The sequence below is a fragment of the Leclercia adecarboxylata genome (genome assembly GCF_023639785.1).
Lineage (GTDB): Bacteria > Pseudomonadota > Gammaproteobacteria > Enterobacterales > Enterobacteriaceae > Enterobacter > Enterobacter adecarboxylatus_D.
On the sequence record NZ_CP098325.1, the window covers coordinates 4,063,057 to 4,119,967 of the forward strand.

Annotated in this window: 57 protein-coding genes, 2 tRNA genes and 1 other RNA gene; 27 read left to right on the forward strand and 33 right to left on the reverse strand. The window is 55.6% G+C overall.

The window, feature by feature from the left end; translation table 11 throughout:
- Positions 1-3: 3 nt before the first annotated feature.
- From NB069_RS19115 to NB069_RS19140, 6 genes are all read left to right on the forward strand, one after another.
- On the forward strand, positions 4-309 hold the full coding sequence (locus NB069_RS19115) for a DUF883 family protein (protein WP_250586141.1): 306 nt from the start codon (positions 4-6) through the stop codon (positions 307-309).
- A 2-nt stretch (positions 310-311) separates the two neighbouring features.
- The gene (locus NB069_RS19120) at positions 312-710 is read left to right on the forward strand and encodes a phage holin family protein (protein WP_250586143.1); all 399 of its coding nucleotides are present in this window, start codon (positions 312-314) and stop codon (positions 708-710) included.
- Positions 707-1,021: a YqjK-like family protein gene (locus NB069_RS19125; protein WP_250586145.1), complete on the forward strand. Its 315-nt coding sequence runs from the start codon at positions 707-709 to the stop codon at positions 1,019-1,021. The genes NB069_RS19120 and NB069_RS19125 overlap by 4 nt, the downstream gene beginning before the upstream one ends.
- Positions 1,022-1,239: 218 nt before the next feature.
- Positions 1,240-1,632, forward strand: coding sequence for a DoxX family protein (locus NB069_RS19130; protein WP_250586147.1), 393 nt, complete (start codon positions 1,240-1,242; stop codon positions 1,630-1,632).
- A 65-nt stretch (positions 1,633-1,697) separates the two neighbouring features.
- Positions 1,698-2,684 carry a glutathione S-transferase family protein gene (locus NB069_RS19135; protein ID WP_250586148.1) on the forward strand — a complete coding sequence of 329 codons (987 nt, stop codon included), beginning with the start codon at positions 1,698-1,700 and terminating at the stop codon, positions 2,682-2,684.
- Positions 2,685-2,789: 105 nt separating this feature from the next.
- Positions 2,790-3,155 carry a DUF805 domain-containing protein gene (locus NB069_RS19140; protein WP_250586150.1) on the forward strand — a complete coding sequence of 122 codons (366 nt, stop codon included), beginning with the start codon at positions 2,790-2,792 and terminating at the stop codon, positions 3,153-3,155.
- Positions 3,156-3,195: 40 nt separating this feature from the next.
- Here the strand turns inward: NB069_RS19140 and NB069_RS19145 are convergent, their stop codons facing one another.
- Positions 3,196-4,092 (reverse strand): LysR family transcriptional regulator, encoded by an 897-nt coding sequence (locus tag NB069_RS19145; RefSeq protein WP_039031688.1) that lies wholly within the window; start codon positions 4,090-4,092, stop codon positions 3,196-3,198.
- A gap of 105 nt (positions 4,093-4,197) precedes the next feature.
- On the opposite strand from NB069_RS19145, the gene NB069_RS19150 reads away from it, so the two are divergent.
- A complete protein-coding gene (locus NB069_RS19150) occupies positions 4,198-4,899 on the forward strand; it encodes a pirin family protein (RefSeq protein WP_039031687.1) in 702 nt (233 codons plus the stop codon).
- 37 nt (positions 4,900-4,936) lie between these two features.
- Here the strand turns inward: NB069_RS19150 and NB069_RS19155 are convergent, their stop codons facing one another.
- From NB069_RS19155 to NB069_RS19175, 5 genes are all read right to left on the reverse strand, one after another.
- Positions 4,937-6,241, reverse strand: a complete 1,305-nt coding sequence (locus NB069_RS19155; protein ID WP_250586152.1) for a serine dehydratase subunit alpha family protein — start codon at positions 6,239-6,241, stop codon at positions 4,937-4,939.
- 21 nt (positions 6,242-6,262) lie between these two features.
- Entirely contained in the window at positions 6,263-7,594 is a 1,332-nt protein-coding gene (locus NB069_RS19160) for an amino acid permease (RefSeq protein WP_250586154.1), read from the reverse strand.
- A gap of 282 nt (positions 7,595-7,876) precedes the next feature.
- Positions 7,877-8,287, reverse strand: coding sequence for a Spy/CpxP family protein refolding chaperone (locus NB069_RS19165; RefSeq protein WP_250586156.1), 411 nt, complete (start codon positions 8,285-8,287; stop codon positions 7,877-7,879).
- 156 nt (positions 8,288-8,443) lie between these two features.
- Positions 8,444-9,085 carry a helix-turn-helix domain-containing protein gene (locus NB069_RS19170; RefSeq protein ID WP_250586158.1) on the reverse strand — a complete coding sequence of 214 codons (642 nt, stop codon included), beginning with the start codon at positions 9,083-9,085 and terminating at the stop codon, positions 8,444-8,446.
- 92 nt (positions 9,086-9,177) lie between these two features.
- Positions 9,178-9,441 carry a hypothetical protein gene (locus tag NB069_RS19175; RefSeq protein ID WP_250586160.1) on the reverse strand — a complete coding sequence of 88 codons (264 nt, stop codon included), beginning with the start codon at positions 9,439-9,441 and terminating at the stop codon, positions 9,178-9,180.
- Positions 9,442-9,451: 10 nt separating this feature from the next.
- Between NB069_RS19175 and NB069_RS19180 the strand changes: the two genes are divergently transcribed.
- Both NB069_RS19180 and NB069_RS19185 read left to right on the forward strand, forming a co-directional pair.
- The gene (locus NB069_RS19180) at positions 9,452-10,840 is read left to right on the forward strand and encodes a DUF1254 domain-containing protein (protein ID WP_250586161.1); all 1,389 of its coding nucleotides are present in this window, start codon (positions 9,452-9,454) and stop codon (positions 10,838-10,840) included.
- Between the two features lie 12 nt (positions 10,841-10,852).
- A complete protein-coding gene (locus NB069_RS19185; RefSeq protein WP_250586164.1) occupies positions 10,853-12,316 on the forward strand; it encodes a DUF1254 domain-containing protein in 1,464 nt (487 codons plus the stop codon).
- Between the two features lie 49 nt (positions 12,317-12,365).
- Here the strand turns inward: NB069_RS19185 and rnpB are convergent.
- The 5 genes from rnpB to garP form a co-directional block, all read right to left on the reverse strand.
- Positions 12,366-12,742, reverse strand: an RNA gene (rnpB, locus tag NB069_RS19190) — RNase P RNA component class A.
- 32 nt (positions 12,743-12,774) lie between these two features.
- Entirely contained in the window at positions 12,775-13,920 is a 1,146-nt protein-coding gene (garK, locus tag NB069_RS19195; protein WP_250586165.1) for a glycerate 2-kinase, read from the reverse strand.
- Positions 13,921-13,980: 60 nt separating this feature from the next.
- Positions 13,981-14,871 (reverse strand): 2-hydroxy-3-oxopropionate reductase, encoded by an 891-nt coding sequence (gene garR, locus NB069_RS19200; protein ID WP_250586167.1) that lies wholly within the window; start codon positions 14,869-14,871, stop codon positions 13,981-13,983.
- A 31-nt stretch (positions 14,872-14,902) separates the two neighbouring features.
- Positions 14,903-15,673 carry a 2-dehydro-3-deoxyglucarate aldolase gene (gene garL / locus NB069_RS19205; protein ID WP_250586169.1) on the reverse strand — a complete coding sequence of 257 codons (771 nt, stop codon included), beginning with the start codon at positions 15,671-15,673 and terminating at the stop codon, positions 14,903-14,905.
- 15 nt (positions 15,674-15,688) lie between these two features.
- On the reverse strand, positions 15,689-17,023 hold the full coding sequence (garP, locus tag NB069_RS19210) for a galactarate/glucarate/glycerate transporter GarP (RefSeq protein WP_250586171.1): 1,335 nt from the start codon (positions 17,021-17,023) through the stop codon (positions 15,689-15,691).
- A 414-nt stretch (positions 17,024-17,437) separates the two neighbouring features.
- Here garP and garD point away from each other — a divergent pair, with 414 nt between their 5' ends.
- The 8 genes from garD (at position 17,438) to NB069_RS19250 (ending at position 25,474) form a co-directional block, all read left to right on the forward strand.
- A complete protein-coding gene (garD, locus tag NB069_RS19215; RefSeq protein ID WP_250586173.1) occupies positions 17,438-19,009 on the forward strand; it encodes a galactarate dehydratase in 1,572 nt (523 codons plus the stop codon).
- A gap of 178 nt (positions 19,010-19,187) precedes the next feature.
- Positions 19,188-20,042, forward strand: a complete 855-nt coding sequence (locus NB069_RS19220) for a tagatose bisphosphate family class II aldolase (RefSeq protein WP_250586175.1) — start codon at positions 19,188-19,190, stop codon at positions 20,040-20,042.
- Between the two features lie 21 nt (positions 20,043-20,063).
- Positions 20,064-21,335, forward strand: a complete 1,272-nt coding sequence (gene gatZ, locus NB069_RS19225; protein WP_250586177.1) for a tagatose-bisphosphate aldolase subunit GatZ — start codon at positions 20,064-20,066, stop codon at positions 21,333-21,335.
- A gap of 14 nt (positions 21,336-21,349) precedes the next feature.
- Positions 21,350-21,817 (forward strand): PTS galactitol transporter subunit IIA, encoded by a 468-nt coding sequence (gatA, locus tag NB069_RS19230; RefSeq protein WP_250586178.1) that lies wholly within the window; start codon positions 21,350-21,352, stop codon positions 21,815-21,817.
- Positions 21,818-21,844: 27 nt separating this feature from the next.
- On the forward strand, positions 21,845-22,129 hold the full coding sequence (gatB, locus tag NB069_RS19235) for a PTS galactitol transporter subunit IIB (protein ID WP_250586180.1): 285 nt from the start codon (positions 21,845-21,847) through the stop codon (positions 22,127-22,129).
- A 4-nt stretch (positions 22,130-22,133) separates the two neighbouring features.
- Entirely contained in the window at positions 22,134-23,504 is a 1,371-nt protein-coding gene (locus NB069_RS19240; protein ID WP_250586182.1) for a galactitol-specific PTS transporter subunit IIC, read from the forward strand.
- A gap of 42 nt (positions 23,505-23,546) precedes the next feature.
- Entirely contained in the window at positions 23,547-24,590 is a 1,044-nt protein-coding gene (gene gatD, locus NB069_RS19245; protein ID WP_250586184.1) for a galactitol-1-phosphate 5-dehydrogenase, read from the forward strand.
- A 110-nt stretch (positions 24,591-24,700) separates the two neighbouring features.
- Positions 24,701-25,474 carry a DeoR/GlpR family DNA-binding transcription regulator gene (locus tag NB069_RS19250; protein ID WP_250586186.1) on the forward strand — a complete coding sequence of 258 codons (774 nt, stop codon included), beginning with the start codon at positions 24,701-24,703 and terminating at the stop codon, positions 25,472-25,474.
- 84 nt (positions 25,475-25,558) lie between these two features.
- On the opposite strand, the gene rsmI is transcribed toward NB069_RS19250, so the two are convergent.
- Complete coding sequence (gene rsmI / locus NB069_RS19255) at positions 25,559-26,422, reverse strand: 16S rRNA (cytidine(1402)-2'-O)-methyltransferase (RefSeq protein WP_250586188.1); 864 nt, start codon at positions 26,420-26,422, stop codon at positions 25,559-25,561.
- Between the two features lie 62 nt (positions 26,423-26,484).
- Here rsmI and NB069_RS19260 point away from each other — a divergent pair, with 62 nt between their 5' ends.
- From NB069_RS19260 to dolP, 4 genes are read left to right on the forward strand one after another with little or no spacing between them, the layout of a single operon-like run.
- The gene (locus tag NB069_RS19260; protein WP_250586190.1) at positions 26,485-28,587 is read left to right on the forward strand and encodes a penicillin-binding protein activator; all 2,103 of its coding nucleotides are present in this window, start codon (positions 26,485-26,487) and stop codon (positions 28,585-28,587) included.
- Positions 28,545-28,940 carry a YraN family protein gene (locus tag NB069_RS19265; RefSeq protein ID WP_250586192.1) on the forward strand — a complete coding sequence of 132 codons (396 nt, stop codon included), beginning with the start codon at positions 28,545-28,547 and terminating at the stop codon, positions 28,938-28,940. The genes NB069_RS19260 and NB069_RS19265 overlap by 43 nt, the downstream gene beginning before the upstream one ends.
- Positions 28,941-28,961: 21 nt before the next feature.
- Positions 28,962-29,552, forward strand: coding sequence for a DnaA initiator-associating protein DiaA (gene diaA, locus NB069_RS19270; RefSeq protein ID WP_032614385.1), 591 nt, complete (start codon positions 28,962-28,964; stop codon positions 29,550-29,552).
- A gap of 9 nt (positions 29,553-29,561) precedes the next feature.
- On the forward strand, positions 29,562-30,137 hold the full coding sequence (gene dolP / locus NB069_RS19275; RefSeq protein WP_250586194.1) for a division/outer membrane stress-associated lipid-binding lipoprotein: 576 nt from the start codon (positions 29,562-29,564) through the stop codon (positions 30,135-30,137).
- Between the two features lie 34 nt (positions 30,138-30,171).
- Here dolP and NB069_RS19280 read toward each other — a convergent pair whose 3' ends face one another.
- Complete coding sequence (locus tag NB069_RS19280) at positions 30,172-30,816, reverse strand: NAD(P)H-binding protein (RefSeq protein ID WP_250586196.1); 645 nt, start codon at positions 30,814-30,816, stop codon at positions 30,172-30,174.
- A gap of 126 nt (positions 30,817-30,942) precedes the next feature.
- On the opposite strand from NB069_RS19280, the gene NB069_RS19285 reads away from it, so the two are divergent.
- The gene (locus NB069_RS19285) at positions 30,943-31,461 is read left to right on the forward strand and encodes a type 1 glutamine amidotransferase domain-containing protein (protein ID WP_250586198.1); all 519 of its coding nucleotides are present in this window, start codon (positions 30,943-30,945) and stop codon (positions 31,459-31,461) included.
- Here the strand turns inward: NB069_RS19285 and NB069_RS19290 are convergent.
- Complete coding sequence (locus NB069_RS19290) at positions 31,441-31,875, reverse strand: YhbP family protein (protein ID WP_250586200.1); 435 nt, start codon at positions 31,873-31,875, stop codon at positions 31,441-31,443. The genes NB069_RS19285 and NB069_RS19290 overlap by 21 nt on opposite strands.
- 55 nt (positions 31,876-31,930) lie before the next feature.
- On the opposite strand from NB069_RS19290, the gene NB069_RS19295 reads away from it, so the two are divergent.
- Entirely contained in the window at positions 31,931-32,230 is a 300-nt protein-coding gene (locus NB069_RS19295) for a GIY-YIG nuclease family protein (protein WP_250586202.1), read from the forward strand.
- On the opposite strand, the gene NB069_RS19300 is transcribed toward NB069_RS19295, so the two are convergent.
- Positions 32,217-32,720, reverse strand: coding sequence for a GNAT family N-acetyltransferase (locus NB069_RS19300; RefSeq protein WP_250586204.1), 504 nt, complete (start codon positions 32,718-32,720; stop codon positions 32,217-32,219). The genes NB069_RS19295 and NB069_RS19300 overlap by 14 nt on opposite strands.
- Entirely contained in the window at positions 32,714-33,238 is a 525-nt protein-coding gene (gene ubiT / locus NB069_RS19305) for a ubiquinone anaerobic biosynthesis accessory factor UbiT (RefSeq protein WP_250586206.1), read from the reverse strand. The genes NB069_RS19300 and ubiT overlap by 7 nt, the downstream gene beginning before the upstream one ends.
- A 221-nt stretch (positions 33,239-33,459) precedes the next feature.
- On the opposite strand from ubiT, the gene ubiU reads away from it, so the two are divergent.
- The 3 genes from ubiU (at position 33,460) to NB069_RS19320 (ending at position 36,428) form a co-directional block, all read left to right on the forward strand.
- Positions 33,460-34,455 (forward strand): ubiquinone anaerobic biosynthesis protein UbiU, encoded by a 996-nt coding sequence (ubiU, locus tag NB069_RS19310; RefSeq protein ID WP_250586208.1) that lies wholly within the window; start codon positions 33,460-33,462, stop codon positions 34,453-34,455.
- Positions 34,456-34,463: 8 nt separating this feature from the next.
- Positions 34,464-35,342, forward strand: a complete 879-nt coding sequence (locus tag NB069_RS19315) for a U32 family peptidase (RefSeq protein ID WP_250586209.1) — start codon at positions 34,464-34,466, stop codon at positions 35,340-35,342.
- A gap of 78 nt (positions 35,343-35,420) precedes the next feature.
- Entirely contained in the window at positions 35,421-36,428 is a 1,008-nt protein-coding gene (locus NB069_RS19320; RefSeq protein WP_250586211.1) for a luciferase-like monooxygenase, read from the forward strand.
- A gap of 94 nt (positions 36,429-36,522) precedes the next feature.
- Here NB069_RS19320 and mtr read toward each other — a convergent pair whose 3' ends face one another.
- The 12 genes from mtr to NB069_RS19375 all read right to left on the reverse strand — a co-directional run bounded on the left by mtr (position 36,523) and on the right by NB069_RS19375 (position 50,215).
- Positions 36,523-37,767: a tryptophan permease gene (gene mtr / locus NB069_RS19325; RefSeq protein WP_250586213.1), complete on the reverse strand. Its 1,245-nt coding sequence runs from the start codon at positions 37,765-37,767 to the stop codon at positions 36,523-36,525.
- A 142-nt stretch (positions 37,768-37,909) separates the two neighbouring features.
- The gene (locus NB069_RS19330; RefSeq protein ID WP_250586215.1) at positions 37,910-39,817 is read right to left on the reverse strand and encodes a DEAD/DEAH family ATP-dependent RNA helicase; all 1,908 of its coding nucleotides are present in this window, start codon (positions 39,815-39,817) and stop codon (positions 37,910-37,912) included.
- A complete protein-coding gene (gene yrbN / locus NB069_RS22570; protein WP_138370335.1) occupies positions 39,810-39,890 on the reverse strand; it encodes a protein YrbN in 81 nt (26 codons plus the stop codon). The genes NB069_RS19330 and yrbN overlap by 8 nt, the downstream gene beginning before the upstream one ends.
- A gap of 110 nt (positions 39,891-40,000) precedes the next feature.
- Positions 40,001-40,885 (reverse strand): lipoprotein NlpI, encoded by an 885-nt coding sequence (nlpI, locus tag NB069_RS19335; protein ID WP_250586217.1) that lies wholly within the window; start codon positions 40,883-40,885, stop codon positions 40,001-40,003.
- A gap of 110 nt (positions 40,886-40,995) precedes the next feature.
- Positions 40,996-43,131 carry a polyribonucleotide nucleotidyltransferase gene (gene pnp / locus NB069_RS19340; RefSeq protein ID WP_250586219.1) on the reverse strand — a complete coding sequence of 712 codons (2,136 nt, stop codon included), beginning with the start codon at positions 43,129-43,131 and terminating at the stop codon, positions 40,996-40,998.
- Positions 43,132-43,371: 240 nt separating this feature from the next.
- Positions 43,372-43,641 (reverse strand): 30S ribosomal protein S15, encoded by a 270-nt coding sequence (gene rpsO / locus NB069_RS19345; RefSeq protein WP_032614416.1) that lies wholly within the window; start codon positions 43,639-43,641, stop codon positions 43,372-43,374.
- 152 nt (positions 43,642-43,793) lie between these two features.
- A complete protein-coding gene (truB, locus tag NB069_RS19350; protein ID WP_250586221.1) occupies positions 43,794-44,738 on the reverse strand; it encodes a tRNA pseudouridine(55) synthase TruB in 945 nt (314 codons plus the stop codon).
- A complete protein-coding gene (gene rbfA, locus NB069_RS19355; RefSeq protein WP_250586223.1) occupies positions 44,738-45,139 on the reverse strand; it encodes a 30S ribosome-binding factor RbfA in 402 nt (133 codons plus the stop codon). Before rbfA ends, truB begins: the two co-directional genes overlap by 1 nt.
- Before the next feature lie 108 nt (positions 45,140-45,247).
- Positions 45,248-47,938: a translation initiation factor IF-2 gene (infB, locus tag NB069_RS19360; RefSeq protein WP_250586224.1), complete on the reverse strand. Its 2,691-nt coding sequence runs from the start codon at positions 47,936-47,938 to the stop codon at positions 45,248-45,250.
- A 24-nt stretch (positions 47,939-47,962) separates the two neighbouring features.
- A complete protein-coding gene (gene nusA, locus NB069_RS19365; RefSeq protein WP_250586226.1) occupies positions 47,963-49,450 on the reverse strand; it encodes a transcription termination factor NusA in 1,488 nt (495 codons plus the stop codon).
- A 28-nt stretch (positions 49,451-49,478) separates the two neighbouring features.
- Positions 49,479-49,931, reverse strand: a complete 453-nt coding sequence (gene rimP, locus NB069_RS19370) for a ribosome maturation factor RimP (RefSeq protein WP_139156304.1) — start codon at positions 49,929-49,931, stop codon at positions 49,479-49,481.
- A gap of 207 nt (positions 49,932-50,138) precedes the next feature.
- Positions 50,139-50,215, reverse strand: a tRNA-Met gene (locus tag NB069_RS19375).
- A gap of 285 nt (positions 50,216-50,500) precedes the next feature.
- On the opposite strand from NB069_RS19375, the gene argG reads away from it, so the two are divergent.
- The gene (argG, locus tag NB069_RS19380; protein ID WP_250586228.1) at positions 50,501-51,847 is read left to right on the forward strand and encodes an argininosuccinate synthase; all 1,347 of its coding nucleotides are present in this window, start codon (positions 50,501-50,503) and stop codon (positions 51,845-51,847) included.
- Positions 51,848-52,011: 164 nt separating this feature from the next.
- On the opposite strand, the gene NB069_RS19385 is transcribed toward argG, so the two are convergent.
- The 5 genes from NB069_RS19385 to ftsH all read right to left on the reverse strand — a co-directional run bounded on the left by NB069_RS19385 (position 52,012) and on the right by ftsH (position 56,871).
- Positions 52,012-52,098 (reverse strand) — tRNA-Leu (locus NB069_RS19385).
- 13 nt (positions 52,099-52,111) lie between these two features.
- A complete protein-coding gene (gene secG / locus NB069_RS19390; RefSeq protein ID WP_039031650.1) occupies positions 52,112-52,444 on the reverse strand; it encodes a preprotein translocase subunit SecG in 333 nt (110 codons plus the stop codon).
- A gap of 221 nt (positions 52,445-52,665) precedes the next feature.
- Positions 52,666-54,003 (reverse strand): phosphoglucosamine mutase, encoded by a 1,338-nt coding sequence (glmM, locus tag NB069_RS19395; protein WP_250586231.1) that lies wholly within the window; start codon positions 54,001-54,003, stop codon positions 52,666-52,668.
- Positions 53,996-54,844: a dihydropteroate synthase gene (folP, locus tag NB069_RS19400; protein ID WP_250586233.1), complete on the reverse strand. Its 849-nt coding sequence runs from the start codon at positions 54,842-54,844 to the stop codon at positions 53,996-53,998. Before folP ends, glmM begins: the two co-directional genes overlap by 8 nt.
- A gap of 92 nt (positions 54,845-54,936) precedes the next feature.
- Positions 54,937-56,871 (reverse strand): ATP-dependent zinc metalloprotease FtsH, encoded by a 1,935-nt coding sequence (gene ftsH / locus NB069_RS19405; RefSeq protein ID WP_250586235.1) that lies wholly within the window; start codon positions 56,869-56,871, stop codon positions 54,937-54,939.
- Positions 56,872-56,911: the final 40 nt, after the last annotated feature.

Genomic DNA, 56,911 nt, shown 5'->3' on the forward strand with positions numbered 1-56,911 from the left:
ATCATGTCAAAAGATACCACGTCAGACCATTTACGCGCTGAACTGAAGTCCCTGGCGGATACCCTGGAAGAGGTGCTGAGCTCCTCAAGCGACAAGTCGAAAGAAGAGCTGAGCAAACTGCGCCATAAAGCGGAGAAGGCCCTGCACGAAAGCCGCTACCGTCTGGGTGAAACCAGCGATGTGCTGGCGAAACAGACCCGTGAGGCCGCCGCGCGCGCTGATGAATACGTGCGTGAGAACCCGTGGGCCGGCGTGGGTATCGGTGCTGCGGTTGGCGTTGTCATCGGCATGCTGCTTACGCGACGCTAATTATGGAAGATTCACGTCAACCACAAGGACCCGCAAAAAACGTCCTCGGTATCGGACAGCGGATTTTAACCACACTTGTCGGCATCGCAGAGACGCGTATCCGACTGCTGGTGGTTGAACTGGAAGAAGAGAAAGCGAACCTCTTCCAGCTGCTACTGATGCTGGGGTTGACCATGCTCTTCGCCGCCTTTGGCCTGATGAGCCTGATGGTATTGATTATCTGGGCAGTCGATCCGCAGTATCGTCTTAACGTGATGATTGGCACCACCGTGGTGCTACTGCTTGCTGCCCTGATAGGGGGAATATGGACGATGCGTAAAGTGCGTCGCTCCACCCTGTTACATCATACCCGTAAGGAACTGGCCAACGATCGGTCGTTGCTGGAGGATGACAAAAAGTGAGCAGAAGCCGATCGGAACGTGAGCGAGAGAAAGCCTTCCTGCTGAGCCAGATCCAGCAGCAACGGCTTGATCTCTCTGCCGGCAGCCGTAACTGGCTGGAAGCGACGCAAAGCTACGATCGCGGATGGACTATGCTCCTCAACCTGCGCGCCTGGGCGCTGGTGGGCAGCAGTATCCTGGCGGTGAAGGCGGTTCGCCATCCGAACAGGCTGATCCGCTGGGCGCGCCGTGGCTTTGGTATCTGGAGCGCCTGGAAGCTGGTTAAAACCACCCTGACCCAGCAGCAGCTTCGCAAATCCGAAACGCACTGACGTCCGGCCTGCCATCAAAATAAAGCGCCTCAGGGCGCTTTATTTTTACCTCCCTCTCCCCTTGCTCAATATCTTTGATAAAGATTGACAGTTTTCCTTGCTAACAATCGGCATTCACCCCGTTTATGATTCTCTCCATCGACAGCGAGACCGCGGCATCCGCCCGATTTTGCACAATAAAGAGTATTTACAGCCCAAGTGGTTCCCTGGAGAGTAAGATGAAAAAATTAGAAGATGTTGGTGTACTGGTAGCGCGCGTTCTGATGCCAATCCTGTTTATTACTGCAGGCTGGGGCAAAATCGGTGGTTACGCCGGTACGCAGCAGTACATGGAAGCAATGGGCGTTCCGGGGTTCCTGCTGCCGTTAACCATTCTGCTTGAACTGGGTGGTGGTCTGGCAATTCTGTTCGGTTTCCTGACCCGCACTACCACGCTGTTCACCGCAGGCTTTACCCTGCTGACCGCATTCCTGTTCCACAGCAACTTTGCGGAAGGCGTGAACTCCCTGATGTTCATGAAAAACCTGACCATCGCAGGCGGTTACCTGCTGCTGGCTATTACCGGCCCGGGTGCGTTCAGCATTGACCGCGTCCTGAATAAGAAGTGGTAAGCACGCTATACTGAATCAAAAAGCGAGGAGATCTCTCCTCGCTTTTGCTATCTAAGGAGGAATAAATGGGACAACTCGTAGACGGCGTCTGGCAGGATACCTGGTATGACACCAAATCAACCGGGGGACGTTTCAAACGTTCTGTTTCGGCATTCCGTAACTGGCTCACCGCCGACGGCGCGCCGGGCCCGAGTGGCGAAGGTGGCTTTGCGGCCGAAAAAGATCGTTATCACCTCTATGTTTCTCTCGCCTGTCCGTGGGCGCACCGTACCCTGATCGTCCGCGCCCTGAAGGGGCTGGAATCGCTGATCCCCGTTTCGGTGGTGCATCCACTGATGCTGGAGAACGGCTGGACCTTTGGCGACGACTTCCCGGCGGCGACCGGCGACTCGCTCTATCACCATGATTTTCTCTACCAGCTCTACCTGCGCGCCGATCCGCACTACACCGGCCGCGTTACCGTGCCGGTACTGTGGGACAAGAAAAATCAGACCATCGTCAGCAATGAGTCCGCCGAAATCATCCGCATGTTTAACACCGCGTTTGATGCTCAGGGTGCCCGGGCGGGCGATTACTATCCGCCAGCGCTGCGCGAAAAGATTGATGAGCTGAATAGCTGGATCTACGACAACGTCAATAACGGCGTCTATAAGGCCGGTTTTGCCACCAGCCAGGAAGCCTATGATGAGGCCGTGACCAACGTCTTTAAGTCGCTGGAGCGTCTGGAGCAGATCCTGGGTCAGCACCGCTATCTTACCGGCGACCAGCTGACCGAAGCGGATATTCGTCTGTGGACCACGCTGGTGCGCTTTGACCCGGTTTACGTCACCCATTTCAAGTGCGACAAACACCGGATCAGCGATTACCTCAACCTGTACGGTTTCCTGCGCGACATTTATCAGATGCCAGGGATCGCGGAAACGGTCGATTTTGACCACATCCGTAACCACTACTATCGCAGCCACAAAACCATCAATCCGACGGGCATTATTTCCATTGGCCCGTGGCAGGATCTGAACGAGCCGCACGGACGCGACGTCCGCTTCGGCTAAGCCTCAGGGGCGCTGTTCCGGCGCCCTTTACACCCCTTTATTCCCGTCTATGCTTTAGTGGATCGCTTAAAAAACAAGTGATTAATTGCTATTGAGGTCATAAACATGGACTGGTATCTGAAAGTTCTGCGAAATTATATTGGGTTTAAAGGTCGCGCCCGGCGCAAAGAGTTCTGGATGTTCACCCTGGTGAACTTCATTCTGATTTGTGTGCTGGGGTTAATCGACAAGATGCTGGGCTGGGAGCGGGCTGGCGGTGAAGGCATTCTGACCACCCTGTATGGCTTGCTGGTGCTGCTGCCCTCTTGGGCCGTGCTCTTTCGCCGTCTGCATGATACCGACCGAACGGCGTGGTGGCTGCTGCTGGTACTGATCCCGATCATCGGCTGGGTGATCATTCTGATCTTCAACTGCCAGCGCGGTACGGAAGGTGAAAACCGCTTTGGGCCGGATCCGTTGCTAAACAAATGACAGATTGCCCGGCAGCGCTGCGCTTGCCGGGCCTGCAATGCTATTTCTGGGTGAACAGCTTCTGGATCTCGCGCAAACACCAGGATTTGGCTTCGCCCATGCTGTCGCGGCGCCACGCCATAATGATATCCACTTCACTGGTGTACTCCGGGCTGACGACCCGCAGACGCCCTTCGGCAATATCTTTTTCGACAAACGGATAAGGCATGGTGGCCACGCCCAGTCCGGCCAGCAGCGCCTGGCGCTTATCTTCCAGCGTACTGACGGTGAGGCGCGGCTGTTTATCAAGCAGCTGAACGGTTAACACCGGACGCTCGCGGGCGGTATCGGCCACCGCCACGCCGCGGTATTTTACGCGGGTCACTTCAGACAGCGGCTCGGGTTCCTGATGAATCGGGTGATCCGGTGCGGCGACATACACATTCATCACGGTATAGAGCTTGCGGGAGTTGATCTCCGACGAAGAGCGGAAGTGCATGTCCGGCGCAATCACAATATCCGCCCGGCCCTGCTCCAGCCGCTCCCACGCCCCGGCGAGCACTTCGGTGATAATGGAAAGCTGGGTATTGGCTTTATCCGCCAGACGTTCCACCAGCGGGTAGAGCGCCGCGGTAGGCACCAGCGCTTCGGTCACCAGCGTCAGGTGCGTTTCCCAGCCGCGGGCCAGGGCTTCGGCATCGGTGGTCAGTTTATCCGCCGCCTCAAGCAACACGCGTCCGCGCTCCAGCAGCATTCGCCCGACGTTGGTGAATTTTGTTCGGTGACCGGAGCGGTCAAAGAGCACCACGTCCAGCTCTTCTTCCAGCTTCTGCATGGTGTAGCTCAGGGCAGATGGCACGCGCCCCAGTTCATCTGCTGCTGCAGCAAAGCTACCGCGACGGTCGATGGCGTCCATCACGCGCAGCGCTTCAAGGGTCAATGCTCTTTCTTTAGCCATGGCGTTCTCATTCAGGAAATTTGAACATACCGGGCAGAATATCTGGCTAACAATGCAGCGTCCATACCTTTACCATTGTTTTAGTGTAAAGAGAGGTCAAGTTTTATGATTACGACAAGAACAGCTAAACAGTGCGGACAAGCCGATTTCGGTTGGCTGCAGGCCCGCTACACCTTTTCCTTTGGACACTACTTTGACCCGAAACTGCTGGGCTATGCCTCTTTGCGTGTACTGAACCAGGAGGTGCTCGCGCCGGGGGCCTCGTTCCAGCCGCGTACCTATCCGAAAGTGGATATCCTGAACCTGATTCTTGAAGGCGAAGCAGAGTACCGCGACAGCGAGGGCAACCATGTCCAGGCGAAAGCCGGTGAAGCATTGCTGATAGCCACCCAGCCCGGCATCAGCTATAGCGAACATAACCTCAGCAAAGACAAGACGCTGACGCGTCTGCAGCTGTGGCTGGATGCCTGCCCGGAGCGGGAAAATCCGCTGCTGCAGAAAATCGATCTGCTGGATGCGAAACAGCAGCTGCTGGCCTCGCCGGATGGCAGTTCAGGTAGCCTGCAACTTCGTCAGCAGGTGTGGCTGCATCATATCGAGCTGGATAAAGGGGAGCGTCTGAGTTTTCAGCTGCACGGCCCGCGCGCCTACCTGCAATCTATTCACGGTACGGTTCATGCGCAGACGCCAGCAGAGGAGCGCGAAGCGCTGACCTGTGGGGATGGGGCGTTTATCCGCGACGAGGCGAATATCACCCTGGTGGCCGACACGCCGCTCCGCGCGCTGCTGATTGATTTGCCGGTGTAACAGACGGCCTCTCCTTCTACAGGGAGAGGCCGTGATTTCAGGATGCTTTCTCCGCCATGATCTCAATGATCTGTTGATCGGTTGCCTGCATCGAACGGCATGCCAGCGAGCACAGATTGGCGATGGACTGTTCCACATCGTGCGCAACTATCCCTTCGTTGCCGGTCACGGCGCAATCATCAAGCGCCATCATTACCGACTTCCAGGCGCTTGCCACGCTGGTTGACACCTTCATAGCACAGCTGTTGGCTGCTCCATCACAGATCATACCGCTGACGTCGCCAATCATACTGCTTATCGCCATCGAGACAGACTTATAGCGCCCGTCCAGTAGCCATGCCATACCTGCCGCCGCCCCCATGGCTGCGGTCGTTGCAGCGCACAACGCCGACAGGCGGGGAAGCTGGTAATGGATATAGATTGCCGACAGGTGCGAAAGCATCAGCGCCCGCGCCAGTTTTTCCTCATCAGCCTTGAGATATTCCGCCACGACCAGGACAGGCATCGTTGCAGCGATCCCCTGATTACCCGAGCCGGAATTGCTCATGGCAGGCAGTGTCGCACCGCCCATGCGGGCATCTGACGCGGCGCTGGTGCGGATGATAATTTCCGAGCCCAGACTCTGGTCGATAAAGCCACGCGCCCGCTGTTTTTGCAATGTCGCGCCAATATGGAGCCCCCACTTGCCGGTTAATCCCTCGCGGGAGAGCGCGTCGTTCAGTCGCCCGGCTTCCAGGATAAAACGGATGGCGAAAAATGGAACCTGCTCAACGAACTCCATGATCTGCGACAGCGACGTGCCCGACAGCATCTTCAGCGGATCGTCGTCAGCGCATTGCGGTTGTTCATCCAGCATAAAGCGGGTTTCGCCCTGATAGCCGATCTGCACGACCCGCGTATGCCCTCCCGCAATGGTGACGCTTGCCGATTCCGCCCCGGCATAAACAATGGCGCGGGAATAGAGGATTTCGTCGCAGGGCTGTTGCAGTTTTACCTGCACCTTTCCTGCCGCCAGTAACGCTTTAGCGCGGGTAATCGCCTCGGATGAAGCATCCTTTAAAACCTCCAGCCCGCCCCGGGGGTTGCCACCAATCGCACCCAGCGCAGCCGCAACAGGCAGACCGACCATTCCGGTACCTGGCACCGTCACGCCCAGGCCATTTTTCATTAAATTCGGTGAAACCCATGCCTCAATGTGCGTAATTTCTCCGGTTAACTGTTCAGCCGCGATGGCACAAGCCAGCGCCAGCGAAACAGGTTCTGTACATCCCAGGGCAGGTTTAACCTCCTCCTGCACCGCGTGAATAAACAGATTCCACAAAGGGTTTATTTGCTCAGACATCGTTACGACCTTTATTGCACATCAGGAAAAAGCAAGGAAAGGAGAAACACAAAGCAGTAGTCCGGTGATTATAATAATGACCAGCGACACGCCTTTGTATTTATGCAGCGCGGGGACTTTGTAGACCAGCCACGCCGGAATTAAACAGCCCACCATGCCAAAAATAGGGCTGCAGATAGAGGTGAAACTCAGCACAGGAGCGTTTAGTACAATGGCGCTCCAGGCAAGCAGGATGGCAAATACCATAATGCCGCGCTGAACGGTGGATTCGTTAATTTTATCCGCTGGCAGTTTGCGGCGCAGGATATTCATCACGATGCCCTGCGTCGCTTCGCGAAAACCGAGATAGACGCCAAAGAAAGCCGTCATCACGGCGAAGATGTTCAGAATAACGCTGACGATTTTTACCCAACCGGCACCATCACCGCTAATAAACTGCGCGGCAATTGCCAGGGCGGAAATATTCTGCTCATAGGCTTTGACCGCTTCCTCATGCCCCATCGCCAGGGTAAAAGAGACCGCATAGAAGAAGACCGTGACAAACAGAATACCAAACGCGATATTCATTGCCCGCAAAGCCTTATAGCGTGCCACCTCGATCGATTTTGAACGCGAACGATAGGAGATCACCATTGGGCTAAGCGTCTGGATAAACAGAATGGATGTCAGGGTAAACGGCAGCGTAATAATGGCGTTCTTGATCAGCAGCCCCATCGGCGGCAGTGCGCCAACGTTATAGAGATGCCACATGCCAATCATCGATACACCCAGAGCCGCTACCACCAGCAGTTTGGTAAGCACCATCAGGCTTGATACTTTAAACAGCAGTTTTTCACCCCGGGAAGAGATCGCCACCAGAATACAGATCAGTAATAAGCCGTAGAAAGGGTTTTCTGACAGCAAGCCATCCGTCACGCCAAAGGTATGCAGATAAGAGGCGCTGTCGTTAGTGATGGCCGTGGAATAAACAAACATCCAGATAACCAGCATGACAAAATAGAGCGCCCCTAAAAGAATGCCCCAGTTTTTACCCAGATAACCGCTAATAACGCTCGGGTAATCTTTGCACTCCTTTGATTCCGCCAGCGTATTGATAAAAAGCCGCTGGAACAGATACATCGCCGGATAACCAATAATGGACGAGAGCAAAAAAACCCACAGCCCCATTAATCCCACCTGAACCGGCAGAAAAACAATTCCTGCCCCAATGGCCATACCGATACTCATGATGACCCAACCGGTATCATTACTGTCGAATTTAATCGCTTCCCGCCATTCACTCTCACTCATTCCAGCCCGTCTTGCCGCCGGGGAATCTTTCACAATCACGTTATTATTTGTTGCCGTATCCATTAGGCTCTCGCTTATTTTGTAGGGTAGACACTTATTTTTATGGGTATCCGCTCATCAGCGATAATGAGTCAGAGAAGTACAGGCGTTTGTTATTGGAATGGAAATATCATATCGGGAGAGGAAGAGAAAAAAGTCACAATATTATTGTGGTCTTTCGCTGTTCAGAGAAAAAATTACCCCTTTTAGTCACAAAAATGACTCAACTTTCTCTTTGTGACGCACTTCAAGAAATTATAAACCCGCACAGGGGCGGGTTCAGATTATCTGGCTGGAGACGACAGCTTACTGGCTCAACGCCTGGGCGATCTGTGAGCGTACCTCGGCGCGCTGTTCCGGGGTCAGAATCTGGCTGACATCGAAGTAATATTTCACGCGATAGTAACGCGCCTGCTCCTCAATGTGGCCGATGGCAGCCAGCTGGCCTTTCACCGCTTTCTCATCCCATTTACCGGAATGGATCACGTCGATCAAGGCGCCATTTTTCACGTCGCTGGTTGGGATCTTACTGACGTTTTCTTCCAGCTGCTGGTGCAGAGCCTTAATCTTCGCGGTCTGTTCGCTGCTGAGTTTTAGCTGCTGCACGACAGGATCCTGGGCAGGCTGCGGCGCGGTTGTCACCTCTGCAGCCTGTGCCACGCCAGCAAAGCCTGTCAGCGAGGCCGTTAACAGCGCGATACGGAACATCTTTTTCATCTCACAATCCTTAATTATCTGTCAGGGAAGAACCCGGGGAGTATTTTGCAATTGCGGATGAGGATCTGTGAGGAAGTATATATACATTTTTGTAGGTAAAGGCCGTGGGCGCTGAGCACGAAGAGCACCATGACAATAGCGTGAAATGTGCCCGTACTAAAAGTCATGCGGCAGGGTTCTGTCGATTGAAATCAGCTTCCCTTTCTTGACGGTAATGTATTGTCCTTCCTTTAATTCTGCGAGTACCCGAAAGACATAACTTCTGGAAAGATTAGTCCTGCGAATGATAAAGTTCGCAATCCCCTCATTTTCCTGGGTGTTCACGGTTCTTCTGTAAAGATAGCGTCGTAACATGGCTTTGATAGTGTGATAGCCAGAATCCGTTCTTCTTTCGACATGAACATCTAAAGTTACAATAAGCATATAGGAAAGAATTGTCGCCAGCTCTTTCATATAACTCGAAGATGTGTCGAAAAATATCCGTTCAAAATCATCATAACTTATTTGTAATATTTTTGCGGCAGTAAGCGTCATATAGTTAAAGGAGATGACCGGGCACAGATGCTCCAGAAGACCGATGGGCATATATTCGATGGTGGTGCCAATGATTCTGGGATCTTCATCCATCGCGATTGATAATACGCCTTCTGCAACATAATAAATTGAACCGGGTTCTATAATAAGCGGTTCATTTGCGTTGAGGGTAAAATTTTTCGCACAAGAAATAACTTCTGTCTGATGTTTATTAAGCTCAAGAGTCCTGTAATGCTCATGAATTTTTTCAAAGACAAACTGCATTGAACTCTCCCAAATTTATATCACAAACAGACATTATAGACCTGAGGGACAAATCCGGGCATCAATTTCGGCATAAGTCCCAGCATGGACTATCACAAATAAAAAATGCGCGTAAACTGATTAACCAGATTAAGCCACAGACATTCAAATACCTTAAACGTTTTTATTGTTAAAAACGAGAGCGCCGCTATGCCTTTTTTCTGGCAAAAGCGATGCTTGCTAAATCCGGCCTTAACCCATTGTTTAATGGAGCTTTCCATGTCCAATAATCGTTCTGCTTTGCGGATGATAATAGGCGCAGTCATGGCGGCCTGTTTGGTTTCATCCGCTGCCGCGGCTGAGACTGCAGCGCCCATGTCTCCCTTGATGCGACAACTGAATAACGGTAATTGGTTACCTCAGCAAGAGGCGGCCAGTTTAAGTGACGAACTCTACTATCAGGATGCCATTCACGCTTATATACAGACCTTACCTTTACTTAACACCATAGGTTTGCGCGACGGTTCAGAAGCCGCTTTCGGTAAAGGCTACAACGTTCTGCCCGTCTGGAAAGAACGTATGGATAGCCGGGCTATGGTGCCAACGCCGAATGGCGACGTCATTTATTCCATGAGCTACCTGGATCTAAAAGAGACGGGGCCACTGGTGGTAAAAGCGCCAGCAAATGTGATTGGTATGTTCACCGATTTTTTCCAGAAAACCATCACCGATGTGGGTGCCATTGGCCCGGATCGTGCGCGTGGCGGTCTCTATCTTCTGTTACCGCCTGACTACGATGGACCGGTTCCGCAAGGATATTACGCGTTTAAATCCTCTACCTATAACGTGTTCCTCTTCTTCCGGACCGTCATGGGAAAAGGTGAAGGTAAACCCGATCCAACCCCTGCGGTGAAAAGTGCCGAAACCACACGTATTTACCCGCTGTGGGATGTGGAAAAAGAGGTGAAGCCGATGCAGTTCCCGGATGCCAGCGGGAAACGCGTCAATATGATGTATCCAACAGATAGCGCTTACTGGAAAAAGCTGAAGGACTTTGTTGATTACGAGCCGCTGACCGCTATTCCGCCGGAGACCCGCAGCGCCCTTCTGAGCATTGGTATTGTGAAAGGCAAACCCTTTGCACCGACGGCGCAACAACAGGCACTGCTGAAGAAGGCGGTTGAAACTGCGCCTCGCATGATCCTCGCACGCCGACAGGTGGGTCGCGACGATCACCGCCAGCTGTACTACAAAAATCGCCAGTACGAGAACTCATGGGCTGGCGCCACGGCTAACTGGATGCAGTACGGCACGCTGGATGAAAACCAACGTGCTGGCTTCTTCCAGATCGCCTATTCCAGCGCAGCCGCAATGGTAATGCACACCACAGGGGCGGGCTCAAAATATCCGTACACCACCAGGGATAATACCGGCAAACATCTTGACGGTGGCAACACCTATAAATTGCATCTGCCGCCAAATCCTCCTGCAGGACTGTTCTGGGCGGTGACGGCTTATAACATCACTGACGGCACGATGCCTGAAACCGATCAGCTACTGCCGTCCACCAACGGGTACTACAACCTGCCGAAGAACGCCGATGGTTCTATTGATATCTGGTTTGGGCCGAAAAAACCGGAGGGCGTCGCTGATACCGCATTCATCAAAACGATACCTGACCGAAATTTCCTCGTGGCATTACGTCTGTATGGCACTGAAGATGGGTTCTATGACCAGACCTGGGTTCCGGACGATTTGGTACAAATGAATAAGTAAGGAGTTTTAACGATGAAACTTAAATATCTGACAGTAGCAACTGCGCTGATATTCAGCGCTGGCGTAACGGCACAGTCCGCCCCGCTGACCATTCCTCAGGCGAAAACCTTTGACGAACTGGCAACCACACCGGCAGAAGTGACGATGCCGGAATCCTACGTCAAAGCCATCGCTCAGCAGGCCTATATCTGGGGCTGGCCGATGGTGAATCAATTTAACCGTCGCGAGACGATCACCAAAGCCCCGTATCCTGCGCTGAATGGCGGCATGGTACCCGTCGCCCCAATGGGTCAGCTAAGCATGTTGACCGACTATATCAAGCCACAGGAAACCTTTGTAACCTGCCCAAATCAGGATGTGGCTTACGGCCTGGGCTTCTTTGAGCTGGATAAAGAACCGGCGGTCATTCAGGTTCCTGATTTTGGCGAGCGCTTCTGGGTCTACGCTATTTATGATGCGCGCACGAATCAGATTGGTAATGTGGGCAAACCCTACGGAACCAAACCGGGCTTTTATCTTCTGGTTGGGCCGAACTGGAAAGGAGAGACGCCAAAAGGCTTTGAGGGCGTAATACATTCATCTACAGAGATGGCGAACGTTATCCCTCGCATCCAGATGGATGATACTCCAGACGATCGCGCCGCGATTCAGGCACCGATTAAAGAAGTGATGACGTACCCGCTCAGCGAATTCACGGGCAAAATGAAGTCTTATGAATATTCTACAATCCCGGCAATTGGTGATAAACCGGATCCAAATGCCGGTGAAACCCGTTGGGTTGTTCCAGAAAAGTTCTTTGACCAGTTTGCTAACGTGTTGAATAAAGTTCCGCCGCTGCCGGGTGAAGAAGCCCTGTACGCCCAGTATCGTCATCTGGTTGAGGCCGGTAAGAAAGATCCACAGATCCGTAAATGGATGGACGAAGCCGCGGTTCAAACGGATAAGACCGTTATCGCCGATTTCTTTAAATGGAAAAATAATGGCGTACCGGCAGGCAACGGCTGGAATCGTTCGAAAAATAATGCCCAGTTCGGGGTCGATTATTACAACCGTACCGGGACATCAAAATCGAATATGTTCGATAATAAGCCTGATGAAACCCAGTATTTCTACACGGACAATGCGGCTAACGGCAGCCAGCTTTCAGGCGATCATGATTACACGGTAACCTTCCCGCAAGGGGGTCTTCCGCCTGTTAAAGGATTCTGGTCATTGACGCTGTACAACAGTAAGCATCTGTTCAGCCCGAATGAACTGAATCGCTATTCGCTGGGGACAAAAAATCAGAACCTCAAATATAACGCCGATGGTTCGCTGACGCTCTATGTGAGTAAAACGAATCCGGGTGAGGCAAAAGTGAATAACTGGCTTCCGGCGCCGGATGGCGTTTTCTCACTCTATATCCGCGCCTACTGGGGTGAAAAAGCCATTCTCGATGGCACCTGGCAGCCACCAAAAATTGAAATGACGAAGTAATACCTGTCAGCCAAAAAGCAAAAACCCCGCCGAAGCGGGGTTTTTTAATGAGTGAAGCTGACCGATAAGCCGGGTTCTGTCGTGGACAGTCATTCATCTAGGCCAGCAATCGCTCACTGGCTCAAGCAGCCTACCCGGGTTCAGTACGGGCCGTACCATGCGAACCCCTATTTGGCCTTGCTCCGGGTGGAGTTTACCGTGCCACGGACTGTTACCAGCCGCGCGGTGCGCTCTTACCGCACCCTTTCACCCTTACCTGATCCCACTTGCGTGGGCCATCGGCGGTTTGCTCTCTGTTGCACTGGTCGTGGGTTTCCCCCCCAGGCGTTACCTGGCACCCTGCCCTATGGAGCCCGGACTTTCCTCCCCTCCGCCCGTCTCCCCCGAAAGGGACGACGACGAAGCGGCGACTGTCTGGTCAGCTTCGGCGCGCAGTATAGAGGGTTTGCACGCCGCTGTCACCCTTCGGTGCGCATCCCCATCTGCAGGGTGGCGGCAATATTGCGCGAGGCGCGATAAATATTGTCAAACGCGCCGCGAAACGCCTCTTCCAGCGTGCTGATGCTGGTCAGGACGCTGAACACCGCGTCGATACCGTACTGATGAACCACACCAACATCCCTGGTCAGGCTGCCGGCAATACCGATCACCGGCTTGCGGTATTTGCTGGCGACGCGCGCCACGCCCACCGGCACCTTGCCGTGAATACTTTGGCTGTCCAGCCGCCCTTCACCGGTGACTACCCAGGTGCAGTCGTGAATATGCTCTTCGAGATTCAGCGCCTGAGTAACGATTTCGATGCCGCTTTTCAGCTCCGCGCCGAGAAACGCCATCAGCGCGGCGCCCATTCCGCCTGCCGCGCCCGCGCCGGGCACATTTTTGACATCAATACGCAGCGAGGCATGAATCACGTCTGCGTAGTGGGAAAGGTTGTTGTCGAGCTCCAGGATGTTGGCTTCTGTCGCCCCTTTCTGCGGGCCGAAGATGCGGGATGCCCCCTGCTCGCCAATCAGCGGATTGCTCACGTCGCAGGCTACCCGGATCGCGCAGGTTTTAAGGCGCGGATCGAGAGCCGAAATATCAATATTGTTTAATGCCATCAGGCTGCCACCGCCGTGGCCGATCTCGGTGCCGTTGGCGTCGGTCAGTTTTGCGCCGAGGGCCTGAACCATGCCCGCGCCGCCGTCATTGGTCGCGCTGCCGCCAATACCGATAATGATATTACGGGCGCCTTTATCGAGTGCCGCGAGGATCAGCTCTCCCGTGCCGCGGGTAGTGGTGATTAACGGATTGCGCTGTGCCGGAGGAACCAGCCCCAGACCGCTGGCAGAAGCCATCTCGATAAATGCCGTTACGCCATCGCCGGAGATCCCCCAGCAGGCATTGACGCTTTCGCCCAGTGGCCCCGTCACAACCGCGTGCTGCATCGTGCCGTTGGTGGCGGCAATCATCGCTTCAACCGTTCCTTCGCCGCCATCCGCTACGGGAACCGAAACATACTCTGCATCGGGAAAGATCTCCCGAAAGCCTTTTTCTATCGCCCGCGCTACCTCGGTGGCAGACAGGCTTTCTTTGTAAGAGTCAGGGGCGATTACGATTTTCATAGTTATAGCCTGTTACCGCTTAAGGCAAAAATAGCGGGCGCGTTCCCGCGCCCGTCTTTGTTAGCGAGTGACTTCCACTTTCGCCAGTTTTTCGTAATAGCACGCGAGAGCGCTGTGGTCCGCCGTGCCCAGCCCGTCGGCACGCAGGGCCTGCATCATCTCCATCACCGCCGCGGTCAGCGGCAGCTGTGCGCCCACGCCGTGGGAGGTGTCCAGCGCGTTGGCCAGATCCTTGATGTGCAGATCGATACGGAAGCCAGGCTTGAAGTTACGATCCATCACCATTGGCGCTTTGGCATCCAGCACGGTGCTGCCCGCCAGGCCGCCGCGAATGGCCTGATAAACCAGATCCGGGTTCACGCCCGCTTTGGTCGCCAGGGTCAGCGCTTCGGACATCGCCGCAATGTTCAGGGCCACAATCACCTGGTTTGCCAGCTTGGTCACGTTACCTGCGCCAATCTCACCGGTATGCACCACGGAACCGGCCATCGCTTTCAGCAGGTCGTAGTACTTGTCGAAAATCGCCTTATCGCCGCCCACCATCACAGAGAGGGTGCCGTCGATAGCTTTCGGCTCGCCGCCGCTCACCGGCGCATCCAGCATGTCGATGCCTTTCGCTTTCAACGCTTCGCTGATTTCACGGCTGGCCAGCGGTGCGATGGAGCTCATGTCGATCACCACGGTGCCCGGTTTGGCCCCTTCGATGATGCCGCCTTCGCCCAGCGCCACCTCTTTGACGTGCGGGGAGTTTGGCAGCATGGTGATGATCACATCGCACTGCTCAGCAATGGCTTTTGCCGTGGCGGCGGTTTCTGCGCCAGCGGCAATCACGTCGGCAATGGCTTCCGGGTTACGGTCTGCAACCACCAGTGAGTAACCTGCTTTGATGAGGTTTTTACTCATTGGTTTACCCATGATACCCAGGCCAATAAAACCAACTTTCAGTGTCATAATTGCGTCTCTCTTTATTCAGTGGTGGTGGTTATTTTTTGAAGGAATCAGCTAACTTCTGGGTGGCGGAGCGGAACACGCCAAGATCGCTGCCGACGGCAACAAAGGTTGCGCCCCATTCCAGGTAACGGCGGGCATCGGCCTCGACCGGTGCCAGAATGCCGGACGGCTTGCCGTGCGCTTTGGCGCGGGCAAAGATGTGCTGAATGGCGCGCTGCACTTCCGGGTGATTAGCGTTACCCAGATGGCCAAAGGCCGCCGCCAGATCGCTTGGGCCAACGAAGATGCCGTCTACGCCCTCAGTGGCGGCAATCGCATCGACGTTGTCCACGCCCTGCTGGCTCTCAATCTGAACCAGGATGGTGATGTTCTTGTTCGACTGGGCCAGGTAGTCCGGCACGGTGCCAAACATATTGGCACGATGGGAGACCGACACGCCGCGAATGCCTTCTGGCGGATAGCGAGTAGAGGCAACCGCCTGAACCGCCTCTTCGACGTTCTCCACAAACGGGATCAGGAAGTTGTAGAACCCGATATCCAGCAGACGCTTAATGATCACCGGCTCATTAGTCGGGACGCGCACAACCGGCGCGCTGTGGCTGCCTTTCAGCGCCATAAGCTGCGGGATAAAGGTGGTGACATCGTTCGGGGCATGTTCACCGTCCAGCACCAGCCAGTCAAAACCTGCCAGCCCCAGCACTTCGGTGCTGATTGGGCTTGCCAGGGCGGACCAGCAGCCGATCTGAATCTGATGCGCCGCAAGGGCCGCTTTAAATTTGTTTGGGAAGATATCGTTACTCATCGCTTATACCTTTGCTTATTTCTGCAATTCCATACGTTTGATGTCACCCACTACGAACAGGTAGCAGAACATCGCCATCAGCGCCGAACACCCTACGAACACCAGGGCCGCGTTGAACGAATGCAGTTCACTGACCAGATAGCCAATCACCAGCGGAGTGACGATTGACGCTACGTTGCCAAAGACGTTAAACACACCACCGCACAGCCCGACAATCTCTTTTGGCGCGGTATCGGAGATAACCGGCCAGCCCAGAGCGCCAAACCCTTTACCGAAGAAGGCCAGTGCCATCAGCGCGACCACCAGGGCAGTGTTGTTGGTGTAGTTACACAGAATGATTGAGGAGGCCAGCAGCATACCCAGCACAATCGGCAGCTTACGCGCCAGGGTAATAGACTTACCTTTCTTAATCAGATGATCCGAGAATACGCCGCCCAGTACACCGCCGGCAAAACCGCACAGCGCCGGAATGGAGGCCACCAGACCCACCTTCAGAATCGACATCCCCTTCTCCTGCACCAGGTAAATGGGGAACCAGGTGAGGAAGAACCAGGTGATGGTGTTGATAAAGTATTGCCCGAAGAACACGCCCAGCATCATGCGGTTAGACAATAACTGTTTGATGTAATGCAGCTTCGGACCGCTGGCCGCTTTATCGCCCGGCTTTTTGTGGTCCATGTCGACCACCGCGCCACCGTCCCTGATGAGCTTCAGCTCTTCGGCGCTCATGCGTGGATGGTCGGTTGGGTTATGAATAAATTTCACCCACATGCCGGTCAGCACAAAGCCAATCACGCCCATCACGGTAAAGACATGTTCCCAGCCCCAGGCGAAGGTCAGCCAGCCGAGCAGCGGGGAGAAGAGCGCCAGCGAGAAATACTGGGCGGAGTTAAAAATGGCCGATGCGGTACCGCGCTCTTTGGTCGGGAACCAGGCCGCCACGATGCGGGCGTTAGCCGGGAAGGATGGCGCCTCGGAGAAGCCGAGCATAAAGCGCATAAAGAACATTGAAACACCTGCCCAGGCCAGGGGGAAGAGATCCACAAAGCCCTGCAGGAAGGTGAACAGCGACCAGAAGAACAGGCTGTACGTGTAAACCTTTTTCGAACCGAATTTATCCAGCAGCCAGCCGCCGGGGATCTGCATCAGCAGGTAAGCCCAGCCGAAGGCGGAGAAGATGTAGCCCATTGATACAGCGCTTAACTGCAGCTCTTTGGCGACTTCCGTTCCGGCAATAGAGAGCGTGGCGCGGTCAGCGTAATTGACTGCCGTAACAATAAAGATGATGAGTAATATTAAATAACGGGTAGGCGCACCCTTTTTGGTTTCCACGGTAGTATCCAGCAACATATTTATTTCCTCTGGCACAGCAATGAAAGTATTTTTATTATTTTAAGAGCGAGGCATTCCTGATTATTTTTCTAATAAAAGACCATCGCGGTTAATTAACCGAATTCATGAAAGCGTAAATGAGTATAATCAAGCGCCGGCGACTGCGCATTGTGGCAACGCTCAATTATTGATGAGGTTATGAATATTATTTTGAGCAAATGCACAACACCCTGGGCGCTGATGCACAGATTTTACCATTGCCTCCCTTATGGGCGGGCTAAGGTCAACAATGAGTGATCGCGATCACATTATTAATTTCCTTCGCCTGACATTCTTTATTCCACTGAGCAGAGTCTTTATTTCCTATAACAAGAAAATAGACGTACTCTTTTACTAAATAATTTTCCCCCACTCGCTGGAGAATACTGGACAATGGCCGACATTGAAATTCGACAAACGTCGCCGACCGCGTTTTATATTAAGGTGCACGACACCGATAACGTGGCGATTATTGTTAACGATCAGGGGCTAAAAGCAGGAACGCGTTTCCCGGACGGGCTTGAGCTGATCGAACATATTCCGCAGGGCCATAAAGTGGCGCTGGTGGATATCCCGGCACAGGGTGAAATCGTCCGTTACGGTGAAGTCATTGGCTATGCCGTGCGCGCGATCCCGCAGGGCAGCTGGATTGATGAGTCCCTGGTCGCCCTGCCGGAAGCGCCGCCGCTGAATACCCTGCCGCTGGCAACCCGTGTGCCGGAGCCCATGCCTGCCCTGGAAGGCTACACCTTTGAAGGCTTCCGCAACCCGGACGGCAGCGTGGGCACCAAAAACCTGCTCGGCATCAGCACCAGCGTGCACTGCGTGGCAGGGGTGGTTGATTTTGTCGTGAAGATTATCGAGCGCGATCTGCTGCCAAAATACCCGAACGTCGATGGCGTGGTGGGTCTGAACCACCTTTACGGCTGCGGCGTGGCGATCAACGCCCCGGCCGCCATCGTGCCGATCCGCACCATTCACAATATCGCCCTGAACCCGAACTTTGGCGGCGAAGTCATGGTCGTCGGCCTTGGCTGCGAGAAACTGGTGCCAGAAAAACTGTTGCAGGGCACTGAAGATACCCAGGCTATTGCTGTCGACAGCGCCAGCATCGTGCGCCTGCAGGACGAGCAGCACGTCGGCTTCCGTTCGATGGTGGATGACATTCTGCAGGTTGCAGAGCGTCATCTGGCAAAACTGAATCAGCGTAAGCGTGAGACCTGCCCGGCTTCTGAGCTGGTGGTAGGCATGCAGTGTGGCGGCAGCGACGCCTTCTCGGGCGTGACCGCCAACCCGGCCGTGGGCTATGCCTCGGATCTGCTGGTGCGCTGCGGCGCCACGGTGATGTTCTCCGAAGTGACGGAAGTGCGCGATGCGATCCATCTCCTGACGCCACGCGCCATCAACGAAGAGGTGGGCAAACGCCTGCTGGAAGAGATGGCCTGGTACGATAACTATCTCGATATGGGTAAAACCGACCGCAGCGCCAACCCTTCTCCGGGCAACAAAAAAGGCGGCCTGGCGAACGTGGTGGAAAAAGCGCTGGGCTCCATCGCCAAATCGGGCCAGAGTGCCATTGTTGAGGTGCTCTCCCCGGGCCAGCGTCCAACCAAACGTGGCCTGATCTACGCCGCCACGCCTGCCAGCGATTTCGTTTGCGGCACCCAGCAGGTAGCCTCCGGGATCACCGTGCAGGTGTTCACCACCGGGCGCGGCACCCCGTACGGCCTGATGGCGGTTCCGGTGATTAAGATGGCCACCCGCACCGAGCTGGCTAACCGCTGGTTCGATCTGATGGATATTAACGCGGGCACCATCGCCACCGGAGAAGAGAGCATTGAGGACGTGGGCTGGAAGCTGTTCCACTTCATCCTCGACGTGGCGAGCGGCCGCAAGAAAACCTTCTCCGATCAATGGGGATTACATAACCAGCTGGCGGTATTTAACCCAGCACCGGTGACCTGAGTTTGCAGTAAACCTCACTTTAGCATGGCTTCGGCCATGCTTTTTTTTTGCCTTTCACTCTTTCGCAACCTTCCTTTCGCTTTCGCTTCTTTCGTTTTTACGATATCAATCACAAAAAAGCGTTCCGAAACACTATATCTTCTTTCGAAGAAAACAAACGAAAGGTTTCGGAGGAAGGATGTACGTCATTTCGACCAAAGCGATGCTCACCAAAGCCCAGCGGGAAGGTTACGCGGTACCGGCTTTCAATATTCATAATCTCGAAACGCTGCAGGTGGTTGTCGAGACGGCAGCGGAGATGCGCTCGCCGCTGATTGTCGCCGGTACGCCCGGCACCTTTAGTTACGCCGGGATCGGCAACATCGTGGCAATTGCGGGCGATCTGGCAAAAACGTATAACCAGCCGCTGGCGATCCATCTCGATCATCACGAAACGCTCGATGATATCTCACAGAAAGTGCAGGCCGGGGTGCGCTCGGCGATGATCGACGGCTCGCACCTGCCTTTTGCCGATAACGTGGCGCTGGTGAAGCGGGTCGCCGACTACTGCCACCGCTATGACGTCAGCGTGGAGGCGGAACTGGGCCGTCTGGGCGGGCAGGAAGATGACCTGGTGGTCGACAGCAAAGACGCCCTCTACACCCATCCCCAGCAGGCGCACGAGTTTGTGGCGCTGACCGGCATCGACTCCCTCGCGGTCGCCATCGGTACCGCTCACGGCCTTTATACCGCCACGCCAAAACTTGATTTTGAACGCCTGGCGGCGATCCGCAGCCAGGTAGAGGTGCCGCTGGTGCTGCACGGTGCCTCAGGCCTTTCTGCCGCCGACATCCGCCGGGCGATCGGCCTGGGCATCTGCAAAGTGAACGTCGCCACCGAACTGAAAATCGCCTTTTCCGATGCCCTTAAAACTTATCTGGCCGACCACCCTGAGGCCAGCGATCCCCGTCACTACATGATCCCCGCCAAAGCCGCCATGAAAGAGGTGGTGCGCAAAGTCATTAACGACTGTGGCTGCGAAGGCAAACTGTAAACACGCGAACCGGAGGAAACGGTGAAAAATATTATTGCCCGCCACAAGGCGGGAGAGCATCTCGGCATCTGTTCAGTCTGTTCAGCGCACCCGCTGGTGATCGAGGCGGCCCTGCGCTTCGATCTGGACACCGACAACAGCGTACTGATTGAAGCCACGTCCAACCAGGTGAATCAGTACGGCGGCTATACCGGAATGAAACCGGCGGATTTCCGCGATTTTGTACTCAACATTGCCGAAAAGGTGGGCTTTCCCCAGCAGCGGCTGATCCTCGGCGGCGACCATCTGGGGCCCAACTGCTGGCAGAACGAGCCCGCAGAGACGGCGATGGAGAAAGCCGTGGCGCTGATTAAGGCTTACGTCGCGGCGGGTTTCAGCAAAATCCACCTCGATGCGTCGATGTCCTGCGCCGACGATCCGGTGCCCCTGGATCCGGTGGTAGTGGCGCAGCGCGCGGCCCGGCTGTGCCAGGCGGCTGAAGAGACCGCGACCGGGGCACAGAAGGCGGCGCTGACCTACGTGATTGGCACTGAAGTGCCGGTGCCGGGCGGCGAAGCCAGCAGCATCGACAGCGTGCACGTTACCCGGGTGGAGGATGCTGCCCGTACGCTGGAAACGCACCAGGCCGCATTCCACGCGCTGGGGCTGAATGACGCCATGACCCGCGTGATTGCCATCGTGGTACAGCCCGGCGTGGAGTTCGACCATACCCAGATCATTCACTACCAGCCGGAGGCCGCCAATGCGCTTTCGGGCTGGATCTGCCAGACGCCGATGGTCTATGAAGCCCACTCTACCGATTATCAGTCCCGTCAGGCGTACCGGGATCTGGTGCGGGATCACTTTGCGATCCTGAAGGTCGGCCCGGCCCTCACCTTTGCCCTGCGCGAGGCGATTTTTGCCCTGGCGCAGATGGAGGCGGCGCTGATCGCCCCGGAAAACCGCAGCCGCGTGCTGGAGGTGATCGATGAGGTGATGCTTAACGAGCCGGATTACTGGAAAAAATACTATCGCCCGACCTGGAGCCAGGCGATGGTGGACATTCACTTTAGCCTGTCCGACCGCATTCGCTACTACTGGCCGCACCCGCGTATCCGTCAGAGCGTGGAGAAACTGCTCGCGAATCTGAACACCCAGACTCTGCCGCTGGGGCTGATCAGCCAGTATCTGCCCGTGCAGTTTGAACGCGTCACGGCCCGCGCCATTGCCACAACCCCGCAGGATCTTGTTATCGATAAAATACAGGACGTGTTGCGCGCTTACCGCTACGGCTGCGCCCCTGACGCCGCCTGAAACCCGGAGAACCCATGAGCAAACTGTTTGTCCGTACCGGCATTGATTTTGCCACCTGTCAGCAGGCGCTGGCCCATATCGGCGAGGAGATGCTGGCAAAAGGCGTGGTGCACGCCACGTATCCCGCCGCACTTGTTGAACGGGAAGCGGTATTTCCCACCGGCATCGCCCTTGAGCGCCATGCGGTTGCTATTCCGCACTGCGAGGCGGTGCATGCGAAAGAAGCGGCTATCTACCTGATTCGACCGGACAAGCCGGTGAATTTTCAACAGGCGGACGACGATGCAGAGATTGCCGTGTCTCTGATTATCGCCCTGATCGTTGAAAACCCTTCGGCGCAGCTTGTTCTGCTGCGCCGGTTATTTAGTGAGCTGCAAAACCCAACCACGCTGGACACGCTGCTTAACGCGCCGGACCACCAGCTGGGGGCGCTGTTTGAAGAGGCCGTCCTGATGGCGGAACCCTGCAAGCAGGCCTCATAACATACTGATAATAAGAAGGAGTACCCTATGAAACGCAAAGTTATCGTTGCCTGTGGCGGTGCCGTCGCGACCTCCACCATGGCCGCAGAAGAGATCAAAGAGCTGTGTGAAACCCACAACATTACGCTGGATCTGGTCCAGTGCCGGGTCACCGAAATTGAGACCTACATGGACGGGGCGGATCTGATCTGTACCACCGCGAAAGTCGATCGCACCTTCGGCGACATTCCGGTGGTACACGGCATGCCATTTGTGTCCGGCGTCGGCATTGAAGCCCTGCAGCAAAAAATCCTGACCATCCTCGAGGAGTAAGATCATGTTTACCGAAATCATGCGGTATATCCTCGATCTGGGGCCGACGGTAATGCTGCCCATCGTCATCATCATCTTCTCGAAGCTGCTGGGGATGAAGCTGGGCGACTGCTTTAAATCCGGCCTGCATATCGGGATTGGCTTTGTCGGGATCGGGCTGGTTATCGGCCTGATGCTCGACTCCATCGGCCCGGCGGCCAAAGCGATGGCGGAGCAGTTCCAGATAAACCTACACGTGGTGGACGTCGGCTGGCCGGGCTCATCCCCCATGACCTGGGCCTCGCAGATTGCGCTGGTGGCGATCCCGGTGGCGATTGGCGTTAACGTGCTGATGCTGGTCACCCGTATGACCCGCGTGGTGAACGTCGATATCTGGAATATCTGGCACATGACCTTTACCGGGGCGATGCTGCACCTGGCAACCGGCTCTTACTGGCTCGGCATTCTCGGCGTGGTGGTTCATGCGGCCTTTGTCTACAAGCTGGGCGACTGGTTTGCGAAGGACACGCGGGACTTCTTCGGCCTCGAAGGGATTGCTATCCCGCACGGCTCCTCTGCTTACCTTGGCCCTGTCGCGGTGCTGGTCGATACCCTTATCGAGAAGATACCGGGGCTGAGGAACATCCACTTCAGCGCCGACGACGTGCAAAAGCGCTTTGGTCCCTTTGGCGAGCCGGTTACCGTCGGTTTCGTGATGGGGCTGGTCATCGGTCTGCTGGCGGGTTACGACGCGAAAAACGTCCTGCAGCTGGCGGTGAAAACCGCCGCCGTGATGCTGCTGATGCCGCGCGTCATCAAGCCCATCATGGATGGCCTGACCCCGATAGCCAAACATGCCCGTAAACGTCTGCAGGCGAAGTTTGGCGGCCAGGAGTTCCTGATTGGCCTCGATCCGGCGCTGCTGCTGGGTCATACCTCGGTGGTCTCCGCAAGCCTGATCTTTATCCCACTGACCATCCTGATTGCAGTGCTGGTGCCGGGTAACCAGGTCCTGCCGTTCGGCGACCTCGCGACCATCGGTTTCTTCGTCGCCATGGCCGTGGCGGTGCATCAGGGCAACCTGTTCCGCACCCTGATCTCCGGGGTCATCATCATGGGCATCACCCTGTGGATCGCCACCCAGACCATCGGCCTGCATACGCAGCTTGCTCAGAATGCCGGGGCGCTGAAAGCGGGCGGCATGGTGGCCTCCATGGACCAGGGCGGCTCGCCCGTCACCTGGCTGCTGATCCAGCTCTTCACCTGGCAAAACCTGGTGGGATTCGTGGTGATTGGCACCCTCTACGCCAGCGGCGTGCTGCTCACCTGGCGTCGTGCCCGGGCCTTTACGGCAGCCGAAAAAGCAAGGGCACTGCAGAGCCAGACGGCTTCTTAATATCCGGGGAGCGTGGCTCCCCTCTTTTTTCTGGAGTGAATCATGAAATCAGTGGTTATTCATGCTGAGGGACGCGTATGCGTTGAAGAGCGCCCGGTCCCACACATTAAGGCGGCGGATGATGTGCTGGTGCGCGTTGTCTGCTCGGGATTATGCGGCTCGGACATCCCACGTATTTTCGCCAAAGGGGCGCACTATTACCCCATTACGCTGGGCCATGAATTTAGCGGCTATGTCGAAGCCTGCGGTTCTGGCATCAACGATTTGCAGCCTGGCGATGCGGTGGCCTGCGTCCCGCTGCTGCCCTGCTTTACCTGCCCGGAATGCGAAAAAGGCTACTTCTCGCTCTGTAAACAGTATCAGTTTGTCGGCTCGCGCAGCGAAGGGGGCAATGCGGAGTACATCGTGGTGAAGCGCGCCAACCTGTTCCGCCTGCCCGCAGAGATGGCCATTGAGGACGGCGCCTTTATCGAGCCCATCACCGTGGGGCTGCATGCGTTCCATCTGGCCCGGGGCTGCCGGGGTAAAAACGTCGTTATTATCGGGGCAGGCACCATCGGCCTGCTGGCGATGCAGTGCGCGCTGGCCCTGGGTGCGGCAAGCGTCACCGCCATTGATATCAATGATGACAAACTGGCGCTGGCGACATCCCTGGGGGCGACTCAGGTTTTCAACAGCAAAAGCCTGAGCGCGGAGGAAATGATGGCCGCCCTTCACGCCACGCGTTTCGATCAGCTGGTGCTGGAGACGGCCGGCACGCCGCAAACCGTGGCGCTGTCTATCGATATCGCCGGGCCCCGCGCCCAGGTGGCGCTGGTGGGCACCCTGCATCACGATCTGACGCTATCCTCCGCAACCTTTGGCAGGATCCTGCGTAAAGAGCTGACCCTTTTGGGCAGCTGGATGAACTACTCCGCGCCATGGCCGGGTGAAGAGTGGGAGACGGCCGCCCGTCTTCTCAACGAGAAAAAATTGCAGCTCGCGCCCCTGATCGCCCATACCGGCAACAGCGAGAGCTTTGCCAGCGCCATTCAGGCACTGAATGGTTCTCCGATGCAGGGCAAAATCCTGCTGCGTCTGGACTGAGCTCATGAGCCAGCAACCGGAGCTGGCTCACATTTACTTTCGAACGCTAGCGTTCACCTTTCGCATCCCTTCGATTAAACTGGAGCAAGTTAATTATCAGGCAAAACAAAATGAACTCATTTGAGCGAAGGAACAAAATCGTCGATCTGGTGAATGCCAACGGCAGCGTATTGGTGCTCGACCTTTCGAATTCTTTTGGCATCTCCGAAGTGACCATCCGCGCCGATCTGCGTCTGCTGGAAGAGAAAGGACTGGTGACCCGCTTTCACGGTGGCGCCGCCAGGCCGGGCAGTAATCTGGCGGAGAACGACAATCAGGAGGTGCTGCTGGAGGATCGCTACAGCCTCGCCAGCGACCCGAAAAAACGCATCGCCCTTGCCGCCGTGGCCATGATCGAAGAGGGGATGACGGTGATTTTAGACAGCGGCAGCACCACCATGCTGATCGCTGAAGCACTGGCAAAAAAGGCCAACATCACGGTGATCACCAACAGCCTGCCTGCCGCCTTTGCGCTCTCCGACAACAAAGACATCACCCTGGTGGTGTGCGGCGGCACGGTGCGCCACAAGACCCACTCCATGCACGGCACCATTGCCGAGCGCTCGCTCACGGGTATCAGCGCCGACCTGATGTTTGTCGGGGCCGACGGGATCGACACCACCAACGGCATCACCACCTTCAACGAAGGCTACTCGATCAGCAGCGTAATGGCAGCGGCCGCGCATAAGGTGGTGGCGGTGCTGGACGCGAGCAAGTTCAACCGCCGCGGGTTTAACCAGGTGCTGCCGATGGAGAAGATTGACTGTGTGATTACCGACGAAGGGATCGGTGAGAAAGAGCTCAAGAACCTGAAACAAACGTCAGTTGAACTCGTTGTGGTTTAACTGCGTGCGGTCAAAATGCCCGATGGCGCGACGCTTATCGGGCCTACGACAACCGGGTCAGCGCTGCGCTCCCCGGCAAAAAGCTTACTCCCCCTGCTGCTCCAGGGCGTATTTATACAGCGCGTTCTTTTTCACGCCGTGGATCTCTGCCGCCAGCGCCGCCGCTTTTTTCAGCGGCAGTTCGGCCTGCAGCAGCGCGAGGGTACGCAGGGCATCTGCGGGCAGGGCGTCCTCTTCGGCTTTATGCCCTTCGACAATCAGCACCATCTCGCCCTTACGGCGGTTTTCATCCTCCTTCACCCACGCCAGCAGTTCGCCCACCGGCAGACCGTGGATGGTCTCCCAGGTTTTGGTCAGCTCGCGGGCCAGCACCACGTAACGCCCCTCGCCCCACACAGCGACCATATCTTCGAGGCTCTCCAGCAGACGGTGAGTGGATTCGTAGAAGATCAGCGTGCGCGGCTCGGCTTCCAGCGCCTTAAGCACATCGCGACGGCCTTTGGATTTCGCGGGCAGGAAACCTTCATAGCAGAAGCGGTCTGACGGCAGGCCCGCCGCGCTCAGGGCGGCAATGGCGGCGCATGGCCCCGGCAACGGCACCACACGAATGCCCGCCTCGCGGCAGGTGCGCACCAGGTGATAGCCCGGGTCGTTAATCAGCGGCGTTCCGGCATCGGACACCAGGGCGATGTTCTGCCCCTCCTTCAGCTTCGCCACCAGTGAGTCGGCCTTTTGCTGCTCGTTATGATCGTGCAGCGCAAACAAACGGGCGTTAATGGCGAAATGTTGCAGCAGCAGGCCGGTGTGGCGGGTATCTTCAGCCGCAATAAGATCAACGCTTTGCAATACGGTGAGCGCACGTTGGGTAATATCAGATAAATTCCCGATAGGAGTAGGTACAATATAAAGCTGACCCTGAGAATTATCTGCCGTTTCGTGTTGTTTCATTGTTTCATCCGTATTGCCGATTTAATATTGAGCATTGCGTAAAAAATATCACTGGATACAGTATGGTACCCTTAACGTTTCTTCATAATAAAGTCGCGCGCAGCCTTCCGCTGGTGCTGGCAGCCCTGTTCTTTGCAGGCTGTGGCACACAGGCGCCCGATCAAAGTGCTGCCCATATGGAGGGTACAGCGCAGGCTGACTCCGGCTTCTATCTGCACCAGATGGAGCAGAGCTCCGATGATACCCGGATCAACTGGCAATTACTCGCCATTCGTGCACTGCTGAATGAAGGTAAAACCCAGCACGCCGCCGATCTGTTTAACCAGCTGCCGCAGGAACTGAACGATACTCAGCGCCGCGAGCGGACGCTGCTGGCCGCCGAGCTAAAAATTGCCCAGAAAGACGCTGCCGGCGCGAAGCAGATCCTTGGCAATATCGACCTCAGCGCGCTGGATAAAAATCAGCAGGCGCGTTTCTGGCAGGCCGGTATCGCCGCTGAGCAGGGGCGCCCTTCCCTGACGCTGCTGCGGGCGCTGATTGCCCAGGAGCCGCTGCTCTCTGCCGCGGAAAAGCAGAAAAATATCGACGCCACCTGGCAGACCCTCTCCGCCATGAATCCCGATCAGGCCAATGCGCTGGTGATCAACGCTGACGAAAATGTCCTGCAGGGCTGGCTGGATCTGCAGCGCGTCTGGTTCGATAACCGCAACGATCCGGACATGCTGAAAGCCGGGATCAAAGACTGGCAGACCCGCTACCCGAACAACCCGGGTGCCACCATGCTGCCAACGCAACTGGTAAACGTGCAGAACTTCAGGCCTGCCTCCACCAGCAAAATTGCGCTGCTGCTGCCGTTAGGAGGCCAGGCCGCCGTCTTTGGCCGCACTATCCAGCAGGGTTTTGAAGCCGCAAGAAACGGCACTGCCGCCGTCGCAGGCAGCGCGGTTCCCGCCCAGGTCGCCCAGGCAGCTAACGCCGGTGATGTGGTGAGCCCGTCTGCCGCCGAAACCAACGATCTGACCACCACCCAGCCTGTCGCCGCGCCGCAAGGCTCCCTGCAGAACCCGGTTCAGGCACCAGCCACTCCGCAGCCTGTCGCCGCACCGCAAAGCAGCGAGCAGGAGCCGGTACAGGCACCGGCTACAACAGAAGCAACGCAGACCGTCGCCCAGCCACAGGCTGCGGCCAACCCGTCTGCTGAGATAAAAGTGTATGACACCAGCAACCAGCCCCTCGATCAGGTGCTGAATCAGGTCCAGCAGGATGGCGCCAGCATCGTGGTCGGCCCGCTGCTGAAAAACAACGTAGAAGAGCTGGTGAGAAGTAACACCTCGCTGAACGTGCTGGCGCTGAACCAGCCGGAGCAGGTGCAAAATCGCCCGAACGTCTGCTACTTCGCCCTGTCACCGGAAGACGAAGCCCGCGACGCAGCGCGCCATATCCATGAGCAGGGTAAGCAGGCTCCTCTGCTGCTGATCCCGCGTAGCCAACTGGGCGATCGCGTTGCTACCGCCTTTGCCCAGGAGTGGCAACAGCTGGGCGGCGGCATCGTCCTGCAGCAGAAATTTGGCTCAACCTCAGAACTTCGCGCGGGCGTTAACGGCGGAGCGGGTATTGCCCTCAGCGGTAGCCCGGTGACGGCCAGCCTGCCTCAGCAGCAGGGCGTGACCATCGGCGGCCTGACCATTCCGGCGCCGCCAACGGATGCGCAGATCAGCGGCGGCGGTAACGTGGATGCGGCCTACATTGTCGCCACCCCGGAAGAGATCGCCTTTATCAAACCGATGATCGCCATGCGTAACGGCAGCCAGGCGGGCGTGTCGCTGTATGCCAGCTCCCGCAGCGCGCAGGGCACCGCCGGCCCGGACTTCCGCCTTGAAATGGAAGGGCTGCAGTACAGTGAAATCCCGATGCTCGCCGGGGCGAATCCTGAGCTGATGCAGCAGGCGCTCAGCAGCGTGCGTAACGACTACTCTCTGGCGCGTCTGTATGCCATGGGCGTGGATGCCTGGGCGCTGGCGAACCACTTCACCCAGATGCGCCAGGTGCCGGGTTTCACCCTTAACGGCAACACCGGCGATCTCACCGCCACTCAGGACTGCGTGATTAACAGGAAGTTATCATGGCTCAAATACCAGCAGGGGCAGATCGTTCCCGCCAGTTAACCCGCAAACAGACCGGCGACGCGCGCGAATTGCAGGCGCGTCGCTGGCTTGAGAGCAAAGGACTGCGCTTTATCGCCGCCAACGTCCGCGGACGCGGCGGCGAAATTGACCTTATCATGCAGGATGGCCCGGCTATCGTGTTCATTGAGGTGCGTTACCGCCAGTCATCCCGTTACGGCGGTGCCGCCGCCAGCGTGACCCGGGCCAAGCAACATAAATTATTACACACCGCCCAGTTGTGGCTTGCCCGGCATAATGGCAGCTTTGACACTGTGGATTGCCGGTTCGATGTGGTAGCCTTCACCGGAAACGCCATCGAATGGCTCAAAAACGCCTTCGGCGAAGACGCGTAAATCAGATCGTTAAGGGATACCGTGCTCGAAAGAATTAAGGTTTGCTTCACGGAAAGCATTCAGACTCAGATTGCAGCAGCAGAAGCGCTGCCGGACGCCATCTCCCGCGCGGCGATGACGCTGGTTCAGTCTCTGCTTAACGGCAACAAAATCCTCTGTTGTGGCAACGGCACCTCAGCCGCCAACGCACAGCATTTTGCTGCCAGTATGATCAATCGTTTTGAGACAGAGCGTCCAAGTTTACCTGCCATTGCACTCAATACCGATAATGTGGTCTTAACGGCGATTGCCAACGATCGTCTTCATGATGAGATCTACGCCAAACAGGTGCGTGCGTTGGGGCATGCCGGTGATGTATTGCTGGCGATCTCCACGCGCGGCAACAGCCGCGACATCGTGAAAGCCGTTGAAGCGGCGGTAACCCGCGATATGACCATCGTGGCGTTGACCGGCTACGATGGCGGCGAACTGGCGGGACTGTTAGGTCCGCATGATGTTGAGATCCGTATTCCTTCCCACCGCAGCGCGCGCATTCAGGAGATGCACATGCTGACGGTGAACTGTTTATGCGATCTGATCGATAACACGCTTTTCCCTCACCAGGATGATTAAGGAGTTTACATGAAGGCACTTTCGCCCCTCGCAGTCCTTATTTCTGCGCTGCTGCTTCAGGGATGTGTGGCTGCAGCGGTAGTGGGTACCGCCGCAGTGAGCACTAAGGCCGCGACTGACCCGCGTACCGTGGGCACGCAGGTGGATGACAGCACCCTCGAACTGCGCGTGAACAGCGCATTGTCCAAAGACCAGCAAATTAAGAAAGAAGCGCGCATTAACGTTACGGCTTACCAGGGCAAAGTCCTGCTGGCAGGCCAGGCCCCGACAACGGAACTTGCTTCCCGCGCGAAGCAAATTGCCATGGGCGTAGAGGGCACGGCCGAGGTGTTTAACGAAGTGCGTCAGGGCCAGCCGATTGGCCTGGGCGCCGCGTCAAACGACACCTGGATCACCACCAAAGTGCGCTCCCAGCTGCTGGGCAGCGATCAGGTTAAATCCTCTAACGTGAAGGTGACCACCGAGAACAGCGAAGTGTTCCTGCTCGGTCTGGTAACCGAACGTGAAGGCAAAGCGGCGGCGGATATCGCCAGCCGGGTCAGCGGCGTGAAACACGTCACCACCGCCTTCACCTACATCAAGTAATCTCCCCTCGCCCTCTGCCATCGGCAGGGGGCCGTTATTTTTCTCCCTTTGCCATCTCCCTGATCTTCGCTGACGGAATAATGTTAACCCCAGCCGGTGACGCGCTCAGCGCCTCCTGCAGCATCACCTCTGCCACATCCCGCGCCTCAATCGATTTCCAGTTGCCGGGTAACAGGCTGAACAGCGGCGCAAAAAGCGACTCGCTAAAGCGATGCTTTTCCCGCTCGCCAAGCAGCATTGACGGTCGCACAAGGGTCAGTCGCTCCCACTTCTGGGCGAGCAGCGCCTCTTCCATTTTGCCTTTAACCTTGTTGTAGAAAAACGGCGAGTGCGCGTTGGCCCCCATGGCGCTCACCACCAGCAGATGCTTCGCCCCGAGTCGTTTACCGGTCAGCGCCGTGTCGACGACCAGGGTGTAGTCGGCATGGATAAAGGCCTCTTTGCTGCCCGCCTCACGCCGGGTGGTGCCCAGACAGCAAAAGACGGTATCCACCGGATCCTGGACCTGCGCCAGGGCATCGGTCAGTTGCGGATCGTGAGGATTAAACACCCCTTCGATATCTCCCAGCGGACGACGCGTCGGGGCGGCGATGTAATTGACCTGGGGCGCCTGAATGAGCATACGCAGCAGGTGTCCGCCCACCAGACCGGTCGCGCCGGTAATTAAAACCTGACTCATGACTCCTCCTTTGCAGATTAGTCCGTATGCGATTTCACGTTGCTCTACCACACTTAGTGGTCTGAACGTTAAGTATTTACCACAAGCTGAGAAAAAGCTGTCTGAAGCCAAAACAACGGAGGAAGCATGAGCAAGAAAATTGCGGTCTTGATCACCGACGAGTTTGAAGATTCAGAATTTACCTCACCTGCCGAGGCGTTTCGCAAAGCAGGACACGAGGTGATTACTATTGAGAAGGAAGCGGGCAAAACGGTGAAAGGCCATAAGGGCGAAGCCAGCGTTACCATCGATAAAACCATCGATGAGGTGAGTCCGTCTGACTTCGACGCCCTGCTGCTGCCGGGTGGCCACTCGCCGGACTCCCTGCGGGGCGACGATCGTTTCGTTACCTTTACCCGCGATTTTGTCTCCAGCGGGAAACCGGTGTTTGCCATCTGCCACGGGCCACAGCTGCTGATCAGCGCTGAGGTTGTGCGTGGACGTAAGCTTACCGCCGTGAAACCGATCGTTATCGATCTGAAAAACGCCGGAGCCGAATTCTTCGATCAGGAAGTGGTTGTCGATCAGGATCAGCTGGTCACCAGCCGGACCCCGGACGATCTGCCCGCCTTTAACCGCGAGGCGTTACGCCTGCTCGGCGCGTAGCCAGTGAAGTTTTTTACCAAAGCCCAGCGTGTTGTCAGTGAACTTCAGTTCATCCAGGCGGATTTCCCATACCGGGGCTGACATTGCGGCGGCAACAGGAAAGCGACGCGTGTAGTGCTTACGCATTGCGTCGCTTTCTTCCCCTTCCAGACGACGGATCTCCCCTTTGAACTGCAGACCGCGGATTAACGCCACGGTTTTGGGCTGGCCGTTGACCGTGCCCGCGACTTTCGCCTGCCGGCCCGTCATCTGCGCGTGGCGGGTTTTATCTTCGCTTAACACGTAGAACGCGACGCGCTGCGGATCGTAATAGTAAAAGGCGTTGGCGCACCACAGTTCACCGTCATGATATACACACCAGGTGACCACGTGCTGCTTCGCCAGCCAGCGGTTGATGGCGGCAAGAGTTTCCATTTCGCTTCTCTCTCATGCTAAGGTGCGTTCACCTTAACATACTGAATCTGTCGCCGTGTGCTGGTTTCTCTATCTGGTTCGAACCGCTGATAATGCGCTCTATACGGGCATAACAACCGATGTTTCGCGCCGCTTCCTGCAACATCAAACGGGAAAAGGGGCGAAAGCGTTACGGGGGAAAGGCGAGCTGACGCTGGCGTTTTCCGCGATCGCTGGAGATCGCTCGCTGGCGCTGAGGCTGGAGTACCGCATAAAGCAGCTGACGAAGCGCCAGAAAGAGCGCCTCGTCAGCGGAGACGGGTCGTTTGAGGCGTTACGCGAGAGCCTGCAAAAGACGCCGGTTAAAAGCTATTGAAGCGATCGTGGTATTCAACAAGACCGCTGACGCCGTTAAGCGCATCGTCGGCCAGGCGGTGGACCTGGAATGCTGACTCGGTGCCCGGCCAGCGGCAACGCAGATCGTAATGGGCCGCTTTTTCGAAGCCTAAACGGCTGTAGAATTCCGGATCGCCCAGCGTGACCACGGCGGCATAGCCAAACTCATTGAGTGAATCCAGCCCTTCGTAAACAAGCTGGCGCGCCAGCCCTTGTCCACGGTAGTTTTCATCCACCGCCAGCGGTGCCATGCCGACCCACTGCAGCTCTTCGCCCTGCACGATAACCGGGCTAAAGGCCACATAGCCGATGACCTGACCTTCATCATCAGTGGCGACCAGGCCCAGCGTAATCAGGCCGTCTTCACGCAGATCGCGAACCAGTTGCGCCTCACCGCCACCTTCGAACGACCGGCGTAATAAGGCATCAATACCCGGCGCATCGATCCCAATTTCTACTCGAATCAACATGGCTCACCTACAGAAGTGGGGTTACTTTCCGGCGGGGTTTTCTGACCCGCCTCGACAAAATCGGCCAGTTGCAACAGCGCCACACGCAGCGGCTTCGGCATCTGTTCCAGTTCAATCGCATCCATCAGGTTTTTGACATACAGACCTAACTCGGTATCGCCTTCAATCACCAGACGACGCTGGAAGAAGAGCGTGTCGGGATCCTGTTTGCGTGCCGCGATCATCAGCAGGTCGCTGGCATCAGCGCTAAAGCTGACGTCTGCCTCTGCGGATTCACGCACCACCAGCCGATCATTTTCAACGGAGGTGTACCAGCGCAGACCAATATCCCGCACCTCGATACTTAACCAGCGCCCTTCCAGAAATTCCAGCTCGCCATCCGCCAGCGCTTGGCGGAATTGCCAGCGTAGCATCTGCTCCAGCACCTGGCGCTTCAGCGCAAAGGGCGCCAGCTTAACCGGCACGCTCAGCAGCGATGGGCCAAATTGTACGAGACGTGAACGCAGTTTATCCAGCACGAGCAATACTCCCTGATATCTATAGTCCTGATATTTTGCCATATCCAGTCTTCGGTATAGCGGGGTAAATCAACAAACTGACTTCCGACGTAATCCATTATTGGTGTCATCAATACGCCATTAGCTGCCTTAAATCAAAAATTGTCGCCGGATGGTTAACTAAAATCCCTGTTCGATAACAATTTTGCATCCCCGTGGGGCTGCGAACGTCAGGATAAATTATGGAGCTGCTCTGCCCTGCCGGAAACTTGCCGGCGCTTAAGGCGGCCATCGAAAACGGCGCCGATGCGGTCTATATCGGGCTGAAAGACGATACCAATGCCCGTCACTTCGCTGGTCTCAATTTTACCGAGAAAAAGCTGCAGGAAGCGGTGAGCGTCGTTCATCAGCACCGCCGCAAGCTGCATATCGCTATCAATACCTTTGCCCACCCCGACGGCTATCAACGCTGGCAGCGCGCGGTGGATATGGCGGCACAGTCAGGTGCCGATGCCCTGATTCTGGCGGATCTCGCCATGCTGGAGTACGCCGCGGAACGCTATTCGCACATTGAGCGTCACGTCTCCGTACAGGCCTCAGCCACCAACGAAGAGGCCATCCGCTTTTATCATCGCCATTTCGACGTGTCGCGCGTGGTACTGCCGCGCGTGCTCTCTATTCATCAGGTTAAGCAACTCGCGCGGGTCACGCCAGTTCCGCTGGAAGTTTTTGCCTTTGGCAGCCTGTGCATTATGGCTGAAGGGCGCTGCTATCTTTCGTCTTATCTCACCGGCGAATCCCCTAATACGGTGGGCGCCTGTTCCCCTGCCCGCTACGTGCGCTGGCAGCAAACGCCGCAGGGACTGGAATCTCGTCTGAACGAGGTGCTGATCGACCGCTATCAGGACGGTGAGAACGCTGGCTATCCAACGCTGTGCAAGGGCCGCTATCGGGTGGATGGCGAGCGTTATCATGCCCTGGAGGAGCCTACCAGTCTGAACACCCTCGAGCTGCTGCCGGAGCTGCTGGCCGCGAATATCGCCTCGGTGAAAATCGAAGGCCGCCAGCGCAGCCCGGCGTACGTCAGCCAGGTGGCAAAAGTGTGGCGCCAGGCGATCGATCGCTGCATGGCCAATCCGCAGACCTATGCCCCGCAACCGGCGTGGATGGAGACCCTCGGCGCCATGTCCGAAGGCACGCAGACTACGCTGGGTGCGTATCACCGTAAATGGCAGTGAGATAACGCATGAAATATTCATTAGGACCGGTGCTCTACTACTGGTCAAAAGAGACGCTGGAAGACTTCTATCAGCAGGCGGCAACCAGCCAGGCCGATGTGATTTACCTCGGCGAGGCGGTGTGCAGCAAGCGTCGTGCCACCAAAGTAGGCGACTGGCTGGAGATGGCGAAAACCCTCGCCGACAGCGGCAAGCAGGTGGTGCTCTCCACCCTGGCGCTGGTACAGGCCTCATCCGAATTGAATGAGCTGAAGCGCTATGTGGACAACGGCGAATTTCTGCTGGAAGCGAGCGATTTGGGCGTAGTGAACCTGTGCGCCGAGCGCAAACTGCCGTTTGTCGCCGGACACGCCCTGAACTGCTATAACGCCGTGACCCTGCGCCTGCTGCTTAAACAGGGCATGACGCGCTGGTGCATGCCGGTGGAGCTTTCCCGCGACTGGCTGGTAAACATCCTGGCGCAGTGCGACGAGCTGGGGATCCGCAATCAGTTTGAGGTAGAAGTGCTCAGCTACGGGCATCTGCCGCTGGCTTACTCCGCCCGCTGCTTCACCGCGCGCTCAGAAGATCTGCCGAAAGACGAGTGCGAAACCTGCTGCATCAAATATCCGAACGGGCGCAGCGTGCTGTCGCAGGAAAATCAGCAGGTGTTTGTCCTGAACGGTATTCAGACCATGAGCGGCTACGTTTACAACCTTGGCAATGAACTGGCCTCAATGAAAGGGCTGGTGGATATGGTACGTCTGTCGCCGTTGGGCACTGAAACCTTTGCCATGATTGACGCCTTCCGCGCCAATGAAAACGGCGCGGCCCCGCTGCCGCTGACCGCCAACAGCGAGTGTAACGGCTACTGGCGACGGCTGGCCGGGCTGGAACTGCAGGACTAAAAAAAGCTCACTTTGTTAACAATGACTGTGAAATTTTAATGCACTATTAAAGATTCACCGTCGACAAAGTGAGCTGTTATGACTGATAAATCTATTCCGTTTTCGGTGCTGGACCTGGCGCCGATCCCTGAAGGCTCCTCGGCACGGGAAGCCTTTACCCACTCCCTGGATCTTGCCCGCCTGGCTGAACAGCGCGGTTACCATCGCTACTGGCTGGCGGAGCATCACAACATGGTCGGTATCGCCAGTGCGGCGACCTCGGTGCTGCTCGGCTATCTGGCAGCCAATACCACCACCCTGCATCTGGGCTCCGGCGGCGTAATGCTGCCTAACCACTCCCCGCTGGTGATTGCCGAACAGTTTGGTACCCTGAACACTCTTTATCCGGGCCGTATCGATTTGGGTCTGGGCCGTGCGCCGGGCAGCGATCAGCCCACCATGCGCGCGCTGCGTCGCCATATGAGCGGGGATATCGATAACTTCCCACGGGATGTGGCTGAGCTGGTGGACTGGTTTGATGCCCGGGATCCGAATCCACAGGTGCGCCCGGTGCCGGGTTACGGTGAGCAGATCCCGGTCTGGCTGCTGGGCTCCAGCCTCTACAGCGCGCAACTGGCCGCACAGCTGGGCCTGCCGTTTGCGTTCGCCTCGCACTTTGCGCCGGATATGCTGCATCAGGCGCTGCATCTCTATCGCACGAACTTTACGCCTTCGGCACGGCTGGAAAAACCTTATGCGATGGTGTGCATCAACATTATTGCGGCCGACAGCAATCGCGATGCGGAATTCCTGTTTACCTCCATGCAGCAGGCCTTTATGAAGCTGCGTCGCGGCGAAACGGGACAGCTGCCACCGCCGGTGGAGAACATCCATCAGCTGTGGTCGGCCTCAGAGCAGTATGGCGTCCAGCAGGCGCTGAGCATGTCGCTGGTGGGGGACAAAGCGAAGGTGCGCCACGGGCTTGAAGCGGTGCTGCGCGAGACGCAGGCCGATGAGATCATGGTGAACGGGCAGATTTTCGATCATCAGGCGCGCCTGCATTCGTTCGATCTGGCGATGCAGGTGAAAGAGGAGCTGGTGGGGTAGCCTTTTTGCCCGGTGGCGCTTCGCTTACCGGGCCTACGGTTTTCTCCCTCTCCCTTCGGGAGAGGGGCGGGGTGAGGGGATCAGGCCGCACGGTTTAATGGTAAACAGGCAAAAGATTAAAACTCGACAGCACGTGCACCACAGCGTTGCCAATCCCAAACACCAGGATAAGCGCAATCATCGGTTTGCCGCCCCAGACGCGGAATATTGGGCTACCGAAGCGCTTACGTGATTTACGTGCCAGCAGCGCCGGAACAATCGCCGCCCAGATGGTCGCTGCCAGCCCTGCATAACCAATGGCATACAGGAAACCGTTCGGCCACAGCAGGCCACCGATCACCGGCGGCAGGAAGGTCAGCAGGGCGGTTTTCAGACGGCCCAGGGCTGAATCATCAAAACCACACAGGTCCGCCAGATAGTCAAACAGGCCCAGGGTCACGCCAAGGAAAGAGCTCGCCACGGCAAAGTTGGAGAAGATCACCAGCAGCAGATCCAGACTGCGGCTGTTCAGCACGCCGCTCAGCGCCTGCACCAGCACATCAATGTTACCGCCCTTCTGCGCAATACCGATGAATTCCGGACGCGGGATGTTGCCCATCGTCCCCAGCAGCCAGATCGCATACAGCCCCAGCGCCAGCAGCGTGCCATAGACCAGGCAGCGGGTGATGGTGCGCGGATCTTTACCGTAATACTTCATCAGGCTCGGGACGTTGCCGTGGTAGCCAAACGAGGCCAGACAAAACGGCAGGGTCATCAGCAGATACGGAGAGTACGAGGTATTACTCTGCGCCACGTTAAACAGGGTCGCTGGCGTAACGTGCCCCAGCAAGCTGCCAAAGGTCAGGAAAAAGGTGATGACCTTCGCGCCAAGCACAATGGCCGTCATCCGGCTCACCGCTTTCGTGCTCATCCAGACGATAAAGGCCACGCCCAGGGCGAAGGCAAAACCCGCCGCACGCGCCGGTACGTTCAGCGACATCTCTGAGAAGGTGTGATGCAGAATCGAGCCGCTCGCCGAGATATAGGCGTAGGTCAGGATATAGAGCACAAAGGCAATGGAGAGGCCGTTAACGATATTCCAGCGTTTGCCCAGCAGGTCGCGGGTGATGGTGTCGAAGCTAGAGCCAATACGGTAGTTGAGGTTAGCCTCGAGGATCATCAGCCCGGAGTGCAGCATGCAGAACCAGGTGAAGACCAGCGCCGCCAGCGACCAGAAGAACCACGCCCCGGACATGACCACCGGCAGAGAGAACATCCCCGCGCCTATGATGGTGCCGCCGATAATCACCACACCGCCGAGCAGTGAGGGTGACGTTTGGGTGGTGGTTAGTGTCGCCATACAGCCTTTTCTCCAGTCAAAAATTTGGGACCTGCATTCTAATGTGCTGCACTGTACCAGTACAATAGTACAAAAGGAATAAAAAAAGCCCCGATAAAAATATCGGGGCTGTATATTTTACTTTACGACTGAAGCGTTAGGCTTACGCGTCACGGCGACGGCTTGGGCCATCTTCGCGGCGTGGGCCACGGCTTTCGCGACGCTCACCGCTGAAACGACCTGCACCAGGTGCAGCGCCTTCACGACGAGGACCACGGCCGCCTTCACGACGCTCACCACCGAAACCACGGCCAGCAGGACGATCGCCATCACGACGCGGACCACGGTCCGGACGCGGCTGAGCATCACCCAGCAGCTGCATGTTCATCGGCTTGTTCAGGATGCGGGTACGGGTAAAGTGCTGCAGAACCTCGCCCGGCATGCCTTTTGGCAGCTCGATGGTGGAGTGAGTACCGAACAGCTTGATGTTACCGATGTAACGGCTGCTGATGTCACCTTCGTTAGCAATCGCGCCAACGATATGACGAACTTCAACACCATCATCACGGCCCACTTCAATGCGGTACAGTTCCATTTCGCCTGCATCACGACGTTCGCGACGTGGACGGTCTTCACCACCACGCTCCGGACGGTCGCCACGCGGGCCACGATCGTTACGGTCGCCACGACGTTCGAAACGATCGTCACGGTCACGGAATTCACGCTTAGGACGCATAGGTGCATCTGGCGGTACGATCAGAGAACGTTCGCCCTGCGCCATTTTCAGCAGTGCAGCGGCCAGCGTTTCGATATCCAGCTCTTCGCCTTCGGCGGTCGGCTGAATCTGCGCCAGCAGCGCACGGTACTGATCCAGATCGCTGCTTTCCAGCTGCTGCTGTACTTTCGCGGCGAATTTCTCCAGACGGCGTTTGCCCAGCAGATCTGCGTTTGGCAGGTCAGCTTCCGGAATGGTCAGCTTCATGGTGCGTTCGATGTTACGCAGCAGACGACGCTCGCGATTCTCAACGAACAGCAGCGCACGGCCCGCACGACCTGCACGACCGGTACGGCCGATACGGTGAACGTAAGACTCGGAATCCATCGGGATGTCGTAGTTAACAACCAGGCTGATACGTTCTACGTCCAGACCACGTGCTGCCACGTCGGTTGCGATCAGGATATCCAGACGACCATCTTTCAGACGCTCCAGAGTCTGCTCACGCAGGGCCTGGTTCATGTCGCCGTTCAGCGCGGCGCTGTTGTAACCGCTACGCTCCAGGGCTTCAGCCACTTCCAGGGTCGCATTTTTGGTACGAACGAAGATAATCGCCGCATCAAAATCTTCTGCTTCCAGGAAACGCACCAGCGCTTCGTTTTTACGCATGCCGTAAACAGACCAGTAGCTCTGGCTGATGTCCGGGCGAGTCGTCACGCTGGACTGAATGCGCACTTCCTGCGGCTCTTTCATGAAGCGGCGGGTAATGCGACGGATCGCTTCCGGCATGGTTGCAGAGAACAGAGCGGTCTGATGACCTTCCGGGATCTGCGCCATAATCGTTTCTACGTCTTCGATGAAGCCCATGCGGAGCATTTCGTCAGCTTCATCCAGAACCAGACCGCTCAGTTTAGAGAGATCCAGGGTACCGCGCTTCAGGTGATCCAGCAGACGACCCGGCGTACCGACGACGATCTGTGGGCCCTGACGCAGGGCGCGTAACTGCACGTCGTAACGCTGGCCGCCGTACAGGGCAACTACGTTTACGCCACGCATATGTTTAGAGAATTCAGTCATAGCTTCCGCAACCTGAACAGCCAGTTCACGGGTCGGAGCCAGTACGAGGATCTGCGGTGCACGCAGGTCCGGATCGATGTTGTTCAGCAGCGGCAGCGAGAACGCTGCAGTTTTACCGCTACCAGTCTGGGCCATGCCCAGCACGTCACGACCAGAGAGCAGATGTGGGATACATTCTGCCTGGATCGGAGATGGTTTTTCGTAACCCAGATCGTTAAGGGCTTCAAGGATAGGAGCCTTCAGGCCCAGATCTGCAAAAGTGGTTTCGAATTCAGCCATGTAGTACGAGTGCCTCAATGTCAATGGCGGCCAGTCTACATAACTCGTCGTGAAAATTTTCGGTAATTTTCATTAAAAGTGTGAACCGGCTCAAAGTAGGTGTATTGACGAACAACAACGCCCTCACCCGTTAAGATGATGGCAATCAAAAAAATGATTACGGGCTGATGTTTATGTCGTCAGCTATTGCTGGTCCGATTCTGCCAGGTCGTCGTGCTCCTGGCCCAAGAGCGATAATTCCAACAATGCATAACGGTGCTCAACGTAGTTGTGTACGTTATTAGCGACCGCTAATTTGAACAGTGCCGTGGCGCTGTCCATATCCCCCAGACTTAGGTAGTACTTACCTAAATAGAAGTTGGTTTCACTGAGATGCTCAGCGAGCGAGGTGTTATCCGTTGCGTCTGCCTTGAGCCTTTCCATCAGCGTTGCTTCGCTGATGTTGCCCAGGTAGAACTCGACAATATTCCATCCCCACTGTTCCTTGTCCGATTTTTCGAAGCGTTGCTTTAACGCGTCTTTGGCCTGCTTTGCATCGAGCTTCTGCTCAACAATGTAAAGCCACAGGCTACGGAAAGGATCGTTAGGATCGTCTTGATAAAACGCCAGCAGATCATCTTGCGCTAACTTGTCACGACCGCCGTAATACAGGGCAATTCCACGATTCAAGTGCGCGTAGTTGTAAGTTGGATCAAGCTCAAGTACAGAATCAAACGCTTCATAGGCAGCATCAAAATTGCCTGCCTGCGTTAAATAAATGCCTAAGTAATTGAATACTTCAGGCATATCCGGTCGGATCGCCAACGCTTGTGAAAAATCATTTCGCGCCAGTGCCCTCAGACCGAGACTATCATACAACACTCCGCGCTCATATAAAAGCTGTGCGCGTTCGTCATCGGTTAAAGCCCGACTGGCAAGAATTTGTTCCATGCGTGCCAGAATCACTTCCTGCTGCAAAGTCGGTTGCAGTGGCACTGCGAGGACTTCACTTTTACGCCAGGCAGAGTTGCTGCATCCTGCCAGCGTCAAAGCTGTCGCAACGAAACACCAGCGCAGAAAAGGCTTCATTTCCCACTCCCGAAGACAACTATTGGATGAACGTCCTGTCCCCCGGCGGCTCAACAAGGCGTCCTGCCTGATAACAAGCCCCCCGCTTACGCGGAGGGCAAACGGCAACCTTACTCGCCTTGTTCTGCTGCCGGAGCTTCCGGCGCAGCGGCAGGCTGAGTCTGCTCGGTCGCTTCTTTAATGCTCAGACGGATACGGCCCTGGCGGTCAACTTCCAGAACTTTAACCGGAACTTCCTGACCCATCTGCAGGTAATCGGTCACTTTCTCAACGCGCTTGTCAGCGATCTGAGAGATGTGAACCAGACCTTCTTTACCGCCACCGATGGCAACGAATGCGCCAAAGTCAACGATACGGGTCACTTTACCGCTGTAGATACGGCCCACTTCGATCTCTGCAGTGATCTCTTCGATACGACGGATAGCGAATTTCGCTTTCTCGCCGTCGGTCGCTGCGATCTTCACAGTACCGTCATCTTCGATTTCGATGGTAGTGCCGGTCTCTTCGGTCAGAGCACGGATAACGGAACCGCCTTTACCGATAACGTCTTTGATCTTGTCCGGGCTGATCTTGATAGTGTGGATACGTGGCGCGAACTGGGAAATGTCGCCACGCGGCGCGTTAATCGCCTGTTCCATCACGCTCAGGATGTGCAGACGTGCACCTTTCGCCTGGTTCAGCGCAGCATGCATGATCTCTTTGGTGATGCCTTCAATTTTGATATCCATCTGCAGGGCAGAGATACCTTCGCGGGAACCCGCAACTTTGAAGTCCATATCACCCAGGTGATCTTCGTCGCCCAGGATGTCAGACAGAACAACGTAGTTGTCGCCTTCTTTCACCAGACCCATCGCGATACCCGCAACGGCTGCTTTCACAGGAACACCCGCGTCCATCAGTGCCAGAGAAGCACCGCACACGGAAGCCATGGAAGAAGAACCGTTAGATTCGGTGATTTCAGAAACCACGCGAACGGTGTACGGGAATTTATCAGCATCTGGCATTACAGCCAGCACGCCGCGCTTCGCCAGACGACCGTGACCAATTTCACGACGTTTCGGCGAGCCAACCATACCGGTTTCACCTACGGAGTACGGAGGGAAGTTGTAGTGGAACAGGAAGCTGTCAGTGCGCTCGCCCATCAGTTCGTCGATGTTCTGTGCGTCACGGGCAGTACCCAGAGTCGCGGTGACCAGCGCCTGAGTTTCACCACGGGTGAACAGTGCGGAACCGTGAGTACGTGGCAGAACGCCAGTACGCACATCCAGACCACGGATCATGTCTTTTTCACGGCCATCAATACGCGGCTCGCCTGCCAGAACGCGGCTACGAACAACGTTTTTCTCGATAGCGTGCAGGATTTCGCTCAGCTCGTTAGCGTCCAGGGCTTCATCTTCAGCAACCAGCGTAGCGATGGTTTCAGATTTGATGACGTCAACCTGAGCATAACGCTCTTGCTTGTCGGTGATGCGGTAAGCATCGCTCAGACGTGCTTCTGCCAGGGCTGCAACGCGTGCATTCAGCGCGTCGTTTGCTGCTTCTGGCTGCCAGTCCCAACGTGGTTTACCGGCTTCTTTCACCAGGTCGTTGATGTTCTGGATAACGATCTGCTGCTGGTCGTGGCCAAATACCACAGCGCCCAGCATCTGGTCTTCGCTCAGCAGTTCTGCTTCGGATTCAACCATCAGTACCGCAGCTTCTGTACCGGCAACAACCAGGTCCAGCTTGCTCTCTTTCAGCTCGTCCTGAGTTGGGTTCAGAACGTACTGGTCATTGATGTAACCAACGCGCGCAGCACCGATAGGACCGTTGAATGGAATACCAGACAGGGACAGGGCTGCAGATGCGCCGATCATCGCTACGATGTCCGGGTTAACCTGCGGGTTAACGGAAACAACGGTGGCGATAACCTGAACTTCGTTAACGAAGCCTTCCGGGAACAGCGGACGAACCGGGCGGTCAATCAGACGCGCAATCAGGGTTTCGCCTTCGCTTGGACGGCCTTCACGACGGAAGAAACCACCCGGGATTTTACCGGCAGCGTAGGTACGCTCCTGGTAGTTAACGGTCAGTGGGAAGAAGTCCTGACCTGGTTTTGCTTTCTTCTGGCCGACAACGGTTACGAATACCGCGGTGTCATCCATGCTTACCATAACGGCAGCAGTAGCCTGACGTGCCATCATGCCGGTTTCCAGCGTAACGGTATGTTGGCCGTACTGGAATTTACGAACGATCGGATTCAGCAAGATTCTGTCCTTTCTTAAATGAATGACAGCACACCAGAGGCGTGCTGACTTTTACCGGACCTTCTTCGCATCCTCGCGACTAATGACAACCGACACCCTCATGGGTGAAGCCTCTCATTAGCCGCGCGAACCTCTGCAATGAAGATCATTTATAGCAACAATACATTAGTTTCCAGTGAATTGCTGCGGTCTGGTTGAAAAAAGGGGCCATAAGGCCCCCTTTTCTGAAACTCGCAAGACTTAGCGACGCAGACCCAGACGCTCGATCAGCGCGGTGTAGCGTGCAACATCTTTACGTTTCAGGTAGTCGAGCAGTTTACGACGCTGAGAAACCATGCGCAGCAGACCACGACGGCTGTGGTGATCTTTTTTGTGCTCTGCAAAGTGACCCTGCAGGTGGTTAATCTGTGCAGTCAGCAGTGCAACCTGAACTTCGGTAGAACCGCTGTCGTTAGCATCACGACCAAACTCAGAAACGATTTTAGCTTTAGCTTCAACGCTTAGAGACATTTTAAAACTCCAGAATATAAAGAATGAAAGGAAGCCGATCTCTAATTCAGCTTTCCCATGTATAACGCATGTCAATTGTTAAACAATTTGCCAGACGTTAAGCCGCAATATTCTACCCGCCTCCCCTGCTTATCGCAAGGTAAGGCGTCAGCTTATGCCGGATATTCAACCACCAGACGGCGCGGGGCGACACGACCTTCGTCGTCGATTTCCCCCATACCGATAAAGGTGTTGTCATCCCCTTCCGTAACGCGTACCAGGCCTTTCGCCGGGACGTCCGTCGTGCGCACCGGGTTGCCGTTTTTGAAGTAAACGGAGGAGGTTAAGGGAAGATTGACCACAGGGTAGTCCGAAGCAGGACTGTCCATCGACATCAGCAAAGGGTCCAGCAGATCTGCGATCTCGGTGCCCTGCGCCTGCGCCTGGTCTACCAGCGCCTGCAGCTGCTCCAGCGTCACCATACGTTCAGCCGGATATTTGCTGACCGCCAGACGACGCAGATAAATAACATGCGCGCCACAGCCCAGCTTCTCACCCAGATCGTCGATAATGGTGCGGATGTAAGTGCCTTTTGAGCAGTGGACTTCCAGCTCCAGCTCATCGCCTTCGTGTCGAATGAACAGCAGCTCATAAACCGTAATCGGCCGGGCCTCACGTGGCACCTCAATCCCCTGACGCGCATATTCGTAGAGCTTTTTGCCCTGATACTTCAGCGCCGAGTACATGGACGGCACCTGCTGGGTGTCACCACGGAAGCTTTCCAGCGCAGCATCAAGCTGTTCAGCGCTGAACGTCACCGGCCGCTCTTCAACAACCTGGCCATCCGCATCGGAGGTGTCCGTGCGCTGGCCCAGTTTTGCAATCACGCGGTAGCGTTTATCCGAATCCAGCAGATACTGGGAAAACTTCGTCGCTTCCCCCAGACAAATCGGCAGCATACCGGTCGCCAGCGGATCCAACGCCCCGGTATGACCCGCACGGTTAGCATTGTAGAGACGCTTTACTTTTTGCAGCACGTCGTTACTGGATGCACCCTGAGGTTTATCCAGCAGCAGCACGCCGTGCACGTCGCGACCGCGACGACGAGGACGACTCATCAGTCCTCCTTTTTATCGTCCGGGTTCACACGACGCTCATCATCCTGTTTCACCACGCTGGTAACCAGGTTGGACATGCGCATCCCTTCAACCAGCGAGTTGTCATAGAAGAAGGTCAGTTCCGGCACGATACGCAGACGCATAGCTTTGCCCAGCAGGGAACGGATAAAACCGGACGCATCCTGCAGTGCTTTGATACCCAGCTTAACCGCTGCTTCGTCCTGGTCGTTCAGGAAGGTGACGAATACTTTGGCATAGGCCAGATCGCGGGACACTTCAACACCGGATACGGTGGTCATCATGCCCAGACGTGGATCTTTAATTTCACGCTGCAGGATGATTGCGATCTCTTTTTGAATTTCCTGCGCGACGCGCTGAGGGCGACCAAATTCTTTCGCCATAATAAATTCTCCAGACAAAAAAGGGGCTAAAGCCCCTTTTTAAAATTATTGCCGGGTGGCGCTTCGCTTACCCGGCCTACGCATTTGCGGCCCAAGAGCCCACAAAGATTACGCGATGGTACGCTGAATTTCGATGATCTCGAACACTTCGATCATATCGCCAACGCGAACGTCGTTGTAGTTCTTAACGCCGATACCACATTCCATGCCGTTACGGACTTCGTTAACGTCATCTTTGAAGCGGCGCAGGGATTCCAGCTCGCCTTCGTAGATAACCACGTTGTCACGCAGTACGCGGATTGGGTTGTGACGCTTGATGTTACCTTCGGTAACCATACAGCCCGCGATAGCACCGAATTTCGGTGATTTAAACACGTCACGAACTTCAGCCAGACCGATAATCTGCTGTTTCAGTTCCGGAGACAGCATACCGCTCATTGCTGCTTTCACTTCGTCGATCAGATGATAGATGACGGAGTAGTAACGCAGATCCAGGCTTTCCGCTTCGATCACGCGACGCGCAGAGGCATCGGCACGGACGTTGAAGCCAACCAGAATGGCGTTGGACGCTGCAGCCAGGGTTGCGTCGGTTTCGGTGATACCACCTACGCCGGAACCGATGATCTTCACTTTCACTTCGTCGGTAGACAGCTTCAGTAAAGAGTCGGAGATCGCTTCCACAGAACCCTGAACGTCTGCCTTCAGAACGACGTTCACTTCGTGAACTTCGCCTTCGGTCATGTTGGCAAACATGTTCTCGAGTTTAGATTTCTGCTGACGAGCCAGTTTAACTTCACGGAATTTGCCCTGACGGTACAGTGCAACTTCACGCGCTTTCTTCTCGTCACGCACAACGGTCACTTCATCACCGGCAGCCGGAACACCGGACAGACCCAGGATTTCCACAGGAATGGATGGACCTGCTTCCAGCACTTCACGACCCAGTTCGTCGCGCATTGCACGAACACGGCCATATTCGAAGCCACACAGAACGATGTCGCCTTTGTTCAGGGTACCTTCACGTACCAGAACGGTAGCAACCGGACCACGACCTTTATCCAGGAAGGATTCGATTACCGCGCCGCTCGCCATACCGTTGCGAACCGCTTTCAGCTCCAGAACTTCAGCCTGCAGCAGGATAGCGTTCAGCAGGTCATCGATACCGGTACCCACTTTTGCAGAAACCGGGATGAACTGAGACTCACCGCCCCACTCTTCCGGCATAACACCGTACTGGGACAGTTCGTTTTTAACGCGATCCATGTCCGCTTCTGGCTTATCGATTTTGTTCACTGCAACAACCAGAGGCACCTGCGCCGCTTTCGCGTGCTGGATAGCTTCGATGGTCTGTGGCATTACGCCATCGTCTGCTGCGACCACCAGAACAACGATGTCCGTTGCCTGAGCACCACGAGCACGCATAGAGGTAAACGCGGCGTGACCCGGGGTATCCAGGAAGGTGATCATCCCGTTATCGGTTTCTACATGGTATGCACCGATGTGCTGGGTAATGCCACCTGCTTCGCCAGAGGCGACTTTGGTGGAACGAATGTAGTCCAGCAGAGAGGTTTTACCGTGGTCAACGTGACCCATGATGGTCACTACAGGTGCACGCGGCTCAGCGGCTGCACCGGTGTCACGGTCGCTCATTACTGCTTCTTCCAGCTCGTTTTCACGACGCAGGATAACTTTGTGGCCCATCTCTTCGGCAACCAGCTGTGCGGTTTCCTGATCGATGACCTGGTTAATGGTCGCCATGGCGCCCAGCTTCATCATCGCTTTGATGACCTGAGAACCTTTAACGGCCATCTTGTTCGCCAGATCGCCAACGGTAATGGTTTCGCCAATGATAACGTCACGGTTAACGGCCTGCGCTGGCTTCTGGAAGCCCTGCTGCAGCGCGGAACCTTTACGCTTGCCACCTTTACCACCGCGACCCGCTGCACGCGCTTCTTCGCGATCGGCTTTGGATTCAGCGTGCTTATTACCCTTCTTCTGAGGACGGGCAGATTTTGATGCTGTGCGGGTACGGCCACGACCACCTTCAACTTCACGGTCGTTCTCATCTTCCGCCTGACGTGCATGCTGGGAAGTGGTCACGTGATAGTCGCTGTTGTCTTCAGACGGCTCAGCGGTATTCACGCCGTTCTTCTCGTTTTCTTCGGCCATACGGCGCGCTTCTTCAGCAACACGACGCGCATCTTCTTCCAGCTTACGGCGTGCTTCTTCTTCCGCTTTGCGCTTCAGTTCAGCAGCTTCATTTTCACGACGGGCTTTTTCCGTCTGGGCTGTTTTGGTCATATCGTCAGTCTGTTGATTGCTCACTTTGTCTTTTTCCGCAGCGTCGCGCTTCGCTTTATCAGCGGCTTCGCGTTTCGCTTTTTCTGCGGCCTCACGTTCAGCTTTTAATACTGCCTCACGTTTGGCATTTTCTTCTGCCTCACGCTGGGCTTGCTCTTCCGCTTCACGCTGTGCCTGCTCTTCCGCAGCGAGGCGTTCTGCCTCTTGCGGATCACGTTTTACAAAGGTGCGCGTCTTGCGGACTTCGATTTGTACCGATTTACTTTTTCCACCGGTACCTGGAATGTTTAACGTGCTACGCGTTTTGCGCTGCAGCGTTAACTTGTCAGGCGTTGAACCGTGTTCACGGTTCAGGTGCGTTAACAAGGTTTGTTTTTCTTGCGCGGTCACCGAGTCATCAGCGGACTTCGGGATCCCTGCATCAGCAAATTGCTGTACCAGGCGATCCACGGAGGTCTGAATCTCGGCAGCCAGCGTTTTTACAGTTACATCAGTCATGCTGTTCCTTCCTGCTACAGTTTATTACGCTTCGTCGCCGAACCAGCAGATATTACGTGCGGCCATGATGAGTTCGCCGGCTTTCTCGTCGGTTAAACCTTCGATATCGGCCAGGTCATCAACGCCTTGCTCGGCGAGATCTTCCAGCGTACAAACACCACGGGCAGCCAGCTTGAACGCGATCGCACGATCAAGACCTTCCAGATTCAGCAGGTCATCAGCCGGCTTGTTATCACCAAGGCTTTCTTCCTGAGCCAGTGCCAGGGTGGTCAGTGCGTTTTTAGCGCGGTCACGCAGGGCTTCAACGGTTGCTTCGTCCAGACCGTCAATTTCCAGCAGTTCTTTCATTGGCACATAGGCCAGCTCTTCCAGCGTTGAGAAACCTTCTTCAACCAGGACGGTGGCGAAGTCTTCGTCAATGTCCAGGTATTTAGTGAAGGTATCGATGGCTGCATGGGCTTCTGCCTGATGCTTCGCCTGCAGGTCGTCAACGGTCATTACGTTGAGCTCCCAGCCGCTCAGCTGTGAAGCCAGACGGACGTTCTGACCGTTACGGCCGATAGCCTGTGCCAGGTTACCTGCTTCAACGGCGATATCCATGGTGTGCTTGTCTTCGTCTACGACGATAGAGGCAACGTCAGCCGGCGCCATCGCGTTAATCACGAACTGTGCTGGGTTGTCGTCCCACAGAACGATATCAATACGCTCCCCGCCGAGTTCAGTCGAAACCGCCTGAACACGCGCACCACGCATACCGACGCAAGCACCGACCGGATCGATACGCTTGTCGTTGGTTTTCACCGCGATTTTTGCACGGGAACCCGGATCGCGGGCAGCGGCTTTAATCTCGATAACTTCTTCGCCGATTTCTGGCACTTCGATGCGGAACAGTTCGATCAGCATCTCAGGCTTGGAACGGGTCACGAACAGCTGAGCACCGCGTGCTTCTGGACGCACGGAATACAGCACGCCACGAATACGGTCACCCGGGCGGAAGTTTTCGCGTGGCAGCATATCTTCACGCAGAATAACCGCTTCAGCGTTGTTACCCAGATCCAGAGAGATGTTGTCGCGGTTCACTTTCTTCACCACGCCGGTGATGATCTCACCTTCGTGCTCACGGAACTGGTCAACAACCATTGCACGCTCGGCTTCACGTACTTTCTGTACGATGACCTGTTTAGCGGTCTGCGTGGTGATACGGTCGAAGGTCACGGATTCGATCTGATCTTCAACGTAATCGTCAATGTTCAGGCTTTCATCTTCGAAACGAGCCGCTTCAAGAGTGATCTCTTTCGTTGGCTGGGTCACTTCTTCAACGATAACCCAACGACGGAAAGTATCGAAGTCGCCGCTTTTACGATCGATTTCAACGCGGACATCGATCTCTTGTTCGTATTTTTTCTTGGTTGCCGTAGCCAGTGCACTTTCCAGCGCTTCGAAAATTTTCTCACGCGGCAGGGCTTTCTCGTTGGAGACGGCTTCAACAACAGCCAAAATTTCTTTGTTCATCGCGGGCTTTTCACCTCAATCCAGACTGTTAAAAGTGGGGAACCAGGTTCGCCTTCTGGATATTACTCAGCGCGAACACTTCATCTTTGCCTTCGACTGTAACCGTGATCATCTCACCATCAACGGCTTTAATAACGCCTTGCCATTTACGGCGGTTCTGTACGGCCATACGCAGAACGAGAGCCACTTCTTCACCGGTAAAGCGCGTGTAGTGTTCAGCCGTGAACATAGGTCTGTCGAGACCAGGCGAGGAAACTTCCAGGTTGTAGGCAACAGTAATAGGATCTTCAACATCAAGAACCGCACTGACCTGGTGGCTGACATCAGCACAATCATCAACATTGATGCCATCTTCACTATCAATATAGATGCGCAGCGTGGATGTACGACCCCGAACGAATTCGATGCCGACCAGTTCGTAGCCCAGTGCTTCGACCGGTGCTGTAATCATCTCTGTTAATTTTTGCTCTAATGTGGACAAGCCCACCCCCAAGACGTAAAAAAAGGGCATAAAGCCCAGTTATTCTGTAGTCAGATAACAAAAAACCCCGATAAATCGGGGCTTTAGATAACTGAACCCTATAGCCACAACTGTGGCCTGGAGCACTTTCAAAAAGAATTTTTTCAAATCCAGCTACGAAGGCGCTAAGTCTTCACAGTATATTTGAAAAAGGACTTTATAGGAAAGTGGTTGCGGGGGCCGGATTTGAACCGACGACCTTCGGGTTATGAGCCCGACGAGCTACCAGGCTGCTCCACCCCGCGCCTGAAACGTGGCAAATTCTACTCGCTGTGGGTAAAAAATGCAAATAATGCTGGGATTTGGTACCGAGGACGGGACGTAAAATCGGCATACAGTATATTGGTAGCGTACGCCCCTGTCAACCTTACGAAGCGCAGCGATTCAGGCGGTAAATTTTTACAAAAAATACACGAATCTCTTTCGGTACTTGCCAAAAGATGATTAAATGAAAACTCACTTATTCTGCATAAAAATGCATTTTAGGGTGAAGCGATCACTCATCAGTCAATCAAGCAGGGTTTTATTTTATGACGACGATTCTCAAGCATCTTCCGCAAGGACAACGTATTGGCATCGCTTTTTCAGGCGGCCTGGATACCAGCGCTGCACTGCTGTGGATGCGCCAGAAGGGAGCGGTTCCGTATGCATATACTGCGAACCTGGGTCAGCCGGATGAGGACGATTATGACGCGATCCCTCGTCGTGCCATGGAGTATGGTGCAGAGAACGCACGCCTGATTGACTGCCGTAAGCAGCTGGTCGCCGAAGGTATCGCTGCCATTCAGTGCGGCGCTTTCCACAACACCACCGGCGGCCTGACCTATTTCAACACCACCCCGCTGGGCCGCGCAGTTACCGGCACCATGCTGGTTGCCGCCATGAAAGAAGATGGCGTAAACATCTGGGGCGATGGCAGTACTTATAAAGGCAACGACATTGAGCGCTTCTACCGTTACGGTCTGCTGACCAACGCAGAACTGCAGATCTATAAGCCGTGGCTGGATACCGATTTTATCGATGAGCTGGGTGGCCGTCATGAAATGTCTGAATTTATGATTGCCTGTGGTTTTGACTACAAAATGTCCGTTGAGAAAGCTTACTCCACCGATTCCAACATGCTCGGCGCCACGCACGAAGCAAAAGACCTTGAGTTCCTGAACTCCAGCGTGAAGATTGTTAACCCGATCATGGGCGTGAAGTTCTGGGATGAAAACGTCAAAATTCAGGCAGAAGAGGTGACCGTACGTTTCGAGCGCGGTCATCCGGTTGCCCTGAACGGTCAGACCTTCTCTGACGATGTTGAATTGATGCTGGAAGCTAACCGCATCGGTGGCCGTCACGGTCTGGGTATGAGCGATCAGATCGAAAACCGTATCATCGAAGCAAAAAGCCGTGGCATCTACGAAGCCCCGGGGATGGCGCTGCTGCACATCGCTTACGAGCGTCTGCTGACCGGTATTCACAACGAGGACACCATTGAGCAGTACCATTCTCATGGTCGTCAGCTTGGCAAACTGCTGTATCAGGGCCGCTGGTTCGACCCGCAAGCTCTGATGCTGCGTGATGCCCTGCAGCGTTGGGTGGCGAGTGCCATCACCGGGGAAGTGACCCTGGAACTGCGTCGCGGCAACGATTACTCTATTCTGAACACCGTGTCTGACAACCTGACCTACCAGGCAGAGCGTCTGACCATGGAGAAAGGCGATTCCGTCTTCTCGCCGGACGACCGTATTGGCCAGCTGACGATGCGTAATCTGGATATCACCGATACCCGCGCCAAGCTGTTTACCTATACCGAGAACGGTCTGCTCTCCGTATCCACAGGTAACGGTCTGCCGCAGGTTGAGAATCTGGAAAACAGCGATAAGCAGTAATCGCGAATAAGAAAGACAAAAGGCGCCTGAAGGCGCCTTTTTTATTGCCGAATTTCGTGGCCCTGCCCTCTTTTCGCCCGGCGGCGCGTCGCTTACCGGGCCGACAAAAAGCAGAACTACAGACGAAAAAAAAGACGTCTTTCGACGTCTTTCTTTCGGAATATTGGTACTGAGGATGGGACTCGAACCCACAAGCCCGTTAGGGCACTACCACCTCAAGGTAGCGTGTCTACCAATTCCACCACCTCAGCACAGATACTTCTCTTACTGCGGGATATCGCTGGTCGGCTTAGCCGGTGCAGCTGGCTGAGTCTGCTCAGATTTCGCTGGCGCGCTCAGGTTATCCCACTCGCTTCCTTTATTGATCTTGTTGCTATTGATATTGCCAAGCGCCAGACTGATGATGAAAAACAGCGTTGCCAGAATCGCCGTTGCGCGGGTCATGAAGTTACCAGAACCACTTGAACCGAACAGCGTACCAGAAGCGCCTGCTCCAAAGGAGGCCCCCATATCAGCGCCTTTACCTTGCTGCAGCATGATCAGCGCTACCAGAGCGATGGCTACAATAAGGAAAACTACCAAAAGAGCTTCGTACATAATCAACCTGTTCCTTGCGGATTTGCCGCATACCAATGCTTCAACCAATAAGCAGGAATTTTGCTTTCCCACTGAAGCGGGTGTGAATACTAACCAAAGCGAATGACCTTCGCAAGGGCAATTTCGACTCATTGTATCAAGTGCGGAAAAAAACAGCAAAACCGCCAAAACTGTACAAAACAAAGGCGGCACAGGCCGCCTTTTTAGGCACTTAACGTCATTTACGCCGCTTTTACCGCATCAGCGATACGATGGGCAAATTCGGTGACCTGCGCTTCGTCTTCCCCTTCCACCATCACGCGGATCAGCGGTTCAGTTCCCGACTTACGCAGCAGAACGCGACCACGAGAGCCCAGCGCCGCTTCCACCTCGGCCATTACCGCTTTTACATTCTCGTTTTCCAGCGGATCGCCCTTACCTGCTGTAAAGCGGACATTAACCAGGATCTGCGGGAACATTTTCATACCGCTACACAGATCGTGCAGGGACATATGGTTACGCACCATCGCCGCCACAACCTGCAGGCTGGCAACAATACCGTCACCGGTGGTGGTTTTGTCGAGCAGGATCACGTGGCCAGAGTTCTCGGCCCCAATGCGCCAGCCTTTCTCTTGCAGTTTTTCCAGTACGTAACGGTCGCCGACTTTCGCGCGCGCAAACGGGATACCCAGTTGCTTGAGGGCCAGCTCCAGACCCATGTTGCTCATCAGGGTACCCACAGCGCCACCGCGCAGTTGCCCCTGGCGCAGACCTTCGCGGGCAATGATATAGAGGATCTGATCGCCGTCGACTTTGTTACCTTCGTGGTCGACCATGATTACGCGGTCGCCGTCGCCGTCGTAAGCGATACCCAGATCGGCCTTTTCTGCCAGCACTCGCGCCTGCAGAGCACGGACATCCGTTGCCCCCACTTCGGCATTGATGTTCAGCCCGTTAGGCTCGCAGCCGATGGACACAACCTGCGCACCCAGCTCACGGAACACATTAGGGGCGATGTGGTAGGTTGCACCGTTCGCGCAATCAACCACGATTTTGAGATGGCCCAGGCTCAGCTCGTTCGGGAAGGTGCCTTTGCAGAATTCGATGTAGCGACCCGCAGCATCGACGATGCGGCTGGCTTTACCCAGCTCAGCGGAGTCAACGCAGGTAAGCTCTTTTTCCATTTCCGCTTCAATGGCTTCTTCAACATCATCCGGGAGCTTAGTCCCGTCAATGGAGAAGAATTTGATGCCGTTATCGTAGAACGGATTATGCGACGCAGAGATAACGATACCTGCTTCCGCACGGAAGGCTCGGGTCAGGTAGGCCACCGCTGGGGTCGGCATTGGGCCGGTAAAAGAGGCGGACAGCCCTGCGGCAGAGAGGCCTGCTTCCAGCGCGGACTCGAGCATGTAGCCGGAAATACGGGTGTCTTTACCGATGATGATTTTGCGCGAGCCGTGGCTGGCCAGCACTTTGCCAGCCGCCCAGCCTAACTTCAGCACAAACTCAGGTGTGATTGGCGCATCGCCCACGCGTCCACGAATGCCGTCGGTACCAAAATATTTACGATTACTCATAGCGGGAGTTTTCCTTAGCTGCCAGTGTGGCTTCCACCACTCGCATGGCTTCTGCTGTTTCTTTTACGTCATGGACGCGAATTATATGGGCTCCCTGCATCGCTGCAATCACCGCACAGGCCAGACTGCCACTCAGGCGATCTGATGGCCCAACATTAAGCAGTTGCCCTATCATGGATTTTCTCGACATTCCGACCAGCAGCGGCAGGCCAAAATGGTGAAACTCAGATAAGCGAGCAAGAAGTTCGTAGTTATGAGAGAGATTTTTACCGAAACCGAATCCCGGGTCGAGCAGCAATTTCGCTTTTGCGATACCGGCACGTTCACAGCGCGCAATATGCTCTTCGAAGTAGCGGTTCACATCTGCAAACACGTCACTGTATTTGGGGGCATCCTGCATGGTTTTCGGCTGACCCTGCATATGCATCAGACAGACCGGCAATCCGGTCTCCGCTGCCGCCTCAAGCGCGCCGGGCTCGGTGAGCGAGCGAATGTCATTAATAATGTGAGCGCCCACTCTGGCCGATTCGCGGATCACCTCTGGCTTTGAGGTATCCACCGAGATCCACACTTCAAAACGCCGGGCAATGGCTTCAACCACCGGGATGACGCGCGACAGCTCTTCATCAACGCTGACATCCGCCGCCCCTGGACGCGTCGACTCTCCGCCTACATCGATGATCGTCGCGCCAGCATTGATCATCAAATTCGCATGCCTGACCGCATCAATAAGTGAATTATGCGTGCCGCCATCGGAAAAAGAGTCTGGCGTGACGTTCAGGATCCCCATCACATGTGGATGAGAAAGATCGAGATAAGAATCCTGGGCGAAGAGTTTCATGGCAAGTCCCTGATTTTGGTTAAGCAGACAAGAAAAACCCCGGGGCAAGCCCCAGGGTTTCAGGTAAAGAGAACATCATTTACAGCGGGGACTTATTTGTCGCCCAGCTGTTCTGACATGGTGTTGCCCGGGTTCGGCGTACGCGGTTCATCGACCGGACGCGGCGCGCGTGGCGTACCGTTGTTGTCAGAGTTGTTGGAAGCGCCAGGATCTTCCCAGCCCGCAGGTGGACGAACATCACGGCGTGCCATCAGGTCGTCGATTTGCGGCGCATCGATGGTCTCATATTTCATGAGCGCATCTTTCATGGCGTGCAGAATATCCATATTGTCATTCAGGATCTGACGGGCACGACCGTAGTTACGCTCGATCAGTGCTTTTACTTCCTGGTCGATGATACGTGCTGTTTCATCGGACATATGTTTCGCTTTCGCCACGCTGCGACCGAGGAACACTTCGCCTTCTTCTTCCGCATACAGCAGCGGACCAAGTTTGTCGGAGAAGCCCCACTGGGTCACCATGTTACGCGCCAGGTTTGTCGCAACTTTAATGTCGTTAGACGCACCGGTCGAAACATGTTCCGCACCGTAAATAATCTCTTCTGCCAGACGGCCACCGTAAAGGGTCGAAATCTGGCTTTCCAGTTTCTGGCGGCTGGCGCTGATAGCATCGCCCTCCGGCAGGAAGAAGGTCACACCCAGCGCACGACCACGTGGAATAATCGTCACTTTATGTACCGGATCGTGTTCCGGTACCAGGCGACCGATAATCGCATGACCTGCTTCGTGATAAGCCGTGGACTCTTTCTGCGCTTCCGTCATCACCATGGAGCGACGTTCCGCACCCATCATGATTTTGTCTTTCGCTTTCTCGAACTCCACCATGGAAACCACACGCTTGTTGCCACGGGCAGCAAACAGCGCAGCTTCGTTCACCAGGTTAGCCAGATCGGCACCGGAGAAGCCCGGCGTACCGCGCGCAATGATTGCCGCATCAATGTCCGGAGACAGCGGTACGCGACGCATATGCACTTTCAGAATCTGCTCACGACCACGAACGTCTGGCAGACCTACCACAACCTGACGGTCAAAACGACCTGGACGCAGCAGCGCAGGGTCAAGAACGTCCGGGCGGTTAGTCGCTGCGATAACGATGATACCTTCGTTACCTTCGAAGCCGTCCATCTCAACCAGCATCTGGTTCAGCGTCTGTTCACGTTCATCGTGACCACCACCCAGGCCTGCGCCACGCTGGCGGCCTACGGCGTCGATTTCATCGATGAAGATGATGCACGGTGCGGCTTTCTTGGCCTGTTCGAACATGTCACGCACACGAGATGCACCGACACCCACGAACATTTCCACGAAGTCAGAACCTGAAATGGTAAAGAATGGCACCTTCGCTTCACCTGCGATGGCTTTCGCCAGCAGGGTTTTACCGGTACCCGGAGGCCCTACCATCAGAACGCCTTTCGGGATCTTACCGCCCAGTTTCTGGAAACGGCTCGGCTCACGCAGGTATTCAACCAGTTCACCCACCTCTTCTTTTGCTTCGTCGCAACCCGCCACGTCAGCAAAAGTGGTTTTGATCTGGTCTTCCGTCAGCATACGCGCCTTGCTCTTGCCAAACGACATGGCACCTTTGCCACCGCCGCCCTGCATCTGACGCATAAAGAAGATCCAGACGCCGATAAGCAGCAGCATCGGGAACCAGGAAATGAAGATAGAAGCCAGCAGGCTTGGCTCTTCCGGCGGCTCACCGACCACCTTGACGTTTTTAGTCAGAAGGTTGTCAAGCAGCTTAGGATCGTTCACCGGAATGTAAGTCGTGTAACGGTTACTATCTTTCTTGGTAACGTTGATCTCACGTCCGTTGATACGCGCTTCGCGAACCTGATCCTGGTTGACCTCTTGCAGGAAGGTAGAATAGTCCACCTTGCGGCCATTAGACTCGCTGGGCCCAAAGCTCTGGAATACTGACATCAGCACAACGGCAATGACCAGCCAGAGTATTAGGTTTTTCGCCATGTCACTCAAGGGATTAACCTCTTATTACAACTGTGTTAAA

Coding starts and splice junctions, on each gene's coding strand:
- NB069_RS19165 (WP_250586156.1), bottom strand. CDS start 8,287: ATGAAAAAGATGTTCCGTATCGCGCTGTTAACGGCCTCGCTGACAGGC.
- garK (WP_250586165.1), bottom strand. CDS start 13,920: ATGAAAATCGTAATCGCCCCTGACTCTTACAAAGAAAGCCTGTCTGCC.
- NB069_RS19280 (WP_250586196.1), bottom strand. CDS start 30,816: ATGAGTCAGGTTTTAATTACCGGCGCGACCGGTCTGGTGGGCGGACAC.
- NB069_RS19330 (WP_250586215.1), bottom strand. CDS start 39,817: ATGGCTGAATTCGAAACCACTTTTGCAGATCTGGGCCTGAAGGCTCCT.
- NB069_RS19185 (WP_250586164.1), top strand. CDS start 10,853: ATGAAACTTAAATATCTGACAGTAGCAACTGCGCTGATATTCAGCGCT.
- NB069_RS19140 (WP_250586150.1), top strand. CDS start 2,790: ATGGACTGGTATCTGAAAGTTCTGCGAAATTATATTGGGTTTAAAGGT.
- NB069_RS19320 (WP_250586211.1), top strand. CDS start 35,421: ATGACTGATAAATCTATTCCGTTTTCGGTGCTGGACCTGGCGCCGATC.
- ubiU (WP_250586208.1), top strand. CDS start 33,460: ATGGAGCTGCTCTGCCCTGCCGGAAACTTGCCGGCGCTTAAGGCGGCC.
- NB069_RS19160 (WP_250586154.1), bottom strand. CDS start 7,594: ATGGATACGGCAACAAATAATAACGTGATTGTGAAAGATTCCCCGGCG.
- glmM (WP_250586231.1), bottom strand. CDS start 54,003: ATGAGTAATCGTAAATATTTTGGTACCGACGGCATTCGTGGACGCGTG.
- gatA (WP_250586178.1), top strand. CDS start 21,350: ATGAGCAAACTGTTTGTCCGTACCGGCATTGATTTTGCCACCTGTCAG.
- NB069_RS19130 (WP_250586147.1), top strand. CDS start 1,240: ATGAAAAAATTAGAAGATGTTGGTGTACTGGTAGCGCGCGTTCTGATG.
- NB069_RS19175 (WP_250586160.1), bottom strand. CDS start 9,441: ATGGGCGCTGCAGTCTCAGCCGCGGCAGCGGATGAAACCAAACAGGCC.
- truB (WP_250586221.1), bottom strand. CDS start 44,738: ATGAGTCGTCCTCGTCGTCGCGGTCGCGACGTGCACGGCGTGCTGCTG.
- nusA (WP_250586226.1), bottom strand. CDS start 49,450: ATGAACAAAGAAATTTTGGCTGTTGTTGAAGCCGTCTCCAACGAGAAA.
- dolP (WP_250586194.1), top strand. CDS start 29,562: ATGAAGGCACTTTCGCCCCTCGCAGTCCTTATTTCTGCGCTGCTGCTT.
- garP (WP_250586171.1), bottom strand. CDS start 17,023: ATGTTGCTGGATACTACCGTGGAAACCAAAAAGGGTGCGCCTACCCGT.
- secG (WP_039031650.1), bottom strand. CDS start 52,444: ATGTACGAAGCTCTTTTGGTAGTTTTCCTTATTGTAGCCATCGCTCTG.
- NB069_RS19115 (WP_250586141.1), top strand. CDS start 4: ATGTCAAAAGATACCACGTCAGACCATTTACGCGCTGAACTGAAGTCC.
- NB069_RS19315 (WP_250586209.1), top strand. CDS start 34,464: ATGAAATATTCATTAGGACCGGTGCTCTACTACTGGTCAAAAGAGACG.
- folP (WP_250586233.1), bottom strand. CDS start 54,844: ATGAAACTCTTCGCCCAGGATTCTTATCTCGATCTTTCTCATCCACAT.
- mtr (WP_250586213.1), bottom strand. CDS start 37,767: ATGGCGACACTAACCACCACCCAAACGTCACCCTCACTGCTCGGCGGT.
- yrbN (WP_138370335.1), bottom strand. CDS start 39,890: ATGAAAATTACCGAAAATTTTCACGACGAGTTATGTAGACTGGCCGCC.
- NB069_RS19180 (WP_250586161.1), top strand. CDS start 9,452: ATGCGACAACTGAATAACGGTAATTGGTTACCTCAGCAAGAGGCGGCC.
- NB069_RS19145 (WP_039031688.1), bottom strand. CDS start 4,092: ATGGCTAAAGAAAGAGCATTGACCCTTGAAGCGCTGCGCGTGATGGAC.
- garL (WP_250586169.1), bottom strand. CDS start 15,673: ATGAGTAACGATATCTTCCCAAACAAATTTAAAGCGGCCCTTGCGGCG.
- infB (WP_250586224.1), bottom strand. CDS start 47,938: ATGACTGATGTAACTGTAAAAACGCTGGCTGCCGAGATTCAGACCTCC.
- gatB (WP_250586180.1), top strand. CDS start 21,845: ATGAAACGCAAAGTTATCGTTGCCTGTGGCGGTGCCGTCGCGACCTCC.
- garR (WP_250586167.1), bottom strand. CDS start 14,871: ATGACACTGAAAGTTGGTTTTATTGGCCTGGGTATCATGGGTAAACCA.
- gatD (WP_250586184.1), top strand. CDS start 23,547: ATGAAATCAGTGGTTATTCATGCTGAGGGACGCGTATGCGTTGAAGAG.
- NB069_RS19135 (WP_250586148.1), top strand. CDS start 1,698: ATGGGACAACTCGTAGACGGCGTCTGGCAGGATACCTGGTATGACACC.
- rsmI (WP_250586188.1), bottom strand. CDS start 26,422: ATGAAACAACACGAAACGGCAGATAATTCTCAGGGTCAGCTTTATATT.
- NB069_RS19260 (WP_250586190.1), top strand. CDS start 26,485: ATGGTACCCTTAACGTTTCTTCATAATAAAGTCGCGCGCAGCCTTCCG.
- NB069_RS19155 (WP_250586152.1), bottom strand. CDS start 6,241: ATGTCTGAGCAAATAAACCCTTTGTGGAATCTGTTTATTCACGCGGTG.
- ftsH (WP_250586235.1), bottom strand. CDS start 56,871: ATGGCGAAAAACCTAATACTCTGGCTGGTCATTGCCGTTGTGCTGATG.
- garD (WP_250586173.1), top strand. CDS start 17,438: ATGGCCGACATTGAAATTCGACAAACGTCGCCGACCGCGTTTTATATT.
- NB069_RS19220 (WP_250586175.1), top strand. CDS start 19,188: ATGTACGTCATTTCGACCAAAGCGATGCTCACCAAAGCCCAGCGGGAA.
- NB069_RS19265 (WP_250586192.1), top strand. CDS start 28,545: ATGGCTCAAATACCAGCAGGGGCAGATCGTTCCCGCCAGTTAACCCGC.
- rpsO (WP_032614416.1), bottom strand. CDS start 43,641: ATGTCTCTAAGCGTTGAAGCTAAAGCTAAAATCGTTTCTGAGTTTGGT.
- NB069_RS19170 (WP_250586158.1), bottom strand. CDS start 9,085: ATGCAGTTTGTCTTTGAAAAAATTCATGAGCATTACAGGACTCTTGAG.
- NB069_RS19120 (WP_250586143.1), top strand. CDS start 312: ATGGAAGATTCACGTCAACCACAAGGACCCGCAAAAAACGTCCTCGGT.
- rbfA (WP_250586223.1), bottom strand. CDS start 45,139: ATGGCGAAAGAATTTGGTCGCCCTCAGCGCGTCGCGCAGGAAATTCAA.
- argG (WP_250586228.1), top strand. CDS start 50,501: ATGACGACGATTCTCAAGCATCTTCCGCAAGGACAACGTATTGGCATC.
- NB069_RS19285 (WP_250586198.1), top strand. CDS start 30,943: ATGAGCAAGAAAATTGCGGTCTTGATCACCGACGAGTTTGAAGATTCA.
- NB069_RS19250 (WP_250586186.1), top strand. CDS start 24,701: ATGAACTCATTTGAGCGAAGGAACAAAATCGTCGATCTGGTGAATGCC.
- NB069_RS19240 (WP_250586182.1), top strand. CDS start 22,134: ATGTTTACCGAAATCATGCGGTATATCCTCGATCTGGGGCCGACGGTA.
- nlpI (WP_250586217.1), bottom strand. CDS start 40,885: ATGAAGCCTTTTCTGCGCTGGTGTTTCGTTGCGACAGCTTTGACGCTG.
- NB069_RS19150 (WP_039031687.1), top strand. CDS start 4,198: ATGATTACGACAAGAACAGCTAAACAGTGCGGACAAGCCGATTTCGGT.
- NB069_RS19290 (WP_250586200.1), bottom strand. CDS start 31,875: ATGGAAACTCTTGCCGCCATCAACCGCTGGCTGGCGAAGCAGCACGTG.
- NB069_RS19300 (WP_250586204.1), bottom strand. CDS start 32,720: ATGTTGATTCGAGTAGAAATTGGGATCGATGCGCCGGGTATTGATGCC.